This is a genomic window from Spirillospora sp. NPDC052242 (assembly GCF_040679555.1).
In the GTDB taxonomy this organism is placed as follows: Bacteria; Actinomycetota; Actinomycetes; order Streptosporangiales; family Streptosporangiaceae; genus Spirillospora.
The window spans coordinates 110,917-168,332 of sequence record NZ_JBFAUZ010000004.1 but is presented as its reverse complement, the minus strand read 5'-3'; the positions used below and the strand labels follow the sequence as shown (position 1 = coordinate 168,332).

Below are 57,416 nucleotides of genomic sequence, written 5' to 3'. Positions count from 1 at the left end.
GGTGCCCTCGGTGGTGCCGGTGGCGGCATGGGCGGCGCGATGCCCGGTGCCGGCGGTCTCGCCGGTGGCATGGGCGGCGGTCGCGGCGCCGGTGGCGCCGGAGCGGGCGGCAAGGGCCTTGGATCCGGTGCCGGTGGCCGTGGCATGATGGGCGGCGCCCCGATGGGCGGCGGAGGCGGCGGCGGTAACAACCAGGAGGAGCACGAGCGCACCACCTGGCTCACCGAGGACGAGGACGTCTGGGGCGGTAACGAAGGCGACACCGCTCCCCCGGTGATCGGCTGACCGCAGGCTCGGCCACAAGAGAATGCGTGACACGGCGTGAGCGGTTCGGACGAGCGTTCGAACTGCTCACGCCGTATCCCATTGAGCGAGGTTGTGCTGTGCGACGGATGACACGATGGCTGGCCGGGATCGGAGCGAGCTCCCTTCTGGTCCTCACCAGTGCGACGCCCGCCGGGGCCGTCCCCGGACCCCGAAACGACCAGTGGTGGTTCAAGGCGTGGGAGATCCAAACCAAGGCCTGGCCGATCACTCAGGGGTCCGGCGTAACCGTTGCGGTGATCGACGATGGTGTTAACGGGCAACTTCCGGATCTCCGCGGAGCCGTCGTCCCCGGCACCAACACCGTGACGGGGAATGGAAACGGGCAGATCGGCAACACGTCTGTCCTGGAAGATTCGCACGGCACCGCCATGGCGGCTCTGATCGCAGCTCAAGGCGCGGGGAGCGGCTACGTCGGGGTTGCGCCGCAGGCAAAGATCATGCCGATCCTTTCGGACTATCGTTCGTGGGATAAAGCGATCCGCTATGCGGCGGACAACGGCGCCAAAGTCATCAACATGTCTCAAGGGTTCTCCGTAGGCAACCAGTGCCGCGCGGAGACGCAGCAGGCCATCGCTTACGCCTTGGAACGGGACGTCGTTGTCGTGGCGTCCGCCGGTAACACCGGCGATCAGGCGAACAGGCCCGAGGAGCCTGCCAACTGCGCGGGTGTCCTCGCGGTGGGTGCCGTCGACAATCAGAAGACGCCCTGGACGTCGACTCAGCGGCAGCCGTATGTGGCGGTGGCCGCACCCGGCTTCCCCGTGAACTCTCTGCGTGCCGACGGTCAGGTGGTCGACAGGCTCGCCGGCACCAGCCAGGCCGCGGCGCTCACTTCCGGGGCCGTGGCCCTCGTGCGGTCGAAGTTCCCGCAGATGCCCGCACGCGAAGTCGTCCAGAGGGTCATCGGCACGGCCAAGGACGCAGGGCCTCCCGGCAAGGACAACATGACCGGGAACGGTGTCGTGATTCCGGCGGCGGCGTTGACCGCCCAGGTGCCCAAGAACGCGCCGAACCCGGTTTTCGCTGCCTACGACCAGTGGAAGCAGGCGAATCCGAACGCGGTCCAGGGCGGGCAGCAGGGCGGTCAGGCGGCCGAGAAGAAGGACGTGCCGCCGTCCGAGCAGACGAAGGCGGCCGACAGCGCCGACCGGAACACGATCATCTTGGTCTCGGTCGTCGGCGCGGTCGTCCTCGTGGTGGCCTTGGTCCTCTTCTTCGTCCTTCGGAAGAACAAGAAGAAGGCGCCTCCGATGGGGCCCGGCCCCGGCGGCGGGTTCGGTCCGCCGGGAGGGCAGCAGGGGCCGCCTCCGGGGTGGGGCGGTCAGCAGCCGCCGGCTCCGCAGGGTGGGCCGCAGGGTGGGCCGCAGTACATGCCGCCGCAGCCGCCGATGCAGCCGCAGGGCGGGCAGCCGCAGGGGCCGCCGCCGCAGGGGCCCGGTGGGCCGCACGGCGGGCCGTACCCGCCGCAGTAGCGAACAAAGGCTTTTGAAGGGGGCGTCGCTTGCGCACAGTGCCGTGCGCGGGCGGCGTCCATTCATGTGCGTCAGTTACCGGAAGGGGAGAACATTGAAGATGCGTTTCGCCGTTCCCGTCGCCGCGCTCACGCTCGCGTTCAGCGTGAGCGCCTGCGGTGGGGATTCCGAGGACGGCGCCGGTGACGGTGCGTCGTCCGCGGCGCCGCCCACCGCGGCTTCGAGCGCCCCGGCCGCGACGCCGTCCCAGAGCGGGTCCGGTGGCGGGTCGATGACCGGGAACGGCGGCGGCGGGTCGATGACCGGCAACGGCAGCGGCAGCGGTAGCGGCGGCGCGGGGATGACGTCGCAGCAGAAGATGCTCGCCAAGGTCGTCGAGTGCATGCGCGCCAAGGGTTACGACATGCCCGACCCGGAGCCGGGGAACCCGGCGGTCGCCCCCCGGAACACCGAGGGCAAGGACCCGAACAAGGTCAACGCGGACTCGCAGGAGTGCGTCCAGAAGGCGCAGGCGGGCTGACGCCCCTGCTCGTGCCGCTCATCGGGCGCGGCTTCCGGTGAGCGGCACGAGCGCGGCCACGAGCCGCGAGAGGAGCCGGACGCGCCCGCGTCTTCGAGCCGGACGGGCGTGCGGGCGGCGTGGCGTGCACCAGGTGCCGTCCCCTCTCCTTCCCGGAGGCACCCGGACGGGCGGCGGGCCGAGCGCGGCGCGGAGCTGACGGGCGAGGCCGACGGCGTTCTTCGCCTCGACCAGCCGGTCGGGGAGCATGGCCCAGAGCGATCCGCAGAACTCGCCGTACCAGATGCAGATGCCCGGGAACGTCCGGCGCAGGTCGGCGACGGCCTGGTCGATGTCGGCGTCCAGCTCGATGAAGGCGCTGTCGGGGCTGTGGGGCATGGTCTCTCCAGGGACGGGCGTGCGGTTCACCAGGTCGCGGGGAACATGCGGTGCTTGAGGATGCGGTCCACGAGGTCGGCGGCGGCTTCGGCGTCGCCGCACGGGCAGAGGTGGCGCCGTCCGGCCTCGCGGTAGGTCCATCTCCCGCCGGGGGTGGCGTGGACGCCGATCGCGGCGAGGACGCGGCCGCCCGCGAGCACCCAGAGCAGCGGCGGCCGGGCTCGGAGGATGCAGGCGTAGCCCTTGGTGCGGAGGACGGCGGCGAGGGCGTCGAGGTACCGGACGGCCGTGGCGCGCCCCCGCCAGGTGCGCCAGCCCAGGACGAGTGCGTGGGCCCGGACGGTCAGAGCGCGCACCGCACCCACACGATCTTCCCCGTCTCGTACAGGGGACGGACGCCCCAGGACTGGACGAGCTCGACGATCAGCGGCAACCCCCGTCCGCTCGTCGCGTCATGGTTCTCCGGACGGACGATCGGGAGACCCGCCCCCTCGTCCCACACCTCCACGCACACGGTGCGCTTGGGCTCGTCCGGGAAGATGCGGACGACGATGTGGCCGATACCCACGTGTTTGTAGGCGTTGGTAACCAGCTCCGTAACCACGAGCCGCCCGACGAAGTCGTCCGAGATGCCCAGTACCCGGAATTGCTCGACGAGGAAGCGCCGTGCGTGCGCGGGCGCCCGGTCCGTCGGAGCGAGGACGAGCGTCGGCGTCTCCGGCGCCAAAGCCACAGCTGACATCGGCAGATCCCTCCTGTGGTGATGCGGCCGACCCCGCCCCGGACCCGCATGACCGGATCAGGCCAGAGTCACCCTGTGTGCTCGAACGACCACAATCAAGCCACGCGAGTGCGTACGATTCCCCGTGAGTGCAGAAGCACTGCCAATTCGCTAACAACCGCTATCGCGACTGCTAACCATGGGCGGGGGCGCCATGTCGACGGAGAACAAGATCAAGCCCGAATTTCTGAGCTTCGGTGCCGAGGTCAAGCGCCTCCGAGTGGCGGCCGGGCTCAATCAGCAGGGCCTCGCCGACGTGGTCAACGTGACGCGCAGCTACGTCACGCTGGTCGAGTGCGGTCGCACGCGCTGCCGCCGGGACTTCGCCCTGCGGTTGGACCGGGCGCTCAAGTCAGGGACGACCCTCGTCGACGCATGGGACGAGCTACTAGAATCGATCAAGTCCGTTAAGTACCCGGAGTTCTTTGCCAACTTTCCGAAGGCCGAGCAGAGTGCGATCATGCTTCGTGCCTTTGAGGAGCGAGTCATACACGGCTTGCTGCAGACGGAAGCCTATGCTCGCGTCCTCCTAGGTGACGAGGACGCCGTGAAGAACAGGATGCGGCGCCAGAAGATCCTCGAGAAGGATCCTCGGCCCGTGGTCTCAATCATCATGGACGAGACGGTTCTCTACCGTGAGGTCGGCGGGAGAGAGGTGATGAAAGAGCAGTTGGAGCACCTGCTCGTGCTGGCCGAACAGGAGAAGGTGCGGCTTCAGATCGCTCCGATCCGTTACATACGGAACGTGTGGGGGTCCTTCGCGGTCGCCACGCGCCCAGACCACAAGCAGGTGGCTTACGCGATTAAGGCGTGGGGTGGGGAGACCACTACCGATCCGGACGAGATTGCGATAGCGGTCGAGACTTTCGTCATTTTGCAGTCGGAAGCGTTGAACGTTAGAGACACGCGTGACCTGATCAGAAAGGTGATTGAGGAGAGATGGACCTGAGCAAGGCGACATGGCGCAAGTCTGTTCGTAGCAGCGAACAGGGGGACAACTGTGTTGAGTTGGCGTCGGTGTCGGGGATCGTGGCCATCCGTGACAGCAAGGATCCCGTCGGTCCCAAGCTCGTGGTGAGTCGTCGTGACTTCCGGCGGTTCGCTGAGGTGCTCAAGGAGCTCTGACCGTCCGGCTCGTCCGGCTCGTCCGTTCGCGGCAGGGGACGGACGGGCGGGGCCTCGGCGAAGCGTTCGCCACCGATCCAGGCCGTTCTCAACAACACCCTCTTTGAGGGGGCCTTCGGCGATGAACTGGCTGGTGATGGGGAGTCGGCCACGCGGTGTCGTCGAACGCGAGCCATGGTGCGGAGGCCAGGGCAGGGGGCGTGGAGCCGGTGCCCCCGGCCGGCGAGCGTCCGCCGCCAGGTGCGGGCGACCTCCGGATCGACGGGGGGACGGGCGCCGAGCCGTCGGCCGAGGATGTCCGCGGCGATCGCGAACCGCTCGTCCCAGGACGGGGCGGCGCGCAGCCTGTCCTCGGCCCGTGCGGCGTCGCGGCCCCAGATGTCGGCGAGGGCCCCCAGCGTCCCGGTGAGCTCGGACGACGCGCCGAGCACGGCGGCCGCCGCGTCCGGTTCCAGGCGGATCTGCAGGCACTCCCCGGTCCCATGGCCGGTGGTCCGGAGATCGCCGGGGAGCAGGCCGACGACGACACTGCCGCGCTCCCGCCGGCCGGGTCCGTCGTGGACGATGCCTTCTCCATCGGCCAGATCGATGAGCAGGGTGACGGACGGGTGCGCGACCATGGCGATGTCGACGCGTCCGGGAACCCGATGGCGGAACCCGGCCATGCTGATCCCCGGCAGCCCGTTCGTCGAGCGCGGGACGGCGACTTCCACGTCCGTCCAGTCGAACGGTGTTTCGGTCGACGGCACGGGGCCAGCTTACGGCCGCCGCGCGAGGAGGCCGGGCGTCAGCGTCCCGCGGCCGCGAACGTCAGCAGCAGTTCGCCGGTGGCCTCGGGCGCTTCCAACATGGGCATGTGCCCGACGCCGGGCAGCGTCTCGACCCGCGCGCCCGGCATCGCGTCGTACCGGTGCGCCGACGACGGCTCCCAGCGGGGGTCGGCGGCGCCGAAGACCACCAGGACCGGGAGGTCGAGAGCGGCCAGGCGATCGGGCAGGCTCCGTTCGGCGATGTAGGCGGTGTTCTTGCGCAGCGCCGCCCTGAACGTGCGGTAGGTGGTGCTCCGAAGCTCGGCGACCATGTCGTCCGGGACGTCCACCGGCCGGGCGGCCGTCGCCTCGATGCCCCTGCGGATCATCGCGTCGGAACGTCTCGACCACAGCAGCGGGCCGACGGGCGGCCCCAGCAGCACCCACACCACGTCATGCGACTCGGCGGGCGGGGACTGGCCGCAACCCGGCAGGTCGACCCGGATGAGGTGATGGTGGCCGGCGAGAGCCGGGACCATGGGGCTCCAGGGGCCGCCCGAGGGCCCACCTGTCTTGGACAAATGTTCCCGCCGGGCCCACTGCCGGACGGGCCTTAGCCGTGGGCGTTCCTCGTTCTGCTCGACATGAGCTTCAGCGCGCCGTGCGGGACGCTGACGCACAGCGCCGTGGGCGCGAGCACTGTGAGAACCCCGAGCAGGCCCGCCAGCAGGGAGTTCGCGATGGTGGCATCGGTGGCCACGGCGGCAAGGAACACGTAGACCATGGCCAGCGCTCCGGCGACGGCAGAGGCGATGAGCCACTTGGTGAGCAGGCGTCCGCTCTTGGCGGCCACATCTCCGATGACGCTGGCTGGCAAGAACAGCAGCGGAACCAGGACGACGCCCACCACACCGGCGAGCAGCGCCATGAACGGCCCGGCCAGTGGTCCGCCGGTGTCCGCATCGGCGATGACCGCGTACGCGAGCAGACCGGCGTAGACGACGACGCTTTCCACGATGAACGCCAAGCAGGCGACTGCCGCACCAACCAGGTGCCCGCCAGTTCTTACGAACACAACGCTCTCCCTGAGATCAGGCCCGGTCGGTATTCCCGGCACAGGTGCGCCAGGCCGAAGCGGGTCGGCGGCTGACGCCCGTCCACCTGCCAAAACGCCCGGATTGTGATCATATCGGGCGCTTAGGTTGGCCGGTCGCGACGACCTGCGCACGTGCCGTGCCGTGCCGTCGCAGGCGAGAACGTCCCCAGGGCGGCCGACCCGGCGCGTGATCGGCCGGCTCGGGCGAGCCGGTCCCGCCCGGCGACTCGCGCTGGGCGCCGGTGCGCGCCCCAGCGGCGTGCCGGGGAAACCGGCCCTAGTCCGGGCGGCGGGCCAAGGACGCGAGGATGATCTCCCGCGTCGTGCGGACCGTGGTCGCGAAGGCGGCCGGGTCACGGCCGATGCGTTCCGCGCCGGCACGCATGACGCCGGACAGCAGCTCCACCGTGAGCTGGACGTCGCCGACGTCGCGGAACTCTCCGCGCGCCATGCCGTCCCGGACGACGTTCTCCACCTCGACGACGATCGCGTGGAACGGGCTGTCGGGGCCCTTCGGCGCCTCGGTGCCCGGCAGGCCGGTGCCCGGCCGGAACATTAGCTGCAGGATCTGGTCGGTGAACGCCTCCAGGACCGCCTCGATGATCTCCCGCAACCGGTCGGCGGCCGGGTCCGTGGACCGCGCCGCGATCGCGGTCACGCGCTCGACGGCGGGGCGGCCCGCCCGCTCGGTCAGCGCCAGGACCAGCGCGCTCTTGTCGCGCGCGTAGTTGTACAGCGTGTTGCGCGCGAGCCCGGCCTTGGCCGCGATGTGGCCCATGTTGATCGAGTCGTAGTCGCGTTCCAGCAGCATCCGCCGCATCGCCTCGGCGAGGTCCGCCCAGACCATCTCGTGGTGCTCTTCGATGCTGGCTCCCCGGATCCGCGGCATCCGATCACACTCCCCTCAGCCGCGGTTTCCGCGTGTCTGCTCGGCGGCCAGACCGGCGCTCGATAGATGCGCGTTCTCCTGGTGCGTCGAGGTGAGCTTGACGTGGTTGAGGCGCCAGCCGTCCGCCGTCCGGACCGCCTCGTTGTCGTAGAAGCCGACCACCAGCCAGCGATTGGGCCCGCCCCGGGCGAGCTCGTCCGGGACCCAGTGCTCGGCGCGGACGTGCGCGTGGATCGTCGCGCTGTCGCCCTGGACGTCGACGACATGGCCGGTGATGGCGTGGTGGGTCGCCGTGTAGGGCGCGAAGGAGGCGCGGAGAACCTCGACGTAATCACCGAGCGGCACGGTCGCGGGCGGGATCCCGGCGACCGACTCGAAGTCGAGCGTGACCGGGTCGGTGTGGACGAGGCCGGGCAGCTCGGTGAACTCCTTCAGGTCCGCGATGTCGGCATACCGGCCGAGCAGTTCGATGAGATCGGCGCGATCTCTGAGTGCGTCCACGGGACAACCCCTTCCACTCATGACGACGAGGCCGGACCTTCGCTGCGCTGCGCTCGCGCGCGCCGGCCACTGCCTCGCCCCCTATTTATCGACAACCTGTCGCAAGGATTACGACGATCTGTCGCAAAACTCAACCCGGGGGCTTCCGAGTCGCATACTGGGCTGGTGCGTCGAGCGTTCGCCCATGACGCGGCCGTCCTCATGAGGGCCGACGATGATCCGCGGGCTCCGGGTGCGGCCGTCACGGCCGCGCTGTGCGGGCACTGGGACCACGAGCCGCCGTGCCCGCTGGCGCCCCACCACGTCGCCGCCGAACGTTCGGGCGACACGGTACGGCTGCGGATCCTGTTCGCGGCCGAGCCGGCGGACGAGGCGGAGGTCCGTGACCGGATCGAGGCCGCCCTGTCCCGAGACCATCTCGACGGCCCGGACGGTGTCACCGTGCGGTGGAGGTTCTGTGGTGCGCAGCCGGGCTCCGTCCAGCCGGACGAAGCCCAGCACGCCGAACAGCTCGCCCGAGGGTGACACGCGTGACCGGGGCGTCGACTCCGCCACGTGCCACCGCTCTGCAAGCACGTCGGATGTGCGGGTGCGGCGTCAGCAATTGCAGGTGGGGCCGCAGTCCGTGCAGCCGGTGCAGTCGGACGTCTTGGGCGTCGCGGCCTGGGGGAGGGGCGCGCAGCAGGCGTCGCCGCGCCAGGCTTCGCGGCCTTCCTTGACCGCGACGGCGGCGATGACGAGGGCGGCGAGCGGGTCGGCCCAGGTCCAGCCGAACAGCGAGTTGACCGCGAGGCCGACCAGGAGCACCGCCGACAGGTAGGTGCAGAGCAGCGTCTGCTTGGAGTCGGCGACGGCGGTGGCCGAGCCGAGTTCGCGGCCGGCGCGGCGCTGGGCGTACGACAGGCCGGGCATGATCGCCAGCGAGAGGGCGGCGAGGACGAGGCCGGGCGTGGAGTGCCCGGCCTCGCCGGTGCCGGTGAGGGCGCGGACGGCGTCGGCGGTCACGTACGCGGCGAGCGCGAAGAACGAGAGCGCGATGACGCGCAGCGCCGTCTTCTCGCGGCGCTGCACCGTGGCGGGGTCGCGGGCGGCGAACTGCCAGGCGACGGCGGCGGCCGAGGCGACCTCGATCACCGAGTCGAGCCCGAACGCGATGAGGGCGCCGGACGACGCGGCCGTCCCGGCGGTGATCGCGACGGCGGCTTCGACCACGTTGTAGGTGATGGTCGCCGCCACCAGCAGGCGGACGCGCCGGGCCAGCAGCGCCCGGCGCACCGGCGGGTCGACGGTCGCGGACATCGTCAGCAGCACCCCTGTTCGTCCGCGTCGGGGCAGGTGGCGTCGGCGGCGACCGCGATGACGGCGGCGCGCAGGTCGTCCAGGGCGTGCCCGAGGCGGGCGTCGGCCAGCTCGTAGCGGACGCGCCGGCCCTGCGGCACCGCGACCACCAGCCCGCAGTCGCGCAGGCACGCCAGGTGGTTCGACAGCCGGGTCCGGGAGATGCCCAGGGTGTCGGCCAGGTCCGCGGGGTGGGCGGGGGCGTCGTGGAGGGCGAGGAGGATCCGGCAGCGGGTGGGGTCCGCCAGCGCGCGGCCGAACCGCGTCAGCGCGTCCAGTCCGGTGGCCAGGTCGACGGGGACGTCCGTGGAGTTCGCCATGGACGTCACGGTACACGTCTCCCTGAATTCAGGGAAAGGTGAACTATTCGGAACCTCGTCGTGCTCGACCACCCCGCCGGCGGTGGCGGTCGGCACGGCCGTCGACCGCCGCCCGGCGCACCCGGGACGCTAGGGGGCGGGTTCGGGTGGGCGGGACGGGAGGAAGAGGGCGGTGACGGTGGCGATCGTGGAGTTCGACGCCCAGGTCGCGATGGGCTACGAGATGCTGATCGGCCACCGCGAAGCCGCGGGCGTCGAAGCCGTCCGGATGCGGGAGGTCAAGGAGCTGATGGACCGCCGCGTCGCCGACGGCCACGGCGGGGAGGGCTTCTCGAGCCTGTTCGAACTCCTGGGGAAAGGCTGAGTGATGGCAGGCTCGACCCACCGACCATGACAGGAGAGCGCATGCGCACCGAGACCCTGGAAGTTCCCACCCCGGACGGCCGGGCCGACGCCTTCGCCGCCTTCCCCGACGACGGCGAGCGGCACCCGGGCGTCCTGCTGTACCCGGACGCCTTCAACCTGCGGCCTGTGCTGCGGGAGATGGCGCGCGAGCTGGCCGGGCACGGGTACCACGTGCTCGTCCCGAACCTCTACTACCGGCACGGCCCGGCACCGGTCGCCGACCTCCCCGAGCACATCGGGGAGGACGTCCGGTCCGAGATCATCGGCCGGATCTGGCCGCTGATCAAGGAGCACACTACCGAGCGGATCCTGCGCGACGCCGGCGCCTACCTCGACTTCCTCACGTCCCGGCCCGAGGTCGCGGCCGGGCCGGTCGGCGTGGTCGGCTACTGCATGGGCGCGGCCCTGGCGCTGCGCACCGCCGCGGCCCACCCCGGCCGGGTCGCCGCCATCGCCGGATTCCACCCCGGCTTCCTGGTGACCGACGCCCCCGACAGCCCGCACCGCCAGCTCGCCGAGCTCACCGCCGAGGTCCACCTGGGCCTCGCCGAAGGCGACCTGTCGCCCGAGGCCGCCGACGAACTCGGCCGGGCCCTGGACGCCGCGGGCGTCGCCCACGACATCGAGCTGTACCCGGGCACCGTCCACGGCTTCACCATGTCCGACACCGACGCCTTCGACGCGTCCGGGTTGCGCCGCCACTGGGACCGCCTCCTCCCCCTCCTCTCCCGCACCCTGACCACCGCGTGAGCGAGGACGGCGCCCGCGCATCAGCGCACGTCGGACGCGGACGCGGCCCCGGGTCAGGGGGTGATGTAGCCGCGGGAGATCGCGGCGGCGACGGCGGCGGCGCGGTCGTTGACGCCGAGCTTCGCGTAGGCGTGCAGCAGGTGGGTCTTGACCGTGGCCTCGCTGATGAACAGCCGCCGCGCCGCCTCGCGGTTCGTCGAGCCGCGCGCGATCAGCTCGAGGACGTCCAGCTCGCGCTGGGAGAGGGGCTGCGCGGCGGGGCGGCGCATCCGTCCCATGAGCCGGGTCGCGACGGTCGGGGAGAGCACCGACGTGCCGCGCGCGGCCGCCTCCACCGCGCGGAACAGCTCCTCGCGCGGCGCGTCCTTCAGCAGGTAGCCGGTCGCCCCGGCCTCGATCGCGAGCAGGACGTCGCCGTCGGTGTCGTACGTGGTCAGCACCAGCACGCGGGACGGCACGCCGCGCTTCGCGAGCTCCTTGATGGCGGTGACGCCGTCGGTCCCCGGCATGCGCAGGTCCATGAGGACGACGTCGGGGCGGAGCCGCTCCCCGGCCGCGATGGCCGCCGCGCCGTCCGCAACCTCCCCGACGACCTCGAAGCGCGCGTCGGCGCCGAACATGCCGCGCAGGCCGTCCCGCACCACCGGATGGTCGTCGACGATCAGCAGCGAGATCACTCCGCGCCTCCTGCCGGGATGGCCGGGACGGTCGCGGAGATCGCGGTGCCGCCGCCCGGCTCGGACTCGATGTCGAGGCGCCCGGAGAGGCGCTGCACCCGCTGCCGCATGCCGGTGAGGCCGAACCCGCCGCCGGCGGACCCGTTCGCGCGCCGGACGGCGGCGGGGTCGAAGCCGACGCCGTCGTCCCGGACGTCGAGGGTCACCAGGTCCTCCATGTACGACAGGGTCAGGCCGACGCGGCCCGCCTTCGCGTGCTTCGCCACGTTCGCGAGGGCCTCCTGCGCGGTGCGCAGCAGCGCCACCTCGACGTCCGTGTGCATCGGGCGGGCGTCGCCGGTGGTCGTCAGCACGGCGTCGACGCGGTTCGCCTCCGCCCACCGCCGCGCCACGTCGCCGATCGCGTCCGGGAGCCGGGCCTCGGCGAGGACGGCCGGTTCCACCGCGTGGACGGTCCGGCGGGCCTCGGTGAGGCTCTCCCGGGTCAGGTTCATCGCGCTGGTCACGTGCCGCCGCACCGCGACCGGGTCGTCCAGTCTGCCTTCGGCGGCCTGGAGCTGGGCGAGGACGCCCGCGAGGCCCTGGGCGAGCGTGTCGTGGATCTCCCGCGCCATCCGCTGCCGCTCGTCCAGCACCCCCGCCTCCCGGGCCTGGACGAGCAGCTGCGCGTGCAGGCCCGCGTTCTCCTCGAGCGCCGCCTCCAGCCGCGCGTTGGCCTTGTGGAGTTCGGCGAGCGCGCGCTTCTGGTTGATGTTGCGCCGGTCGCTCATCACGGCGAAGTGGAAGAACGACCCGGACAGCAGCAGGGTGACCAGGGCGATGACCGACCATTCCCACAAGCCGTCGTCCCGCATGCTGTCCAGGCCGCCCACGTACGCCATCGACGAGATCAGCGCCGTGGCGGCGACGCCGACGTACTGCCAGGCGCCCGTCAGGTAGACGGCCGCCTGGACGTATCCGGCGAACGCGAAGATGCCGTACCAGGGGGCGAGCACCACCAGCGCGGCCGCCAGCAGCATCATTCCGGTGTAGTACACGACCGTCAGCCGGCCGCCGCCGTCCGGCTCCGGGAGCATCCTGTGGAACGCGGAGATCCACACCGTCGCCACCAGGGTGAGCCCGAGCACCAGCACGAACCGTTCCTGCTGCAGCAGGGTGATGACGGTGCTCGCCGCGAGGAGGACGAACGGGAGAACGCCGATCATCGCGATCTCCCGGCGCTCCTCGCGGTCGAACTCCGCGCGCAGCTCGGCCTCGATGCTCACGACCTACTCCCAGCGGAAGTACCGCGCGGCCAGCCCGCCGGCCGCGACCGTCCACCCCAGCATGACGGCCACGTGCAGGAGTTGCGGCCAGTCACCGGCGGCGGCGTCCTGCAATGATTGCACGCCGGCGCCCAGCGGGGTGAAGTCGCTGATCGTCCGCAGGACGTCGTTCATCTCGTCGCGCGGCACCCACAGGCCCGCGAAGAACAGGATCGGGAAGAACAGGACGGTCCCGGCCGCGCCGGCGCTCTTGCCGTTCGGCGCCAGGGAGGCCACGAGCAGCCCGAGCGCGAACATCGCCGGCGCGCACAGCAGGTACGCCGCCAGGTAGGCCGGTTTCTGTTCGGGCAGGCCCACGTCGAACGCCGTACGGGCGATCGCCAGCACGGCCAGCATCGTCACCAGCGACATGAGCAGCGACACCAGCAGCTGCGCCCCGAGCATCACCGCCGGCCTGACCGGCGTCGTCCGCATGCGCCGCAGGACGCCCTTCTCGCGGTAGATCGCGAACTGCTGGGGCAGGCCGGTCATCGCCATCATGGCGATGCCCATCGCGACGAGGATCGGCGTGTACAGGTCGATGGTCCGCAGCCCGCCGAGCTCCTCCTGCGGGTCGCGGAACTCCGGGACCAGGCCGAGGACGACCAGCAGCAGCGGCGGGAACGCGAGCGCGAAGAACACGCTCATCGGTTCGCGGAAGAACAGTTTCGTCTCGGTGGCCGTCAGCCGGGCCAGCGCATTCATGATCGCCTCCTCAGGCGTCGATGGGGCGGCCGGTGAGGGCCACGAACGCGTCGTCCAGCGAGACCTGCTCCACCCGCAGGTCCGCCGCCGTCACGCGGTGCCGGGCGAGCACGGTCGTCACCGCGAGCAGCAGGTCCCCCGTGCCCGTCACGACGAGCTGCCCGCCCGCCCGCTCGACCGACGCCACCTCGGGCAGCGCGGCCAGCACGGCGTGGTCCAGCGGCGCCGACGGCCGGAACCGGATCCGCTGCCGGTCGTCGACCCGCGCGACGAGCCCCGCCGGGGTGTCCACGGCCACGACCCGTCCGGCGTCGATCACCGCCAGCCGGTCGCACAGCCGCTCCGCCTCCTCCATGAAGTGCGTGACCAGCAGGATCGTGACGCCCCGGGCGCGGACGTCCTCGATGAGCGCCCACGTGTCGCGGCGCGCCTGCGGGTCGAGGCCGGTCGTCAGCTCGTCCAGGACGGCCACCCGCGGGTTCCCGACCAGCGCGAGCGCGATCGACAGCCGCTGCTTCTGCCCGCCCGACAGCCGCCGGAACTGCGTGTTCCGCTTCCCCGCCAGGTCGAGCGTGTCGAGCAGCGCCCGCCAGTCGACGGGCGCCCGGTAGAACGACGCGTACAGCTCCATCGCCTCCCCGACCTTCAGCTTGTCGGGCAGCTCGCTCTCCTGCAGCTGCGCGCCGAGGAGCTGCCGCAGCTCGCCGCCGTCGCGCCGCGGGTCGAAGCCGCACACGCCGATGCGCCCGCCGTCCGGGGTGCGCAACCCCTCGATGCACTCGACCGTCGTCGTCTTGCCGGCCCCGTTCGGGCCCAGAATCCCGAAGATCTCGCCCTGCTCGACGGCGAAGCTCACCCCGTCCACCGCGGTGTGGTCGCCGTAGCGCTTGACGAGGTTCTCCACCTCGATGATCGCCATGAGGCCAGCGTCGCGTCCGGGCCTCACCCGCCGGATCGTCCGCGCGGTCCGCGGCGGCGCGGCGTTCGACGGAGCCGGGCATCCACCGAACGGTGGACGCCCGGCCCGTCCTACGCGGGCTCGCGCACCGCCTCGACGTCCCGTCCGGGCGCGAACACGCGGCGCGCCGGGAGGGCGACGAGCAGCGCGACGGCGACCAGCGCCCCGCTCGTCCACAGCGGCCCCGCGTTCCCGGCGCCGCCCAGCGCGGCCGCCGCCGCGAGCGGCCCCACCACGGCGCCGACGTTGAACGCCGCGGTCGCGTAGGCCCCGCCCATGGTCGGCGCGCCCGCCGCCTCGTACAGGACGCGCGCGATCAGCGTGCTGCCCACGGCGAACGACAGCGCACCCTGCACGAACACCAGGACGAGCAGCGCGACCGGGTACTCGGCCAGGACGGCCAGCGCGGGCCACCCCACGAGCAGCAGCGGCCCCCCGACCGCCAGCACCGCGCCCGGGCGCCGGTCCGACAGCCGTCCGGCGGCGGACACACCGGCGAACGAACCCGCGCCGAACAGCGCCAGGACGACCGGCACCCACAGCTCGCCGAGCCCCGCGGTGCCCGTCACCACCGGGTCGAGGAACGTGAAGCTCGCGAACGTCGCCGCGTTCACCAGCGCGCCCAGCCCCATGACCAGCACCAGCCGCGGCCGCCGCAGCCGCGCGAGCTCCGCCCCCAGCGACGGCCCGCCCGCGCCCTCACGCGCGGGACGCGGGATCCCCCGGAGGATGCCGGCGGCCGCCGGAAGGCACAGCGCCGCGACCGCCCAGAACGTGGCCCGCCACCCCAGCAGCGTGCCGAGCAGCGCGCCCCCGGGCACCCCGGCGATCGTCGCGACCGTCGTCCCCGACAGCAGCACCGCGAGCGCCCGTCCCTTCCGGTCGGACGGGACGAGCGTCGCGGCCGTCGTCATCGCCACGGCCAGGAAGCCCGCGTTCGCGAGCGCCGCGACGACCCGCGTCACGAACAGGACGGCGAAGCTCGACGTGACGGCGCCCACCACATGGGCCGCCGCGAACACGAGGACGAACGCGAGCAGGCTCGTCCGTCCGGGCCGGTTGCGGGCGAGCGCCGCCATCAGCGGCGCCCCGGCGACCATCCCGACCGCGAACGCCGAGGTGAGGGTGCCCGCGGCCGCGACGGACACGCCGAGATCGGCCGCGATGTCCGGCAGCAGGCCGGCGAGCATGAACTCCGAGGTGCCCATGGCGAAGACCGCCATCGCGAGCAGGTAGAGCGGAAGAGGCATCGAGCGACTCCGAGGTGAGGAGAGGTACGAGAGACGACGTCTCGTCACCGCGGTCAGCGCCTGCGGGCGCACCCGTCCGGCCGCGTACGCGGCGGGACGGACTCAGTGGTGCAGGGGGCTGACGGCGTGACCGAAAGCCCCCACCTCAACCGCCTCGGGGCTCGACATACCCCGCACGCTACCCGACCCCCCGGAGCCGGGGCACGCCGGTTTCGCGGGTGGACGGGGCCTGGGGGTGGCCGGGTGGCGCGCCGTCCGCGCCGGCCTCCCCCAGCCTCGCGGGGCTTGGCGCCGACGCGGACGTCCGGCGGGTGACGATGCCGTAGAGCGGCGGACCGGCCCCCGGCCATGCCGTTCGGGCACGTCCCATGGGCCGTCCGCAGGAGTTGATGGCGTACGCCCTCAACCGTGCCGGATCCGTCCGGAACGAAGGCGCCTTCCGCGAGCCGCTACGCCGTGATCCGCCCGCACCTTGACCGAATACGGCCACGCGGAACGGGAGGACGTGATGACCGGGCCCGACATTCTCGACATGCCGCGGAAACTCGCCGTACTGGCGGCGCGCTCGGCCGCGAAATCGAATTCGCACGTCGTCGGCTGGTACGCGGACCCATCGAAGGCGGCGTACGCGGTCACCCGAACGGTCGAGCGCATTCTCGGCCGTCCGACCAATGGTTTCGCGCAATGGGCGCGATAAAGCGCCGAAGCCTTTCGCTGATGGCGCGTTGTATTGCGGAACGTTCCAATCTGACTGGCGTCATACCCGGCTGTTAGCATCTGCTCGTTCAAAAGCGGAAATTCGCTGAATTGTTCCGCGTTGTTCGATCGTGCTGGGGGTTCTCGGTGGGCAGGCGCAGGAGGCCGGGCGGGGGACGCGGCGGAGGCGGGGCCGGCGGCGTCTTCGGCAAGATGGCCGGCGGCCTTTTCCGGGGCGGCAAGGGCCGCGGAGGATCTGGTGGCGGTGGGCCGAGGCTCCCCGGTCAGAAGCCGTCCGGACCGGACGGGCGCCGCCGCGGCCGCCGCAACGGCTCGGAGCAGTCGCAGGCCCGCCCCACCGACCGGACGCCCAAGGGCGGCGACCCGATCGGCATCGTCACCGGCGACGTCATCCTGTCCCAGGTCGACGTGTCGTGGCCGGGGATCCTGCCGCTGGTGCTGGAGCGGACGCACATCTCGTCGTTCCGCGCGGGCCGCTGGTTCGGGACGTCCTGGGGCTCGACGCTCGACCAGGCGCTCGAACTCGACGGCGAGGGCGTGCACTTCGTGGGTGCGGACGCGTCCGTCCGGACGTATCCGCTGAACCTGGTGCCGAACGTGGCGTTCATGCCGGGCGCCGGTCCGCGGCATCCGCTGACGCTGACGTCCGACGGCGGTTACACGCTCGACGACCCGTACACGGGACGCACCCTGCACTTCCCGGCGCCGGGGGAGGAGACGGGCTGGTCGCGGCTGCCGGTGACGGCGATCACCGACCGCAACGGCAACCGGATCGAGTTGGTGTACGAGGACCAGGTCCTCACCGAGGTACGCCACTCCGGCGGCTACCGGGTCCTGATCGACACCGCCCCGACCGGTGACGGCGACCACCGCATCACCGCCCTGCGCGCCGGTGACGGCACGACGCTCGTCCGGTTCGGCTACGACGAGGCCGGCGATCTGACCGAGGTCTTCGACTCCTCCGGTCTCCCGCAGCGGTTTTCTTACGACGACGAGCACCGGTTGACGGGGTGGGTGGACCGGAACGACTACTGGTACCGCTACACCTACGACGACCAGGGCCGCGCCATACGCGGCGAGGGCTCGGCGGGCGTCCTGAACGCCACGTTCGTCTACGACACCGACAACCGCCGCACCCTGGTCACCGACGCGCTCGGCCACACGACCGTCCACCGGTACAACGAGTTCGACCAGATCGTCGAGGAGACCGACCCCCTAGGCAACCTCACCCGCTCCGAGTGGGACGAGTTCGACCGGCTCCTCTCACGCACCGACCCGCTCGGCCACACGACCCGCTTCACCTACGACGAACGCGGCAACCTCACCGGCGTCCGCTACCCGGACGGGACGTCCGACGCCACGGAGTACAACGAGCTGAACCTCCCCGTCCGCCGGGTCCGGCCGGACGGCGCGGTGTGGCAGTGGACCTACGACGAGCGCGGCAACCTGACCAGCGAGACCGACCCCACCGGGGCCGTCACCGCGTTCGCCTACGACGACCGGGGCGGCCTGGTGTCGGTCACCGACGCCCTGGGGAACACCACCCGCGCCGAGCTGGATGCCGCGGGGTTGCCGGTCACGATCACCGATGCGTCCGGCGGCGCCTCCCGCCGCTCCTACGACGCGATGGGGCGTCCGACCGCCTACATCGACCCGACCGGCGCCCGCACCGCCTTCGCCTGGACGGTCGAAGGCCGCCCGGCGTCGGTGACGCTGCCGGACGGGACGGTCGAGCGGTGGCGGTACGACGGCGAGGGCAACCAGGTCGAGCACACCGACCCGCTCGGGCAGACGACCCGTACCGAGTTCGGGCCCCTCGACCTGCCGTCTGCGCTGATCAGGCCGGACGGGTCCCGGTTGGACTTCGTCCACGATGCCGAGCGGCGGCTGACCGCCGTCACCAACGACGCGGGCCTGACCTGGCGCTATACCTACGATGCCGCCGGACGCCTGACCGGCGAGACCGACTTCAACGGCCGCGCCCTCGCCTACGTCCTCGACGCCGCCGGACGCCCGACGTCCCGCACCAATGCCGCGGACGAAACCGTCACCTATGGCTGGGACCCGTTCGGCAACCTCCTCGAGAAGACGGTCGGCGGTCAGGTCACCCGCTTCGAGTACGACTCCATGGGCAATCTGACTCGGGCCGTCGGCCCGGGCGCCGAGTTGGACCTGCATCGCGACGCACTCGGCCGCGTCACCGCAGAGCGGGTCAACGGCGCCTCCACCGCCTACACCCGTGACCCGCTCGGCCGGGTCCTCACTCGCATTACGCCGTCCGGTACCGCCGAGTCCTGGAGTTACACCCCGACCGGGCTGCCCGCTCAGCTCGCCACCGGCGGCCGGACCCTCACCTTCACCCACGACCCGGTAGGCCGCGAGACCAGCCGCCGCGTCGACGACGCAGTGGCATTGGCCCAGCAGTGGGACGCCGCCGGCCGTCTCACCGCGCAGAGCCTGTGGGGCGCGCCCGCGCCGGGCACCGACCAGGCGCGGCTGCTGCAGCACCGCACCTACGCCTACCGGCCCGACGGGAACCTGACCGGGGTCACCGATCGCCTCACCGGTGACCGTGCCTACACCCTCGACGCCCGGGGACGCATCACCGCCGTCACGGCCCACGGCTGGAGCGAGCGGTACGCCTACGACGTCACCGGCAACCTCGCCCACGCCGACCACCCCGACCCGGACCCGGACGCCGCCGAGACCGGCCCCCGCGAGCACGAGGGCACCCTCGTGCGCCGCGCCGGACGCACCCGCTACGAGCACGACGCCCAAGGCCGCATCGTCCTGCGCGAACGCGTCACCCTGTCCGGCAAACGGCGCACGTGGCGGTTCCACTGGGACGCCGAAGACCGCCTCACCACCGTCGAAACCCCGGGCGGCGCGCACTGGCGCTACCACTACGACCCCCTCGGCCGCCGCATCGCCAAACACCAGTACGCCCCCGACGGCACCCACATCCAGACCTACACCTACACGTGGGACGGCACCCGCCTCGCCGAGCAGACCCATCACGTCCACACGCGAGAGCGCCTGCCCCGCACCACCACGTGGACCTACCGGCCGGGGAGTCACACTCCCCTCACCCAGACCGAGCGTTCCTCGGCGGCGACCGCACCCCAAGAGTGGATCGATCAGCGGTTCCACGCCATCGTCACCGACCTTGTCGGCACCCCCACCGAACTGGTCGGTCCCGATGGCGCCGTCATCCTCGCCCGCGCGAACGTGTGGGGTGCGAGCACGACCGAAGAGGCGTTCCCCTGCCCGCTGCGGCTGCCCGGGCAGTACCACGACCCCGAGACCGGGCTGCACTACAACTACCGCCGGTACTACGACCCCGCCGCCGCCGGGTACCTGTCGCCCGACCCGCTCGGCCTGGCGCCGCAGCCCAACCCGCACGCCTACGTCCTCAACCCCACCACCTGGCTCGACCCTCTCGGTCTGACGCCGCACAACTACCCGAAGCCCATCGGTCCTCAGCCGAAGGGGTACAGGACGCCGGAAGAGGCCGGGATGAACCCGGCCGTCGCACAGCGCATCCAGGCGGCGGCGAACAGGACCAAGCAACGGATCGTCGTGGTGGGCAGTCGCGCCTCGGGGACCGCGCACGCGGAGTCGGACTGGGACTACCTCATGAGCGGTCCATCGAAAGCCCGGGGACGGGCGGCCAACCTCCTCCCGCGAGGAGTGTCCGGCGGGGATTGGCAAGGCCGGAGAGTGGGGCAGGACATATGGCAGACCTATAATCCCGATGCCCCCGGTTATGCCAAGCTGGACATCAATCGCCCGCACGTGATTTTCGACCCGGAGTGACACCATGGACGAGCAGGCCGAATTCCTCACCATGCTGGCTTTGGGTGAGAAGTCGATGCTGGACGGGCGGGAATGGTTCAACGGGCACACCGTCGAGGAAAGGCGCGACATCGTGCGCCAACTCGCCTACTACGCCGCGCAGGCCGGTGCTCGGGCCGATGATGTCGAACCGAGCGCACGCGAAGCGGGATTGAAGATGACCTTCACGCCGGTGGTGATGGCATCCAAAGCGCCGTCCGCCGGTCACCTGACGCTGCTCGCCAACCTGCCGGAGCACGAATTGGAGAAAGCGTTCAGACTGCTGGTCGCCCTGTTCTCCATGGCGGACGCCCGGCGATATGCGACCTACTGCGCCGACGGCTGCACGCACGAGTGGCATCGGCGGAGGCGGGAGCACGGTTAGTTCGCGGGTTGTGGCGGTTGGAGCGCGATGGGATGCCGGGGCGAGGGTGCTCGAGTTCGCGCCCGGCGAGGTGCGGCGGGCCGTGCTCGGGGACGCTCCTTCCGGTGGGTGACTCGGGTGGGTTCGGGGTGGCTTACTTGAGGGTGGCGAGGATTTTGGTGGCTATGTCTGCTGCCTGCTTTTTGGCGGTTTTGTAGGGGAGGTTCGTGCCCTGGACGAGCTTGCCGCGGGTGCGGTAGGCGTCGGCGGCCGTCCAGGTGATGTCGATGGTGACGTTGCCCTTGCGGACGAAGACCTGCGCGCCGCCGAGCCAGTAGGTCTTGGCGCGGGCCTCGTCGGGGCCGTAGGTGATCGGGCTGACCTGGTGGCTGGCGAACGCCTCGTCGCCGAGGCCGGTCAGCCTCTCCCGTCCCTTGTGGAACTCGGGGTCGCCCGCGTGCTCCCAGGCTCGGCCGAACTCCTCCTTGGCGTCCTCGAGCGCGTTCTTGGGGTTCACGGTCGCGTTGGTGTTCACGACGACGTCGAGGTTGCGGCCGTTGACGGCGGTGAGCCGCTTCCACTGACACGAGCGGCGGTCGGCGTCGCTCGTGATGGTGTCGACCCTGATGCCCCGGACCTTCGCGGGGAGCGAGTTGCGGAGGCCCTTGCAGTAGTCCGGGAGGGACGTCACGACGGCCGCCTGCGGGCTCGCCGAGGCGGAGGCCGACGGGTTGAGGGACGGGGCGTCCGGGACGCTGACGTTCGTGTCGCCGGACGAACTGGACGAGCCGCCGCGCACCTCCTTGCGGACGGCCCCGGAGATCGCCTTGCCGCCCAGGAGCACGGCGATCGCGGCGATGACGGAGATGATGCCGACCGCGGCCCGTTTGCCCCCGCCGGCGGGGGACGGTGGGTGGACCATTCCAGGGGGCGGCACCGCTCCAGGTGGCATGGCCGCTCCGGGCGGCACCGGCCCGGGTGGCATGGCCCCCGGTGGGATGGCAGCCCCGGGTGGCATGCCCACGCCGGGCGGCATGCCGCCGGGTGGGAAGGCCGGTGCGGGCGGGGTGAAGGCGGAGGGTGGTTGGGCGGCTTCCTGCTGACCGGTGGAGATGCGGACGGCGATGTTCTGGGCCTCGTCGCTCACCTTCGGCACCTGGAACCCGGCCGCCTGGACGTGCGCGACGAGTGCGGGTTCGGGCGGGAGGCCGTACGTCTTCAGGTAGTAGGCGACGGAGCCCTGCCAGACCCACGTCCCGTCGGTGTGGAAGGTGAGCGGGACGGCGGCGCGGCGGTCGTCCGCGAGCAGGTCGGTGTCGTAGCTGTGCGCCGCCAGGACGACGGGGGCGCTCTCCAGGTACCGGACGAGCGGGTCGCGCAGCGCGTCGGGGACCGGGGGGCGGTCGACGACGGGACGCCCGTCGGGGCCGGTGGAGTCGTACGGCTTCGCCTGGAAGAGGGTGCCGGGCGGCGGGACGGGCGCGGGGGCGGGGCCGAAGGCGGGGCCGGGCTGCGGTGACCACGGGGGCGGGGGCGGCATGCCGGGGGGCTGGGACACGGCCTCGTCCTCTCGATCGGCGGGGGGCTCGGGTGGTCGCCGCCGGGACCCGCTGTGGAATTGTGCGGTACCGCTCCGGTGACCGACGGTCATGCTAGCGGCCCGACGTGCGGGGGTTTCCGCCCGTTTTCCCGTGGGCCGCGAAGCACCTGGTGCGCTGTGGTAGGGAAGAGTGCGGGCCTTCCCGGGACGGGTTCCGCGCGGGCGCACGGTGTCTCCGCGGTCTCATAGGCTTGACCTTCGACGAGAGGGGGGCGGATGTCGGATTCGAGCTGGCAGCACTCCGTACTGCGCGACCTCGGCGTGTCCCAGCGCGGGCTCGCGGCTCTGAAGGAGGCTCCGCCGCTTCCGGCGCTGTCGGCGGAGGGGTTCGACACCGGTTCCCAGGACGCCGTGCCGGCGAGTCCGCCCGCGCAGCCGCAGCCCATGCGGCCGCAGGCCGATGTGCCCGCGGCGCCCGCGCCCGCGCCCGTCCCGCAGCCGGTGCCCGAGCCGCCCCCGGCGCCGGTTCCGCAGCCGGTTCCGCAGCCGGTTCCGGAGCCGCCCGCGCCGCAGATGGACGTGCCGCCGGCGCCGGTGCCGCAGCCGGTGCCCGAGGCGCCCGCGCCGCAGCCGCAGGTCGAGGCGCCCGTTCCGCCGCCGCCCGTGCCCGCGCCGCCCGCGCCGCCCGCGCCTCCGGCGCCCGTGCCGCAGGCGGTGCCCGAGGCGCCCGCGCCGCCGCAGCAGCCGCAGCAGGCGCCGGTGCCGCAGCCGCAGGACGTCACGGGGCAGCAGGAGGCCGCGGAGCCGCAGCTGCACGAGCCGGAGCAGCCCCCGCCGCCCATCGAGGACGAGTTCAGCTGGGAGGCGGCGATCTCCCCGGTCGGGCACATGGCGGCGCAGGCGCCGGGGATGGCGCAGGCGCCCGGCGTCGAGGACGACGTCCCTGAGGAGGACCGGACGCCGCCGCCCGGTTCGGGCCCGCCGCCGGTCCCGGCGCCGCCGCAGCAGCAACACGCGGGCGGCGCGGTGCCGATGGCGCACGAGTTCGTCCGCAAGGACCAGCACGGCGACGCGTTCATGCGCCGGATGGGGCGCGGGGTGAAGAAGGTCGTCGGCGGGTCCGGCGCGATCAAGAACCAGCAGGAGATCGCCGAGTTCCTGCAGCGTCCGGTGCCGGGCTACCGGCAGGTGACGGTCGTCAGCGTGCGCGGCGGCGCGGGCAAGACGACGATGGCGGCGCTGCTGGCGACGGAGCTGGCGCGGCACCGCACCGACCGGGTGCTGGCGATGGACGCCGACGCGGAGCTGGGCTCGCTGCCGCTGCGGCTCGGGGTGCGGTCGGAGCTGTCGCTGTTCGACATCGCGGGCAAGCAGCCGCGGACGTTCGAGGAGGCCGCGCAGTACCTGACGCGGACGCCGTCGGGGCTGTGGGTGCTGCCGGCGACGCGCGGCGGGCGGATCGCGGGCGAGTTCACGCTGGAGACGTTCGAGGCGGCGTTCAGCGCGGTCAGCCGGTTCATCTCCCTGGCGGTGATGGACTGCAGCGCCGGGATCCTCACCGAGCTGCACCGGGGGATCCTGGCCCGCACGCACAGCGTCGTCCTGGTGACGCCGGGGACGGTCGACGGCGCGCTGAGCGCGCGCGGGGCGCTGGAGTGGTTCGCGGGGCACGGCGGGCAGCGGGAGCTGCTGTCGCGCGCGGTGATCGCGATGGTGACGCACGCGCCGCAGGTCGGGGCCGACCTGGAGCGGGCGTCGCAGATGCTGACGGCGTGGGGCACCCCGGTCATCCACGTCCCGTACGACCGGCACATCGCGACGGGCGCCGCGATGGACGTCGCCAAGATCGGCGAGGACACGCGGGGCGCGGTGTCGCGGGTCGCGTACGAGGCGTTCGGCCGGGCGCTGGGCGTCCCGACGCACTGACGCCGGACGCCCGTCAGTCGGTGAAGCGCAGGACGTTCGTGATCTCGACGCCGAGTTCGCCGGCGGTCGCGTAGACGTCGCCGTCGCGGCCGCCGGGGGAGCGGCCGTCGGCGTAGTACGACTGGGCGTAGACGACCTGGTCGTCCAGCGCCCACGTGCGGGTCCAGTAGGACGGCTCGGACCGGGGCCGCGGGAGGCCGCTGTCCTCGGCGGGGGTCAGGATCTCCGGCCAGCCGTCGGACGCCGTGGCCTCCTTGACGGCCTCGGCGTCCGCGGCCGTCGCGAACCGGAGGATCGACACCGCGGTGATGATCTTCTTGGCGGGGTCGGCGTAGACGGCGGAGTGCATGGCGCCCGCGCACGGGTGGTCGGTCAGGGCGGCGCGGAGCCGGTCGTTCGCGCGGCCGGCGCAGGACTGGGTGCGGGTGCCCGCGCGGGTGAAGGTGGTGCCCTTGGCCGTCTCGACGGTGGGGCCGAGGATGCTGAAGGGGTCCGAGGACGACGCGCGCGTCGGCACGTCCGTCGGCGTGGCCGGCTCTCGGGTCACGTACGGCGCGGTGGTGGTGGCGTAGGGACGGTCGTCGTCGCTCTCGATCACCAGGAAGGCGCCGATGGCGGCGATCGCGACGACCACGACCGCGCCGAAGACCAGAAGCGGGATCAGCAGGCCCCCTCCGCCGCGCGGCGGAGGCGGTGGCGGCGGCAGCGGGGGGCCCGGCGGGAAGCCGTGCGGGGGACCGGGCGGGGGTCCCGGCTGGCCGGGCCAGGCTGGGCCGTTCATGATCGCTCCGGGGGATGTCGCGAGGGGACCGGATCAGACTAGCGCCAGGTGATGTCGGTTTTCTGTAGGTATCGGGCAACGCGCGATCATCATGCCGGTGGCCCGGGCACGCCCCGGTGCTCCTAGGCTGGGGTGGACGAGCCGTCCGCGCCTCGGCGGTGCGGACGGTGCGGAGCGTCTCGTAGGCTTGCCCGGGAGAGGGGAGGCAGGTGTCCGACTCCAGCCGACTGCGGACGGGCGGGCGCGTCAGCGCGCGGCCCGGTTTCCGCCTGCCCTGCACGGTGCCGACGATCGGACGGATCGATGAGCACTGACCTGGTCGCCCTGGTGCGGCGGCGCCCCGACGTGCACGCCATCGCGGACGGCCTGATCGCGATGGGCGAACCGCTCGAACTGCGCGGCGGGCAACCGGCCGCGATGCGGCTGCACGGACCGGACGGACGACTGCTCGTCTCCGTCGAGGACGCGGTGCAGGTGTCGGTGCACAGCGAGATCGGCCGGCTGCTCGGCCCCGAGTTCGCCGAACGGGTGAAGACCCCCGTGTGGTGGGTGGACGTCCGCGCGGTCGCCGACGTCCCGGAGGCGGCCCGCGTCGCCCGCCGGTTCGCCGACTCGCTCGTCCACTGGCTCGGCGGCGCCGTCTACCCGGACGGCGAACACGACGGGCCCGCGCTGAGCTGGAAGGCCGGCGACCCCGAGGCCGGCGGTGCCGGGACGACCGGGGCCACCGGAGCGCCCGGCGGCCAGGGGACGGCCGCGGAGGGCGCCGCGTACCAGGGCGGTGCCGTCGGCCGCTGACCCGGCGCGCGGCGAAGGCGGGCGCGTCGCGAAGGCGGGCGCGCGGCGGATCGGGGATCGGCCCGGCCGAACCGGTAGGTGGACCCGCACGTCCGCGTTCGTAAGATCGTCAGGCCCAGTCGCGGGTCAGGTCGAGGTCCCAGGGGACGACGTTCCACGGGCTGCGCGGCTCGGCGGCGAGCGCGTCGATCAGCCGGTCGTACTCGTCCTGCGCCTGCCCGCCGCCGCCCGACCACAGCAGCCGCCCCTGCAGGTAGCACGTCGCCATGTCCCGCCAGGACGTGTACCTGCGCTGGATGTCGAGCGCGAGCGGCAGCATCCGCTCCCAGCAGTACTCCTCGGTCAGCCAGCCGACCATGTGCCCCCACCGGTACAGCATGAGCGCGCGGCCGTAGTCCCAGATGAGGAACCGGCCGACGTTCGCGCGCAGCGCCGGGTCGGCGAGCGTTTTCAGCCGGTGCAGCTCCTCGGCGGCGTGGCCGCGGTCGTTGAACAGCCGGTGCAGGAACTGCGCGAGCTCCGCGCCCTGCTCGCTGAGGTCGGCGCCCGGCTCGTCCCGCAGCAGCGGCGGGACGAGGCCCGCGTACGCGTCGCCGCGGTCGCCGTACCGGACGCGCACCAGCGCGATGAGCCGCTCCACGAACGGGGGTTCGAGCATGTCGCGGGCGATGAGGCCGTCGACCTCGCGGAGCAGCTCGGCGTACTCCTCCTGCTCGGCGGGCGGCCGGGCGGCGAGCTCCGCGTCCTGCGCGAAGTCGGCGCGGTGCCCGTCCTGGACGAGCCAGTTCACGGCGCCGAGGAGCTGTTCGAGGTCGTAGGCGCCCCACGGGTCCTGCAGGAGTTCGAGGGCGGTGCGGCGGTCGGCGGCCGCGGCGGTCTCGCCGGGCGCGGTGCCGAGCCGGTCGATCCGGAAGCCGTTGACGGCGCCGTAGGGGGCGCCCGCGCCGATGATCCACTGCTGGACGGGCGTGAGGCCGGCGCCGTGCGTGAGGACGCCGGGCAGGTCGGGCGCGGAGATCAGCTCCCACAGCCGCCGCTGGAACTCCGCGGCCTGCCGCTCCTCGCCCTCGAAGAACCCCGCGACCTGCTTGCGCAGCGACGGGTGGCGCACGTAGAGGCGGCGGAAGAAGCGCCCGTTCTTCCACACGAGGTGCTCGGGCCGCAGCTCGCCGAACGGCACGCGCGTCCGCCGGTGGACCAGGGCCCGCTCGGTGAAGTGGACCTCCAGCTCGGGCCACAGGGCCGCGACGGGCGTGAACCGCAGCAGCGTCAGCAGCACCAGCACCGTGCCGAGCATGAGCGCGCCGGGGGCGAGCGCCCAGCGCGCGGCGTCCGCCAGTCCGGCCAGGGAGAGGACGGCGCCGGTGAGCAGCAGCGTGACGCCGCCGATGCCCAGCGACAGTGACCACCCGGTCAGCAGGATGGGGGATCCGTCGATCCGCAGGACCGCCGCGTCGCCGTCGAACTCGAACGCACCCTCGGCGAGGGTGCCCTCGACGGCCCGCTCAAGCGCGTCGAGCTGACCGGGCTGTCCCATGCAGGGGACGCTACATCATCCCTTACGGGTAGATCATCGGCTCTCTGCGGCGAAAGGTGACGGACGGCCCGTAAATCCGGTTTCAGGTCGACACGGTCAGGCGGACTGGAGGTGCTGCATCAGCATGCTGTGCCGCTGCCAGCCGTCCGCGGACCGGCCGTCGCCGAGCGGGAAGAACGTGAGCGGCGCGCGCTGCGGCCCGACCTGCTGCCCGGGGATGCCGCTCGGCCCGGACATCTGCCCGGCGACGGCCAGCGCGACCGGCGACGTCTGCCCGGTCCAGCGCGGCTCGGTCGTCAGGTCGGCGCGGCCGGGCGTGTACTGGACGAACATCGACGCGACCGGGCGGTCGGCGGCGAGCGCCCCGACGAGGGACGGCAGGTGCTGCAGGGGCGGCGGGTCCTCGGGGCCGTACCCGACGGTCACGGTGGTGACCTCGGCGACGCCGCCCTCGACGGCCCGGAAGTCGCACATCGCGAGCGCCGCGCGCGGCCCGGCCCCGCCGACCAGCAGCCGCACGTTGGAGCGGCCCTTGGCGAGCAGGGTGAACGCGTCGCCGCGCCACCGGTTGCCGAGCGGCTCGTCGGTCCCGAGGCTGGCCGGGGGCTTGCCGGTGAGCAGCTGCAGCAGGCGTTCGACGGCACCGGACAGGTCGGCGCCCGCGTCGTGCCGCAGCCGGTAGACGAGGCTGAGCTGCGCCCCGATCGGCGCGGTCGGCCGGGTGGTGAACCCGGGCGCGTAGTCGCGGGCCTCGGGCACGGGCACGAACGTGCCGCCGTCCCACTTGAGCGGCCGCCCGCTGAGGCCCTCGTAGTAGCCGTCCCCGTTGCGGACGACCCACTGGACGGTGTTGCCGTCGGCGGCGGTGCGCAGCGGCAGCGACAGCCGGGACTCCAGGGGCGTGACCAGCTGGAGCGTGCGTCCGCTTTCGGCGCATTCGCCGACCGTCTCGGCCATCCACGGGCTCAGCGGGACGACCGGCCGGTCCTGGAGGACGACCATGGCACGGTCGGTCAGCGCGTCTACGATGCTCATCTTTGGGAGAGTCTAGTCCGGCCCCCACGAGCGTTGGCACGGTGTCGGGACGCACTTCGGGCCGGGACCGGAAGGTGAGGGCCCGGCGGCCGCGACCCTCCCAGGGGGCGGCCCGTCCTGCCCCTCCGGAGTGATGCGGGGCAGGGCCCGTACCCCCGCCGTCGCCCCTGCGCCCCGCCGGGGCCGATCAGGCCGCTCGCCGCCGCCGCGCCCGTCCGTCCGCGCCCCTCCCGGCCCGGCGCGGGGACCCTCTCGGGGCGTAGATCGACTCGACCCTCCAGGGGGGAAGTCGCCTCGAATGTCGCGTTCGTACCTTCCTTTCTGTGCCCTGCCGAGGTAGGACGACAACTGAAGGAGGGACGCCCGATGCGTCGCCATGCAAGGACCGCCGCCCCCGGGGGCGAGCGCCGATGAGGACCTTGGCCGCCGCGGTCGGTGACCTCGACGCGCGGACCCCCGCGCACCGCGACCGCGCCATCGACGGGCTGCGCGCGCTCGCGCTGCTGACCGTGCCCGTCGGCCACTGGCTCGTCGGCGGGTTCACCCTCGGCGCGGACGGCGGGCTGCGCAACGCGAGCCCGCTGAGCACGTTCGGCGGGCTCGCCCCGGCCTCCTGGTTCCTGCAGACGCTGGGGATCTTCTTCCTGGTCGGCGGCTACGCGTCGGCGCTCTCCTACCGCCGCCACGAGGGCCCGCCCCGCGCCTGGCTCGCCGCGCGCATGAAGCGCCTGGGACGTCCGGTCCTGGGCGTCACCGCGGTGTGGGCGCTGCTGCTGCCGATCTTGCACCACGGGTTCGACGTGCCCGCCGCCACGCTGCACGCGGCCTCCACGCTCGTGGTGCAGCCCCTCTGGTTCGTCGGCGTCTACGCGGTGATCACGGCCCTCACCCCGGTGTGCCTGGCGGCCTCGCGCCGCCTCGGTGCGTGGGCCGCGGTGCCGCTGCTGGTCTGGGTCGCCGCCGTCGACCTCCTCCGCTACGGGCCGCTCGGCGACGCGGTGCCGTCCTGGCTGAGCCTCCTCAACCTGCTCCCCGGCTGGATGTTCGCCTACCAGCTCGGCGTCGGCTGGGCGGACCGGCGGATCGGCCGCCGCGGCGCGCCGGTGCTGCTGCTCGGCGGCGCGGCGCTCTTCGCGACGCTGCTGCTCGCGTTCGGGTACCCGGCGTCCATGGTCGGGGTCCCCGGCGAGGCGCGGACGAACTCGCACCCGCCGTCGCTGCTCGTCCCGGCCCTCGCCGCCGCCCAGTCCGGCGCGGCGATCCTGCTCCGCGACCGCCTGGCGCGCGTCCTCGCCCGGCCCGCGCTGTGGGCGCCGGTGGTGGTCGTCAACCTGTGCGCGATGACGATCCTGTGCTGGCACCAGACCGCGCTGCTGGCCGCCGCGATCCCCGCGTCCTTCGCCGGGCCGGTCCCGGGGCTGACCGAGGCGCCGGTGACGGCCGGCTGGGTCGCGGCCCGGCTCGCCTGGATCCCGTTCTTCGCCCTGCTCCTCGTCGTCATCGCCGCGTTCGCGCGGCGGCTGGAGGCGCCGTGGGGCGGCGTCGGGCCGGTGCGCAGGACCGCGGCGGCGCTTCTCGCGGCGGGCTTCATGGCCTTCGCGCTGGACTGAGTCCCGACTTTCCCGTGACGCGGGTGCCGGGTGTCCAATCTGTGCTGAAATGTTACGGATGCAGCGAGCCGCCGTGCCGCCTCCCGTCTCCTACGCCGACGCGGACCACGACGCTCCGCCGATGCGGGAGTCGCCGGGGCGCGCGTGGCGTGCCCTCGGCTGGGTGTCGATCGTCCTGTCGGCCGTGCTGGTGATCGGCAGCCTGACGGCGTACGGGTTCTGGCGGCGGCTGGACGGGCGCATCGACCGGGAGGACGTCAAGGGACGGCTCGGGGAGAACCGGCCCGCGAAGCTGAACGACGCGACGAACATCCTGCTCCTCGGCTCCGACAGCCGGGAGGGCGCGAACTCGCGGTACGGGGTCGAGGCCGGGCGGCGCTCGGACACGACGATCCTGCTGCACATCTCGCCGGGCGGGAAGGGCGCGATCGGCCTCAGCTTCCCCCGCGACTCGATGGTGGCCATCCCCGAGTGCGAGACCGGCCGGCGGACGGTCCCGGGCCGCTTCGGCATGATCAACTCGGCGTTCGCCGAGGGCGGCCCGGCCTGCACCTGGCGGACGATCGAGGCCCTCACGAAGATCCACATCGACCACTACGTCGAGGTCGACTTCGCGGGGTTCACGCGGGTCGTGGACGCGCTCGGCGGCGTGGAGATCTGCGTGCCGCGCAAGATCGACGACCCGAAGGCCGAACTGCACCTGGAGGCCGGGCGCCAGACCGTCCGCGGGGAGCAGGCCCTCGGGTACGTCCGGACCCGGTACGGCTTCGGCGACGGCTCGGACCTCGAGCGGATCAAGCGGCAGCAGGCGTTCATGGCGTCGATCGTCAAGAAGGCCACCGACGGCAGCATGCTGACCGACCCCGGGCGGGTGTACGCGTTCCTCGAGGCCATCGCGAGCTCGATCCGGACGGACGAGGACATGACGCTCTCGGTGATGCAGGACCTCGCGACCGGCCTGCGCGGGATCAGCGCCGGGAACGTCCGGTTCGTCACCGTCCCGGTGCAGGCGTACCCGCAGGACCGCAACCGCGTCCAGTTCGACAAGGCGCGGGCCGAGCCGCTGTTCGCGGCGATCCGCGAGGACAACACGGTGCCCGAACCCGAGCCGCCGCCCGCGAAGAAGGGGCCCCCGCCCGTCCAGCCCGCCCAGGTGAAGGTCGGGGTCTACAACGGGACGGCCTCGTCCGGGCTCGGTCAGCGGACGGCCGAGCAGCTCGCCGGCCGGGGGTTCGACGTCGTCAAGGTCGGCAACGCGGACAAGACGTACGAGAAGACGGCGATCCTGTACGGGGAGGGCGCGAAGCGGCACGCGGAACGGCTCGCGGTCGCGCTGCCCGGACACCCCCCGCAGCCGTGGAAGAAGGCCAAGCCGGGCTACGTGTACCTCGTCGTCGGCGCGGACGGCGCGAAGGTCCGCGGCGCGAACCCGGTGCCGAAGGTGGCGGGAGAAGTACGGGCAGATCAGGACATATGCGCTGCCGGATAACCGGACGTACGGTAGCGACGTGGTGTCTCCTGCGTCACCCCGGTATCCTCACCGCGGGCAACCGCCAACCGCACTAAAGCGTCACATGTAGGACGGCAGCACACCCCCCGACCAACCGACCCCCTCGGAGCCGCCTCCCCGCACCTGGCTCTGCCCAGCGTCACGGCCCCCCACCCCGGAAACGGACCGCATGCAGCCCGAGCCATTCACTCTGCTCATGACCGTCTATGGCGGTGACCGGGCCGAGTATGTCAAGGACGCCTTCCGCAGTGCGGTGCACGACCAGACGCTCCGCCCGGACCAGGTCGTCCTGGTGCAGGACGGCCCGATCGCGCCGGACCTCGCCGCCGCCCTGAAGGACCTCGTCGCCGACAGCCCCGTCGAGGTCACCTACGTCCCCCTCGAGCACAACCGCGGCCTCGGGCCCGCGCTGGACGCCGGCCTGCAGGCCGCCCGGCACGACATCATCGCCCGGATGGACGCCGACGACGTCGCCATGCCGCACCGCTTCCAGCTCCAGGTCCCGCTCGTCCGAGCGGGCGCCGACCTCGTCGGCGCGGGCCTGCTGGAGTTCGGCACCGGCATCGACGACGTCGTGGGCCGCCGCATCCCGCCGAGCGACCCCGAGGACATCGCCCGCTACTCCCGCCTGCACGACCCGTTCAACCACCCCACGGTCGTCTACCGGCGCAGCGCCGTCTGGGCCGTCGGCGGCTACGGCGACCTGCCGCTGATGGAGGACTACTGGCTGTTCGTCCGCATGATCGCGGCGGGCGCCCGGATGGTGAACGTCGCCGAACCGCTCGTCTACTACCGCGTCGGCGACGGCGCCTACCAGCGCCGCGGCGGCCGCGACCTGCTCCGCTCCGAGCTGCGCCTCCAGCGCGAGATGCGCCGCGGAGGGTTCATCAGCGCGCCGCAGTACTGGCGCAACGTGGTGGTGCGGGGCGGCTACCGGCTCGTCCCCACCGCGATCCGCAAGCCGTTCTACCGCGCGATCGTCGCCACCTACGGCGACCGCCGCAACCGCGAACGCGACCGCGTCAACCTCGAACGCCCGGACGTCGGCGAGCCGGAGAAGCGCGCGTACGTCCCGCGCCACGCCCGCCCGCCCGTGCCGGACGACGGGCCCGCCGCGTGGCCGCTGTCCGCCCCGCCCCCCGAGCAGCCCGGCCACCACGCGCGCTGACCGCACCGCCGGGCCCTCCGAAAACGCGAAGGCGGCCGCCGGACGGGTTCCGTCCGGCGGCCGCCCGCTCGACGAGGGGTGGCCGCGCCTACGCGCTCACCGCTCCCACAGGACCGGCTGCGCGCCGCTCGCGTCGACGCTCTGCCCCACGCCGAGCACCGTCTCCTTGAACGGGGCGAGCCCGGTGATCTCCTGGTCGCCGTCGCCGCCGAGGCCGGTCCCGCCGGGCGTCGTCGCCTCCCAGGACGTCCCGTCCTTCGAGGTCAGCGACACCACGTCGGCCGAACCGGACGCGGCGCTCTTCGCCGCCGCGGCGAACCCGTCCGGCGTCGCGGTCAGCGCCGTCACGCTGATCTTCTGATCGTCGCCGGGGGCCGGCAGGTCCTTCCACGTCTTCCCGCCGTCGGCCGAGGTGTAGCCGATCCAGACGAGCCCCTGCTGCGTCGCCGCGATGCCCGCGGCGACGAGCGTGTCGCCCTTCGCCGCGACGTGCGTCAGGTGGGCCTCGCTGACCCCGCTCGGCACCGGCAGCGACTTCAGCGTCCACTGCTTGCCGTCGGCCGACGACCACACCGCCGGATGGTTGCCCTGCGCGTCCCGGTGGCCGCCGACGGCCACGAAGCCCGACGACGGCGCGGCGACGTCCAGCATCCACTTGAACGCGTCGGACGTGCCCTTCAGCGCGTTCGCGTCCGTGCCAGCGCCCTTCTCCCAGGTCTTCAGGTCGGTGGAGGACCAGGCCGAGGCGGAGTAGCCGTGCGTGCCGACCACGACGTACCCGGCGGAGCCCGCCGCGACGCCGCTGGTGGTCGGCGCCCCCTCGGCGTCGGGACGGAACGCGGCCGCGGAGTCGGCGGCCTGCCAGGTGGCGCCGTCCTGCGAGGAGACGACGAGCGCGCGCTTGGGCGCCGTCTGGTCGTAGCCGACGGCGACCCAGCCGGACTTGCCGGTGGCGACGTCGAGCAGCCGCTGCGGGCCGGGGCGGGTGAACGCCGCGCCGAGGCCCTGCGCGGACTTCCACGCCGCGCCGTCCGCGGACGTCCACACGGCGGCGTCGCCGGACGCGCTGCCGACCGCGACGGCCAGCGCGTCGGACCCGCCGACGGCCTGCACGGCGTGGTCGGGCCGGATCGCGCCGGGGATCTTCGCGAGGTCGATCGGGACCTGCTGCCCGTTCGCGTCCCACACGGCCAGCAGCGGGTCCATGTCGCCGCCGCCGGGCTCGCGGCCCACGAGGACGGTCTGGCCGTTCACGACGGCCGCGCCGGTGACCTCCCGGCCCGGCTTGGCGGTCGCGGTGCCCGCGGCCTTCCACGTGGTGCCGTCCGCGCTGTGCGACAGCAGCACGTCGCCGCCGCGCGCGACGAGCGCCGTGTAGCCGCCGGCGTCGCCGACGATCCGGCTCGTCGACCGGTAGCCCTCCGCGGCGATCTTCCCGGCCTTCGTCCAGCTCTGCCCGTCCTTGGAGACGAACGCCTGGCCGAACATGGTGTCGCCGTCCTTCATCTCGCGGACGGCCATGAACCCGGCCTGGCCGCCGCCGACGATGAGGCCGCGGCTGCCCTTGGGCACCGGCACCTCGGACGCCGCCCAGGTGCGGCCCCCGTCCTGCGAGCTCCACACCTTGCGGTACTGCGGGGGCTTCTTGTTGTCGGGCTTGATGAGCCCTTCGAGCAGGACGACGTCGCCGCTCGCGGCGATCTCGACCAGCGAGTACGACGCCTTCTGGACGTTCAGGCCGATCTGGTCGCCGACGCGGGCCTCCCAGGCGCGCCCGTCGGTGGACAGCCAGACGGCCGGCTCCTCGTCGCTGAAGTCGCCCTTCGCGGACGTCGCGCCCATGGCGATGTAGCCGCCGCCGGTCGCGACGATCCGGTCGACGCGGTTGCCGCCGTCGAAGACCCGGCCGACGGCGTCGGGCTGCCGCGTCCAGCTCTGACCGTCCGAACTGGTCCAGACGGCGCCGCCGGTCGTGCCCGCGCCGATCGCCACCCAGCCGGCCTGGCCGCCGCCGACGGCCTGCGGGGTCGCGTTGCCCGCCGCGCCCTGGACCGTCGCGGACTTGAACGTGCGGCCGCCGTCGGTCGACACCAGGAAGATGCCGCGGGTCGCGCCCGCGCCGGCCTCCGAACCGACCGTGACGACCGTCTGGCCGACCGCGGCGGCGCCGCCGAACTCCTGGTCGCGTCCGTCGGTCTGGGCGGACCCGGGCACCGGGAACGCGGCCGCGGCGAGCTTGGCGTCGCCGCCGCCCGACGGGCCGTCGTCGCCGCCGACGAGCGTCACGACCGCGTACCCGCCGCCCGCGATGATCGCGACGGCGGCCAGCCCGGCGACGCCGATCAGCAGGCCCTTCTTGCTTCTCTTCTTCTTGGGCGCGCTCTGCTGCGGCGTCGTGCGCCACGGCTCGTCGATCTGCGGCGGCGGCGACGCGGGGCCGGGCTGCGCGGGCGCGTGCGGCGCGGGGGGACCGGCGTTCGCGCCGGGGACCTCCTGCGCGTACGGGAACGGCTGCGGGGAGGGCGGCTGCGCGGGCGGCTGCGGGCTCGGGACGCCGGGAATCTCCTGGGCCCACGGGAACGGCTCCGGCGCGGGGGCCGGCGCGGGCGGGCCGTGGGGCGCGGCGCCGTTCGCGGGCGGCTGCTGGCTCGGGACGCCCGGGATCTCCTGCGCCCACGGGAACGGCTCGGGCGCGGGCGGCTGCGCCGGGGGCCGGGCGGACGGCTGCGCGGCGTTCGCGCCCGGCACCTCCTGGGCCCACGGGAACGGCTCGGGCGGCGGGGGAGCGGCGGGCTGCTGCGAGCCGGCGATCTGCTGGGTCTCCGGCTCGATCGGCTGCTCGGCGCGGGTGGCGTCGGCCGGAATCTCCCACTCGGGCCGCTCGGGCGGCTCGGGCGGCGCCGGGGACGGCACCGGGGGCGCGGGCGGCTGCCGGCCCACGTGCATCGTCTTGTCGGAGTCGACGACCTCGGGCCCGACGATCATCGTCGCGTCGCCCTCGCCCGTGCCGGTGCCGGACGCCCCGGCGCCGGACGCGCCGGAGTCGTCCGACCAGGCGGAGGAGTCCGCGACCGTGTGGTCGGGGGCCTCCCCGGCGTCGCCCGCGTCGCCGCCCGCGCCGGGGAACGGCGGCAGCGGCGGCGGCTCGCCGGCGGGCGCCGGCTCGTCGTCCTTCTTGAAGATCTGCGTGCGCATCCCGCTGAGGTCGAGGTCGCTCACCGTGCGGTTGGTGTCCTCTTCCGGCTCCTCCGGGAGCGGGGTGCCGAACGGCGGCAGCGGTGCGGGCTCGGGCAGCAGCGGCTCGGCCCCGCTCGGCTGCTCGCCGTCGTTCAGCCACTGCGGCGGCGGGGGAGCCTCGCCCGGCTGTCCGGCTTCGGGCCGCCCGCCCTGGTGGTCGTCGTCCGGGGTTCCGGTTGCGGTCACACCTGCACTCCAGCCTCTGTCATGTGCATGCCGCCTGCATGCGCGTCGTCGTCTGCACCGTCATGGTCTGCATCGTCATGTGGTCTGCATCGTCATGCCGTCTGCACCGTCATGCCGTACGCGCGGGGGCCGTACTCACCGGCGATGATAGCGGCGCATACGGGACGGAACTCCCCGCCGGATCGCCCTAGCCGCTCCGCCCCGCCGCGGCGCACGTGCTCCCCGCGCACCTGGTCAGCGCGTAGAGGCGCGCGGTGAGCGTCCGCAGTCGTTCCGGGGGCAGCGTCGCGGCGATGTTGGACAGGTGGTGGGGGTCGCGGGTCAGGTCGTAGTACTCGCGCTCGCCGTCCGCGTACTCGACGTACAGCATGTCGGTCGTCCGAAGCGCATTGTAGGTCGTGGGGGCGCCGGGCAGGGCGTCCTGCCGGTCGGGATCGAGTTCGGAGTACGCCGGTTTGACGTGCTCGACCAGCGCGGTGTCGCGCCAGTCGGCGGGGGCGTCGCCGCGCAGGAACGGGACGAGCGAGCGGCCGTCGGTCGCGGCGGGCACCGGCGCCCCGGCCAGTTCGAGGAACGTGGGCGCCATGTCGGTGTTCTGCACGATGTGCGTGACCCGCCCGCCGCCGCCGATGCCGGGGCCGACGAACACGAACGGCACCCGGATGTCCATGGTGTACGGGGTCATCTTGCCGCCCGCGAGCCGGTGCTCGCCCATGTGGAACCCGTTGTCCGACCCGAACACCACCACCGTGTTCTTCTCGATCCCGAGTTCCTTCACCGTGGCGCGGATCTTGCCGAGCATCTCGTCCACGGACTGCACCATGCGGACCCGGTCGCGGAACCCGGCGTCGATCCGCTCGATCTGGCGCGGGCCGAGCTTCTTGTGCAGCCGCAGCCACGCGGGCTTGTCGCCGACGTCGCCCTCGTTGAACGCCGGGGTGCGGGGCGCCTTCAGGTTCGGGAACAGCGCGGCGTGCCGGGGCGCGGGGACGAACGGCCCGTGCGGCGCGAACGTCGAGACCTCCATGAAGAACGGCTGCCCGGAGGCGTGCGAGCGCTTGATGAAGTCGAGGCTCTTGTAGGAGAGGACGTCCGTCATGTAGTCCTGCGGCTCCTCGCCGTAGTGGACGATGCGGCCGTTCTCGTTCAGGTTGTAGCCGAACTCCGGGTAGCCGTTCCCGCCGACGTACCACTCGCTCCAGCCCGGCGGGACGTTCGTCGAGCCGGTGCCGGGGTCCTGCGGCTGGTAGCCGTTCATGTACTTGCCGAGCATCGCGGTCCGGTACCCGGCCTTCTGCAGGCCGGCCGCGAACGACTTCTGCTCGCCGCCCTCCCGCTGGAAGACGCCGTAGCCGCCGAGCGGCGGGAAGTTCGTGCGGACGTTGGTGTTGTGCGGGTACTGCCCGGTGAAGAAGGTGGCGCGGGACGTGCAGCAGAGCGAGTCGGCGACGAGGAAGTTGTCGAACGTGACGCCCTCCGCCTGCATCTTCTGCACCTGCGGCATGTGCGCAACGAGCTTCCAGGAGAGGTCGTCGGTCAGGACGAACACGATGTTCGGCTTCGCGGCCGGGGCCTTCTTCCGCGCCGGGCCGCTCTCCTTCTGCGGGAAGCCGAAGCAGCCGCTCAGCACCAGCATGGAGAGCACGAGCAGGGCGGCGGGCACACCGCGCCCGAGCCGGCTTCTCTCGAACAAAGTCGGCCACTCCTCGTGCCCTCGGTTCCGGCGCCCCGGTCTCAGCCGCCGGGGCCAAGCGTAATCGGCCACCGGGTGATTCGCGTGCCGAGTGGTGGTTCGCCGTCGTGTGCCGGTTGTTGGCATGATGCGAGGTGATGTGGAGGACGGGCGGGGCGCCGCGGGCGCGTGGACCGCTGACGCCGCTGTTCGTCGGTGCGGCCGTCAGCGGTGCGCTCGCGCTGGTCGTGGGCCTCGCGGCGTCGTGCGGGCCGGACGGCCGCGAGCCGGAGGCGCGGGCCACGTCGAGCGCGCCCGCGCCGAGCCCGGCCGGGACGGCCGCGCCGATTCTGCCGCCCGGGTACTCGCCGACCGAACCCGTCCTCGACGACTCCTTCGCCGACCCCGCCGCCATCAAGGTGGGCGACACCTACTTCGCCTACGGCACCAACGGCGGCGACGCGATGATGCCGGTCGCGACCGCGCCCGCGCCCGCCGGGCCGTGGACCCGCTCGCCCGGCGACGGCCTCGCCCGCCTGCCGGCCTGGGCCGAGGCGGGCTGGACGTGGGCGCCGGAGGTGGTGGCGCCGCAGCGGCAGGGCGACCCGTACCTGCTGTACTTCACGGCCCGCCGCAGGGACGCGGACGTCCAGTGCATCGGCATCGCGACCGCGACGTCGCCCGCGGGGCCGTTCGTCCCGCGCGACGGCGACCCGCTGATCTGCCCCGAGGACCTCGGCGGCGCCATCGACGCGGCGTCGTTCATCGAGGACGACGGGACCCGCTTCCTGCTGTACAAGAGCGACGCCCGCGCGACCGCCGCGATCTACCTCGTGCAGCTGACGTCCGACGGGCTGGAACTGGCCGCGCCCGCGACCCGCATCCTCGGCCGCAGCGGCGACGAGCCCGTCCTGGTGGAGGCGCCCGACCTCGTGAAGCGGGGCGGCAAGTACGTGCTGTTCTACTCGGCGGGCTGGTACTTCGAGTCGAACTACCAGACCCGGTACGCGGTGGCGTCGTCGGTCTGGGGCCCGTACGAGAAGGGGCCCGCGCCCATCCAGACGACGGACCTGTACGGCGGGAAGGTCGAGGGGCCGGGCAGCGCGGACGTCCTCAGCGACGGCACCGGCGACTACCTGCTGTTCCACGGCATCACCGAGTACCACGGCGGGTCGAAGGTGACGCGCCCCATGTACGTGGCGCCGCTCGGCTGGGACGGGGCGCGGCCGGCCGTGCGGGGCGTGACCGCCCGCTACGAGGTGGAGGCGGGACGGCTGAACGGCTGCGTGTCCGCGCTGCCGCGCCCGAACGCGTCCGGCGGCAAGGCGGCGGGCCCGTTCGCCCGCGACGACTGCGCCGTGGACCTGCGGGTGTTCGCGCCCGTCGCCGGGCAGTACACGGTGCGGCTGCAGTACGCGAACCGGTCCGGCGCCGAGTCCGACCTGCAGTTCGCCGTGAACGGGACGGCGGCGGCGTCGGTGCGGCTGGCCGCGACCGAGGGCGCCGACTGGACGTCCGCCACGGCGCAGGTGCAACTTGGCGGCGGCTGGAACACGCTCGCGCTGCGCCGCCTCTCCGGCCCCGGACGTCCCGCGGGCAAGGGGCAGATCGACTTCCTGGAGGTCCGGTAGGGGCGCGCGTTCAGCGGCCGGTGCGCTCGAACAGGACGAGCCACCCGCCCCGGAACGTCCAGGTGCGGACCGGACGCCACGGCCCGGCGGCCTGGACGGCCCGCTCCCGGTCGTCGACGATCGGGCCGTGCGGGTCGAGGGACCGGTGGTTCATCACCCACACCCGGTCGTACTTCGCGAGCTTCGGCCCGAGGTCGCGCGGGCGGACGTCGCGGCCCTTGAGGTTCGCGGCGGCCACCGGGTCGACCTCCATGCCCACGTCGTCGAGCCGGCCGAAGGCGTCCGGGTAGGCGGCGGCGTTCCACCGCACGATGCCCGCGAGGTAGACGATCGCGTCGCCGGGGCGGGCGTTGGCCGCGACGGCGTCCGCGGCCTTGCGCATGTTCTCCGGGCGGCTCTGCTCGCGGCGGATCGTGTCGTGCGCCTGCATGGAGGGCCCGACGAGCGCCGCGGCGGCCACCGCGAGCACCGCGGCGCGGTCGGCGCGGCGGGGCGCGGCGGCGAGCAGCCGCGCGAGTCCCGCGCCGGCGAGCAGGCCCAGCGCGGGCAGGGTGTAGACGGTGTAGCGGTAGTAGAACATCGGGTCGCCGACCATCGAGACGACCAGCAGCAGCACGGTCGGCAGGACCAGCCACGGGACGGCGACGGCGGCGAGCGGCACCCGGTGCGGGCCCGTCCGCGCGCGCAGCCCCGCGACCGCGCCGACCACCGCGATCGCCAGCACGGGAACGACGAGGGGACGGGACCCGCACACGAACTGCACCTGCGTCCACACGACGTCCCACGACGGCTTGGGCAGCCACTCCACCTGCCGCGTCTGGTCCCGCGCGGCGAGCGCGAACGGGACGAGCGGCGCGGCGGCGAGCGCGGACGCGGCGAGCCACCGCGCCCAGACGCCGGGCGCCGCCCGCACCGCCAGGAGCGTCGCGCCGTGCGCCGCGACCAGCAGGACGCCGTGCAGGTGCAGGAACCCCAGCGCCATGACCGCCGGGACGTAGCCCGCGAACCACGGCCACCGCCGCCGCGCGTCCGGCTCGGCGCCCCGGACGAGCAGGTACGTCGCGAGCACGGCGACCGCCGCCACCATCGCGTAGGAGCGCCCCTCCTGCGCCCACCGGGACGTCTGCACGGCGACGGCGAACGCCAGGCCGCCGAGCAGGCCCGCGGACGTCCCGTACAGCCGCCGCGCGAGGACGGCGACGCCCGCGGCGGCGGCCGCCATCGCGAGGGCGCTCGGCAGCCGCAGCGCCAGCTCGCCCGTCCCGAACGCCGCCACCCACGGCCGCATGATCACGTAGTAGAGGGCGTGGACGAGGTCGAGGTGGTCGAAGACGGCGAACATGTCCCCGTAGGACCGGGACGCCATGCTGATGGTCGCGGCCTCGTCGAGCCACAGCGACGGGCGGCGGATGCCGATCAGGGAGACCGCGAGCGTCAGCGCGGCCGGGAGCAGCGGCATGAACGGGCCGTGCGCGAACCGCGCCGCGCGCCCGCGCGGCGCCGCCGCGCGTCCGGGGCCGGCCGGCGAACCGTCGGCCGGGGGAACGTCATGTGCCTCGGGAACGTCGTGGGGCGTCGCCGTCATGGGAGGGGACCTCGACTCCGATCTCGCGCAGCAGGTCGGCGGTCGGCCGCGGCCGGCCGAACACGCCCGCCCGCGCCCCCCGCACGAGCGCGCGGCGCAGCACCGCGCGGTCCGAGGAGCCGGCGAACGTGCGCGACCAGCGCCGCACCGTGGAACCCGCGTACAGGACGCGTTCCGGCGGCGCCAGCCCGCGGCTGCCGGTGAACAGCCAGATCTTGTTGCGGACCTCGTAGTAGAAGCGGTCGCCGGGATCGGCGTCCGCACCCCCGAACGTTCTGGTCTTGTGGACGACGACGCTGTCCGGGCACAGCACCCCGCGGCGCCCCCGCAGCAGCCGCGTCGTGAACTCGAAGTCGTCGTTCCACAGGAAGTAGTCGGCGACCGGCAGGCCCCGCGCGCGGACGACCGCGGCGTCCACCAGCACCGACACGAACGACGCCGACCGGATCGGGACGCACCCCGCCGCGCGGGCCGCAGCCCGCTCGACCGCCGACGCGCGCGGCTTCGGCCGCGGCGTGTTCATCGGGTGGTCGCGGCCGTCCGTCCACACCACCCGGCTGGCCAGCAGCGTCGCGGGCCCGTCGGGCCCGGCCGTCCGGTCCCGGGCGGCGAGCAGGGCGCGCAGGGCGCCGGGCTCCGGCACGGTGTCGTCGTCCAGCAGCCACAGCAGGCCGGCGTCCCCGGCGAGCGCGTGCGCCATCCCGGCGGCGAACCCGCCCGCGCCGCCGGTGTTGCGCGGCAGCACCAGCAGGTCGGCGTCCGGGAACCGCTCCCGCACCATCGCCGCCGTCCCGTCGTCGGACGCGTTGTCGACGACGATGACCCGGTCGGGCGGCCGCTCCTGCGCCGCCAGGGCGGCGAGGGACTCCGCCAGCAGCTCCCGCCGCCGGTAGGTGACGACGATCGCGGCGACCGTCACCCCGGACGCCCCGGGGGCCGCCCGGCCGGTCATCCGCGCCTGCCGGTGGGACGCCCGGCGGCGCGGCGGGCGGCGCGCTGCAGCGTCGGCGACGGCGCCGAGGCCGCCTGCAGCAGCCGGTCGAGGTTCTCCCGGACGTCCGCGAGCTGCCCGTGCAGGTGCGCGATCCCGATCCGGTCGTGCACCGCGTTGAGCCGTTCCAGCAGGTGCGCCGACACCCCGATGGACGCCGCGGCGATCAGCTCGTCCGGGACGTCCCCGGGCAGCATCCCGCCGGTCGGCGTCCGCGACGTCGTCAGCTCCTCCAGATCGCCGGACACCCCGTACCCGGCCTCGCGCAGCGCGGCGACGATGGCGCGGGTGCGGTCGGCGGCCCAGTCCGCGTGCCGGGGCGGCAGGCCCATCGGCGTGCGGTCGGCCGGGCCGGTCCCGGCGGCGAGGCCGCTCCCGATCAGGTGGTCGCGGACGATGCGCTCGTAGTCGCCGCCCAGCGCGGTGCCGAGCCGCCCGTTCAGCCGCCGCAGCAGCTCCGCCTCGACCGCCGACAGCGGCGCGTCGTCCGCCAGGCCCTCGACGTCGCAGCCCGCCGGGTCGATGCCGGTGAGCGCGCAGAACCGGTCCCACAGGACGTCCGGGCCGGAGCCGGGCGCGGGCAGCGTGAGGACGTGCACGCGTTCCTTCGGCACCGCCGACTCCCAGGTCTTCAGCACCCGGACCGGGTCGTGCAGCCCCCAGAACATCGGCCCGAACGGTTCGGGCGCGTCGATGCCGAACTCGACCAGGTCGTCCACGAACCGCTCGAACGTGATGTCGTGGTTGTGGCGGATCTGCTCCTGCCAGTCGTAGATGAGCTGCCAGCCGAGGTCGCGGGTCGCGAACACCACGTGCACGTCGGCGGGCGCCAGCGTCGCGACCGCGTGCCGCGCCTGCGCCGCGGTCGCGCCGCCCAGCAGCCCGTGCGAGAACACGACCGTGGGGCCGTCCCACTCGCGGGCCCGCTTCGCCACCCGGTCCCACGCGCCCTCCCAAGCCGGGTCGCGGTGCCCGCCCCAGCTCATCTCCCGCAGGTCCATGACGGCGCCGAAGTGCTCGTTCGGCCCGGTGACCGGATGCCCGACACCGGCGTCGGCGAGCCGCCGCCGGTTCGCCCACAGCGCCCGGTGCAGGAACGCCGCCCCCGCGGTCGGCGCGCCGACGTGCAGGTAGACGGCCTTGCGCGCGTCCCCGCTCTCTGCCATCTGCCGGTTCACCTCGTGCTCGTGTCGGTCGGTGCTCATGTCCTGCTCGGGTCGTGCTCGGTCAGCGGTTCGCGTCCGGGTCGGCGTCGGCGCGGGCGGCGATGTCCTGCAGCAGCCGGTAGGCGCCGCGCAGCTGCCCCCGGACGGCCGGGTAACGCTCCCCGACCTCCCGCATCGCGCGGACCGTCCGCGGCACGGACTCCTCGGCCAGCACGCCCGTCACCTCCCGCAGCAGCGCGGCGTCCGCGCCCATCTCGGCGAGCCGCTCGGCGACGGGCACGTCCGGCCCGGCGACCCGCGCGGCGCGGTCCTCGGCGTCGCGGAGCCGGCCCAGCAGCGTGGCGACCGCGTCCAGGCCGACGTCCGCGACGTCGGCCCAGACCGGCTCGTCGGGGTCGGGCGCGGGCGGCAGCCACTTCGCGGTGCCGGGCCCCACCATCGGGATCAGCTCGTACAGGTCGCCGACGACGTCGTAGCGGGCGGTGCGCAGCCGCTCGACGGTCTCGACGGCCAGTTCGGTCGCCCACGGCAGGTGCTCGGCGGGCAGGACGGTCTTCGCCGGCGACGGCCGCGCCGCCAGCACCCCCTGCGCCAGGTTGAGCTTCACCTCCGCGTTGTGGACGTGCCACCCCACCCGCTCGCGGTCGAGGGCCCGGTTGAGCCGCAGCAGCCACTGGGTCTCGGCGAGGCCGAGCGACGGGTTGTCGAACGGGGCGGCGAGGTCGTAGGCGTCCGGGTCGAGCCGGACCGCCTCGCAGAACCGCCGCCACAGCAGGTCGCGGGGCGCCCCCGGGCGCGGCAGCGTCACCACGTGGACCCGCTCGCGCGGCAGCGTCCCGCCCCAGCGGCGCAGGACGTCCACCGGGTCCTGCAGTCCCCAGAACAGCCGCGACATCTCGAAGGCGTTGCGGTCGGGCTGCTTGAGCGTCGCGACGAACTCCGAGAACGAGGTGTCGAACCGGTTCTTGACGTCCTCCTGCCAGTGCGCCGGGATCTGCCGCGCGAGGTCCCGGACGGTGAACACCACGTGGACGTCGGCGAAGCTCAGATCGGTCAGCGCGCGCCGCACGTACTTCATGCGGGCGGGCGCGAACAGCTCCTGCGAGATGATCGCGTCGCGGCCCCAGTCGCGGCACTCGTCCACGAGCCGCCGCCACGACCCCGGGACGGACGGGTCGGACGCGCCGGAGAAGAACGTGTGCCGCAGGTCGAACGCGGCGCGGACGTGCGCGGCCTGGTCGGCGCCCGGATACAGGACGCCGTGCTCGCGCAGCCGGTGCCGGTTGTGCCACAGGATCTGCTGCAGGTACGTCGTGCCGCTCTTCGCCGCCCCGACATGCAGGAAGACCGCCGGGCGGCTACCCCGCTCGGCACGTCCGGAATGGGACGAGATCACCGTGTTCCTTGATTCCTGCACCGGTATCGATCGAACCCCGGGTATCTTAGCCCCAATCTGTACCAACGGACCGGCTGACGACCCACGTGCAGCGGGTCCCGCACACCGGGTTCTGCAAACACCCCCCGCCGGATGGACGCCCCCCTGTATGAACGTTGATCTCGTGGTGGCCGGCAGCGGGCTGTTCGGGCTGACCGTCGCCGAACGCTGCGCGGCAGACCTGGGCCTGCGCGTGCTGGTCCTGGACCGGCGCGACCACATCGGAGGGAACGCCTACAGCGAGGACGAGCCGGAGACCGGCATCGAGATCCACCGCTACGGCGCCCACCTGTTCCACACCTCCAACGAGCGGGTCTGGGAGTACGTCAACCGCTTCACCGCCTTCACCGGCTACCGGCACCACGTGTACTCCCGGTACCGCGACCGGATCTACCCGATGCCGATCAACCTCGGCACCGTCTGCGAGTACTTCGGCCGGGCGTTCACCCCGGACGAGGCGCGCGCGCTGATCGCCGAGCAGGCCGCCGAGGTCACCGACCCGGCGAACCTGGAGGAGAAGGCGATCTCGCTGATCGGGCGCCCGCTGTACGAGGCGTTCATCCGCGGCTACACGGCCAAGCAGTGGCAGACCGACCCGCGCGACCTCCCGCCCGAGATCATCACGCGGCTGCCCGTCCGGTACACGTTCGACAACCGGTACTTCAACGACACCTACGAGGGCCTCCCGGTCGACGGCTACACGGCCTGGCTGGAGCGGATGGCCGACCACCCGAACATCGAGGTGCGGCTGAACACCGACTTCTTCGACCTGCGCGACGACGTCGTCGGGAACGTCCCGGTCGTCTACACCGGCCCCCTCGACGCCTACTTCGGCCACGCGGAGGGCGAGCTCGGCTGGCGCACCCTCGACTTCGAGATGGAGATCGCGAACACCGGCGACTTCCAGGGCACCCCGGTGATGAACTACGCCGACCAGGACGTCCCGTACACGCGCATCCACGAGTTCCGCCACTTCCACCCCGAGCGCCGCGACCGCTACCCGTCCGACCGGACGGTCATCATGCGGGAGTACTCGCGGTTCGCCGAGCGCGGCGACGAGCCGTACTACCCCATCAACACCCCCGGCGACCGCGAGAAGCTCCGCGCCTACCGCAAGCTCGCCGCCGCCGAGGACGGCGTCCTGTTCGGCGGGCGGCTCGGCACCTACCAGTACCTGGACATGCACATGGCCATCGCGAGCGCGCTCGGCATGGTCGACAACCGACTGCGTCCCCATTTCGCCGAGGGTTCGCGTCTCATCAGTGGAGGTGCAGACGAATGAGCGACATGGGAGCCCATGACCACCTGCGGGTCCTGCAGCGGGTCGTGCTGCCGGTGGACCGCGACCTGGACGTCCTGAAGCTGTACGTCGAAGGGGAGATCGGGCGCGGCGCCGAGGCGTTCGCCGCCGAGGCCGCCGCCGAGGCCGACGGCGGGGGCGCCGACATCGTCGGGCGCCGCAGCGTCGTCGTCCCGGTCGGGCGGCGCGTGTCGTTCGCGACGTACTTCAACGCGTTCCCCGCGAGCTACTGGCGCCGCTGGACGTCGGTGGACGAGGTGTTCCTGCGGGTCCGCGTGCGCGGGCAGGCGAACGTCATCGTCTACCGGTCGAGCGCGAAGGGGCACGTGTCGCGCGTCGCGTCCGTCCGGGTCGACAGCGACGACTCCCACGAGGAGACGTTCCGGCTGACGCTGAGCCCGTTCATCGACGGCGGCTGGTACTGGATGGACGTCCTCGCGGGCGAGCGCGACGCCGTCCTCGAACGCGCCGACTGGTGCGCCGAGCCCGGGCACGTCCGGCAGGGCCGCGTCAGCCTCGGCATCACCACCTTCAACCGGCCGAACTTCTGCGTCGACCAGCTCGTCGCGCTCGGCGCCGCGCCCGAGGTCCTCGACGTCGTCGACGAGATCTTCGTCGTCGACCAGGGGGACCAGAAGGTCCGCGACGACGACCGGTACGCGGCGGCGGCCGCGGGCCTCGGGTCCCGGCTGCGGCTCATCGAGCAGCCGAACCTCGGCGGGTCCGGCGGGTTCTCCCGCGCGATGGACGAGACGCTCCGGTCCGGCGCCAGCGACTACGTGCTGCTCCTCGACGACGACGTCGTCACCGAGACCGAGGGGATCCTGCGCGCCGTCGCGTTCGGCGACTTCGCCCGCACCCCGACCATCGTCGGCGGGCACATGTTCAACCTGTACATCCGCTCCCAGCTGCACGCGTACGGCGAGGTCATCGCGAAGTACCGGTGGTGGTGGGAGGAGGCCGAGCACACCCGCCGCGAGCACGACTTCGCGCTCCCGCCCGCGCAGACCCTCGACCCGGACGCGAAGCCGAAGACCAGCTCCGGCGGGCTGCTGAAGACGCCGTGGCTGCACCGCCGCGTCGACGTCGACTACAACGGCTGGTGGATGTGCCTCATCCCCACCGACGTCGTCCGCAAGATCGGCCTGTCGATGCCGATGTTCATCAAGTGGGACGACGCCGAGTACTGCGTCCGCGCCGGCGCGGCCGGGTTCCCCACCGTGTCGCTGCCCGGCATGGCCGCCTGGCACGTCCCCTGGCAGGACAAGGACGACGCCATCGACTGGCAGGCGTACTTCCACGAGCGGAACCGGCTCGTCACCGCGCTGCTGCACTCCCCGTACGAGCGGGGCGGCAACCTGGTGAAGGAGAGCTACATCATCTCGGTGAAGCACGCCCTCGCCATGCAGTACTCCACCGCCGAGCTGATGCTCTCCGCGATCGAGGACGTGCTGACCGGCCCCGAGCACATGCACGCCGGGATCCGCACCAAGCTCGCCGACGTCAACGCGTTCCGCGCCGCGTTCCCCGACGCGCAGAACCGGCCGAGCCACGAGGAGTTCCCGCAGGTCCGCACCAACCGGCCGCCGAAGCGCGGGCGGACGCCCAAGCCGCCGGCAGGGCGGGTGAACGTGCTCGCGACCGCGATGCTCGGCGCCGTCAAGCAGCTCCGGCCCGTCGACCCGGCCGCGCACGGCAACCCGCAGACCGTCATCCCGCACATCGACCGGCACTGGGGGCTGCTGTCGAAGTTCGACAGCGCGCTCGTGTCGTCCGCCGACGGCACGAAGGTCGCCTGGTACCAGCGCGACCCCGAGCGGTTCAAGCGGATCCTCAGGCGCACGTCGCTGCTGCACGCCCGGCTCAGCCGCGAGTGGCCGCAGCTGAGCGCCCGCTACCGGTCCGCGATGGACGAACTGGCGTCGCCGGACGCGTGGCGCCGCACGTTCGAGGCGTCCGAGCCGTCCGGCGGTCCGGACGGGCCGGGGGCCGGGCGCCGATGACGGCCCGCCCCACCGCGAACCACCCGGGACGTCCCGGCCTCCCGGTCGCGAACCATGCCGGTGCGGACGTCCCGGGCGGCGACCGCGTGTCCGGGCGGCACCGCGCGTCGCCCGTCCCGCCCGACCCGGGGCTGCGCCCGCCGGGCGGGGACGGCGGGCTGCGGCAGACCCTCCGGCACAAGTACCTGCTGCGGCTGCTCGTCCGGCGCGAGCTGCGGGCGCGCTACAAGGGCTCGCTGCTCGGGCTCGGCTGGTCGTACGTCCGGCCCGGCGTGCACTTCTCCGTGTACTTCTTCGTCGTCGGCGTGTTCCTCGGGATGGACCGCGCGATCGAGGACTTCCCGATCTACCTGTTCTCGGGGATGGTCCTCATCCACCTGTTCACCGAGACGATCCACTCGACGACCCGCTCGGTCACCGGCAACGCGGCGCTGATCCGCAAGGTGTTCCTGCCCCGCGAGCTGTTCCCGTCGGCGTCGGTGCTCGTCTCGCTCGTGCACTTCGTGCCCGGCATGCTGATCCTGCTGTGCGGCGCGATCGCCGCGGGCTGGCGGCCGACGCCGGGCGGCCTCGCCGCCGCCGTCCTCGGGTTCTCGATCATCGTGACGCTCGGGCTCGGCCTCGGGCTGCTGTGCGCCGCCGTCAACGTGTTCTTCCGCGACCTCGAGCAGGTCGTGGACATCTCGATGCTCGTGATCACCTGGTCGGTCCCGATGATCTACCCGTGGACGCACGTGCAGACCCACGCCCCCGCCTGGGTGCTCGACGTCTACCTCTCGAACCCGCTGGTCAGCGCCGTGTCCCTGTTCCAGAAGGCGTTCTGGATGCCCGGGACGCGCGGGGACTTCGCGCTGCCGCCCGACCTGTACCTGCACGCCGGGATCTCCCTCGCGGTCAGCCTGCTGGTGTTCCTCATCGGACGCGCGGCGTTCGCCCGCATGCAGACGCGTTTCGCCCAGGAGCTGTAGAAGTGCCCGCTTCCATCGTCGTCGACTCCGTGACCAAGCACTTCACGCTGCGGCACGCCCGGTCGATCAAGGAGATGAGCGTCCGGGCGCTGCGCCGGCAGCCGCTCGCGGACCGCTTCAAGGCGCTGGACGACGTCAGCCTCACGTTCGCGCAGGGCGAGACGGTCGCGCTGATGGGGCTCAACGGGTCCGGGAAGAGCACCCTGCTGAAGATGATCTCCGGGGTGCTGAGCCCCGACACCGGCTCGGTCCTCGTCCGCGGCCGCATCGCCGGGCTCATCGACGTCGGCGCCGGCCTGCACCCCGAGCTGACCGGCCGCGAGAACGTCTACCTCAACGGCGCCATCCTCGGCATGTCGCGGGGCGAGATCCGGCGCAAGTTCGACCGGATCGTCGAGTTCTCCGGGGTCGAACGCTTCCTGGACGACCAGGTGAAGTTCTACTCGTCCGGCATGTTCATGCGGCTCGCGTTCTCGATCGCCGCGCACACCGAACCCGACGTGTTCCTCATCGACGAGGTCCTGGCCGTCGGCGACCCGCCGTTCCGGCAGAAGTGCATCGAGCGCATCCGCGAGCTGCGCGGCGAGGGACGCACGATGGTGATCGTCGCGCACGACATCAAGATGCTCACCGGCCTGTGCGACCGCGGCGTCACCATGGAGCACGGGCGCGTCCTGTTCGACGGGCCGACCGAGCAGGCGGGGCGCCTCGTCCGGGAGGCCCGCGCCGCCAAGCGCGCGGCCCGGGCGGTGGCGCCGTCCTGACCCGGAAACGGAATCCAATGGTGACCAGGGGAAGTAGCAGACAGATACCGGTAACTGCTCAGATAAGGTGACCCCGGTCCGCGGCGGGCGCCCGCGGCGACCTGCCCGAGTCCAGAGAAGAGGTGCGGTGTTGACCAGACAGGAAATCGGTAGTCCGCTGCTCGACAACGTCCACCGGATCATCGCCGACCGCGCGTGCACCGTCCTGTCCCTGGACATCTTCGACACCGTGCTGTGGCGCCGCGTTCCGCGCCCGGCGGACGTGTTCGCGCTGCTCGGCGCCCGGCTCCGTGAGGCCGGGCTGTGCCCGCCCTGGGTGACCGACGCGACCCTGCGGCGGATGCGGATCCTCGCCGAGGAGCAGGCCCGCCGCGGCCGCGACTCCCTCGGCACCGAGGTGTCGCTGTTCGACATCTGGCGGGCCATGCCCGAGGGCCCGTTCGGCGGCGCGCCGATCGAACGGCTCGTCCGCGCCGAGCTGGACCTCGAACGCGAGCTGACGGTCGTCGACCTCGACATCGCCGCGCTCGTCAAGGCCGCCCGCAAGCAGGACATCACGGTCATCCTGGTGTCCGACACGTACTTCACCGAGGACCACCTGCACCACCTCCTCGACCGTCCCGAACTCGGGTCGATGGAGAACGTGCGGATCTTCCGGTCGAACCAGCACGGCTCCGCCAAGGCGTCCGGGCTGTGGGACATCGTGCTGCGCGACCTCGGCGCGAGCCCCGAGCAGATCGTGCACATCGGCGACCACGAGGTCGCCGACGACGAGGTCCCCGCCGAGCTCGGCATCCGCACCGTCCACTACCGGCGGCTGGACGACGCGTTCGAGAGCGTCCTCGAACGCGAGCGCGAGCCCGTCGAACCGTTCGGCGACCACGCCCCCGACCTCGACGAGCGGGACGGCGACTTCGGCCTCACCAGCCTGCGCGCCAAGGCCATCGCCTCCGGCGGCCCGCACAGCACCTCCGCCCTGGACGTCGCGTGGCGGTACGGCGCCGCCGTCCTCGGCCCCGTGCTGACCGGGTTCGCCGAATGGTGCGCGGCGCGCGCGCACGAGACCGGCACCCGCCGGCTCTACTGCTCCATGCGCGAGGGCGAGCTGCTGTCCCGGCTCATCAACGAGGCCGCCGCCGCGCGCGGCTGGGACGTCGAGGCCCGCCCCGTCTGGCTGTCCCGGTTCGTCACCTCCCTCGCGGGCCTCGACCCGTTCGACACCGACGCCGTCCACCACTTCATCCGCAGCGGCTACCAGCTGACCGTCCGGCAGGCCCTCTCCGTCCTCGAACTGCAGGCCGGGGACGTCCCGGGCCTCGCGACCGAGCTGAACACCGTCATCGACAACGGCGACATCGCCGACCGCGTCGCCCGCGCCCTCACCGAGACCCCCCACCTGTGCAACCGGCTCGCGGTGACCGTCACCGCCGCCCGCGAGCGCATGATCCGCGCGCTGCGCGCGACCGGCGCCCTCGACGAGCCCGAGCTCACCCTCGTCGACCTCGGCTGGGGCGGCACCATCCAGCGGCAGCTCGCGAAGGCGCTGCGGATCGCGGGCCTCGACGTCGTCCCGTCCGGCCTCTACCTCGCCACCAACACCCGCGCCGAACGCCTCTACGTCGAGGGCCTGCGCGCCGAGGGCTACCTCGCGCAGGCCGGGCACCCCGCGAAGGTGTCGGCGACCGTCACGCGCAGCCCCGAGATCGTCGAGCAGTGCGTCAACGCGCTCTGCGGCTCCCTCATCGGCTTCACCGAGGACGCGACCCCGGTGCTCGGCGAGACCGCCGACTCCCCGTCGCAGAACGCCGAACGCCGCACCGTCCAGGAGGGCGTCCTCGCCTTCCAGCGCATGTGGAACCGGCAGGTCGCCGGCGCGGACGGCGACTGGCCGAGCCTCGCGCACCCGCAGGCGGCCCGCGACCGGCTCTCCCGCATCCTGGTGTCGGCGCTGGAGTCCCCGACCCCGGACGAGGCCGCCGTGTTCGGCAACTGGGTCCACGAGGACAACTTCGGCTCCTCGCAGGTCACCACCCTGCTGCCCGCCGACCTCAAGCCCGCCGTCCCCTACCTCGCCCCCGGCGACCTCGACGACCTGCACATGCGGGACTCGTTCTGGCCCGCGCTGATCGCCGCGTCCGACACCGGACTCGGCGCCATGGCCCGCGCCATCGCCGACGGCGCCCTCGACGCCGAGGCGTTCGACCCGGCGGGGGAGAAGTACGAGACCCGGCTGCGCTACCGCACCTCCGACGACCGCTGGCACGAGGAGATCCGCCGCCGCGTCCGCATCAACCACAACGGCCTGTCCTTCGCCCGCCTCGCGTTCGAGCACCACGACACCGTCGACATCTCCATCGCGATCCCGGGCCGCCCCGCGATCGTCCGCGTCGACTGGATCGAGGCCAAGGTCATCGCCGGGGGACGGCGCCGCGAGCAGGTGCTGCGCTGGGACAGCCCCGAGGACTTCGTCGGCCTGCACTACGCCGACTGCCGCTACCTCGGCGGCAACCTGATGGAGTTCGACACCCCGTACGCGGCCGTGTGGCTGCCGATCGCCCGCCGCGCGGGCGCACCCGTGGTGTCGTCCGCGCAGATCACCGTCGCGTTCGCGATGCTGCCGCAGTCGATGACCGGCATGGCCCCCCGCATGCCGCTCGACAAGCACGCGACCAGAGCCGCCCGGGCGGCGCGGCTCACCGACAGGCTCCGCGAGGAGTACCGGACTCTCGGCGTGAAGGGCGTCGCCGCCGGCGCCGGGCGAGTGGCCAGGAGGAAGCTCGGTGACGCGAAGTGACCCCGGTGCCGGACCCGGCACGAACGAGACCGGCGCCCCGGAGGCGTTCCCGGAGGACGTCCTGAGCGCGGCCCCGGAACCGGCAGAACCGGCGGAGCCGGTGGAAGCCGTCGAACCGGAGGCCCCCGCGGAGGCCGTGGAACCGGCCGAGTTCTCCATGGAGCCCGAGGCGCCCGTGGAGCCGCCGGTAGAAGCGGCGGAGCCGGAGGTGTCGCCGGAACCCGTCGAGCCCGCGGTCGAGGCGGAGGCCGCCGAAACCGTGGAACTCGTGCGGCCGGCGGACGAGCCCCTGGACGAGCCGGACACCGAGCCGGTCGTGCTCGGTGCCGCGAAGCCGAAGCGGACGGCGTCCAGGAAGACCGCCCGCAAGAAGGCGGCCGCGTCGGACGAGACGCCCGGCATCGAGGCGCCCGGCATCGAGGCGGTCGGCATCGTCGCGACCGGGTTCGCCGGCACCCGCGAGGAGCCGCACCGGCAGGCGCGCCTCGCCCGCGAGCAGCCGCTCCTGCTCCACTCCATGTCGATCTTCCGGAGCCTCTTCGAGGCGATCGCCCGGTGCCGCGAGATCGGCACGGTCGTCGAGGTCGGCGTCGAGTCCGGCCGCACCAGCGCGGTGTACGCGGACCTGGGCGCGACCGTCCATTGCGTCGAGCCGAACCCGACCGACGAACTGCGGGCCGTCCTCGCCGCCGACCCGCGCCTGCACCTCGTCGAGGGCCGCTCCCCGGACGTCCTCGGCGAACTGCCCGTCGCCGACCTGTACGTCCTCGACGGCGACCACAACTACGCGGTGGTCCGCGAGGAACTCGCCTGGATCATGAAGAACGCCCCCGACGCCGTCGTGGCCCTCCACGACGTCCTGTGGCCGAGCGGGCGCCGCGACATGTACTACCAGCCGTCCCCCCTCGCGGCCGAGGACGCGCACCCCGCCACCGACGGCGGCCCGACCGTCTGGCACGACGAGGTCACCCCCGTGGGCTTCGTCGGCATGGGCGACTACACGGTCGCCGCGCACGCGGGCGGCGAGCGCAACGGCGTCCTCACCGCGGTCGAGGACGCGCTCGTCGAGGGCGGCGGCGACTGGCGCTTCGAGATCGTCCCGGCCGTGTTCGGGCTCGGCGTGCTCGCCCGGTCCGGCTCGCCCGGCGCGGCGGAGATCTTCGCGGCGCTGCGGCCCTACACGTCGTCCGACCTGCTCGCCGCCATGGAGAACAACCGGATCGCGCTCTACACCCGCGTCCTGCAGCTGCAGTACGAGGCGGAGGCGCGGACCGAAGAGGCGACCCGCATGGCCGAGACCATCGCGGCCCAGCAGCAGGAGATCGACCGCCTGGGCGGCGGAACCGGCCGCCCGGCCGCCGCCGCGGCGGCCGCCCCGCGACGGGACGAGCCCGCCGCGCAGAAGGAAGAGAAGCCGAGGAGCGCCGAAGTGTCCGACTACGTCTCGACGGTCGCCGTGCACCACGACACCTGGGGGACCTTCCTCGAACCGGACGCCTCGATCGCCGACCTCGAGAACCCGCACGAGGTCCTCGGCATCCCGATCCTGAGCGGCCACCACGCCGACCTCAAGGCGTTCGCCGGGTACAACACGGTGTTCGACCGCATCGCCGACCGCGTCGCGGGCGTGAACCTCGCGTACGAGGACCAGTGCAGCGCGAACCACTACTTCGACGTGTTCACCCGCATCGAGCGCGACCACGCGCACGCGACCCGGATCGTCGAGGTCGGCGTCTTCATGGGCGGCTCGTCCACCGTGTTCGCGGGCTGCGTCGAGCCGATGGGCTTCGAACTCGACCTCGTCGACGTCAACCCGGTCTACCTGCAGTTCGCCTACGAGCGCATCCGCCGCACGTTCCCCGGCGCGACGTCGCGGGTCCGCATGTTCTACGGCGACCTGCCGACGTACGTCCAGAAGGTGCTGCTCCCCGAGACGACCGCGCGCGCGATCGTCCACCATGACGGGGCGCACGACTTCAACCAGGTCGTGAAGGACATCAGCTCGCTGTACTTCGTCCGGGACCGGGTGCACAGCCTCGCGATCCAGGACACGCACCTGCGCGGCCTCATCGAGCACTTCAACTTCGTGGACGCCGCCGTCTACGCGATGTTCGGCGTGGACGTGAAGTACGAGCCGGTGGGCGCCCGCTACGAGGAGGGCTCGTCGGTGACGAACCCGAACCAGTGGAACGGGAACTACTTCCTCGCGGGGATGTCGGAGGGGATGTACATCCCGTTCGAGGGCGTCCAGTGGAAGTACCCGCACCCGTCGATGGAACTGGAGAACTTCCTCCCGGTGAAGCGCTGACCACGCAGGTCACCGTACCCAAAGCGTGACCATCCGGACGGTCAACCAAGATCGTCAAGTGGGCGTCTCCACGGAAAACCCCAATCCGTGGAGGCAACCCCCCTTGCGCCGAACACGAACCCTGGCCGTCCTGGTGCGCAGGAGTGGAAGCAGATGGCCGTGGTCACGACGAACACCGCCGGACGGTTCGAGGAGGCGTTCACGGCCGAGCAGGACGGTCACTGGACGGCGTGGTTCTTCGGCGACGAGGGCCACCTGAGCGTCAACTCCGGAAGCAAGCACGTCGACGTGCAGTAACGGTGTCGGCCGGGTTCCGTGAGCGAGCATGACCTGCGGAGCCCGGCCGGCTGGCCACTCACGGCCAAACGGACCGATCCTCCCAACGTGATCATCTGGGCGGCCAACCAAGATCGTTAACCGGGCGTCCTCACCGCGACAACACAACTCTGCGGAGAGGCACCCCCCTTGCGCCGAACACGACCACTGGCCGTTCTCACGGCCCTGATCGTCGCGGTGACGACGTTCCTCGTCCCCGCGACCGCCCGCGCCGACGTCACAAACGTGGACGTTTCCGTGGCCTTCGATCCGCTCTCCGCCGACCGCGTCGCCACGGTCAGCGTCAAGGCCGAGTACGAGACCGAGATCACCGAGGCGAAGGCGATCGTCGTGCGTCAGACGGAGGAGGGAGGGGCGTGGACGCCCATCGCGACCGTGCCCCTCACCCTCACTGACGGCACGGCGACCGACGGAACCTGGCAGGGCGACTACCAGACCGACATCGAGGCCCACCCAGGGGCGACCGGATTCCTCGCGGAGCTCACGACGGCGGACGGAATCACGCGGGATCCCAACGGGCACTACATCGACAACTGCTACCGGTTGTCGATGGTCGATCTCACCAGCTCGCCTGCGGCGATCGACGCCGACACCCCGCTGACGGTCGCGGGCCGCGTCCTCGTGCAGAAGACCCGGGACGCGGCGCCGGAACCCGCTGCGGACGTCCCCGTCTGGAACACCTCATCCCCGGTTCGGACCGGGGCGGACGGCTCCTTCTCCTTCACCCACCTGTACACGAGCTTCACTTCGCTTCAGGCGCAGGCATCCTGGGAGTGGTACGACCAGTGGTGCGAGGCCGGTGACTTCGCGCCGTCCCCCGAGATCACGCGCCAGACCGTGGAGCTGTCGGCGGAGATCGTCACGCCGCAGCCCGTCAAGGCCGGTGACGAGGTCACCGTGGAGGGACGCCTGCAGCGCAACGGCGCCGACGGCCTCGTCCCCGTGGCCAACGTGTGGATCGCCGCGTACGTCACCTCTTCCGAGAAGGAAGGCGTGGGCGACACCTACACCAAGCCGGACGGGACGTACCGGCTGACGTTCACGGCCGAGAAGTCCGGTCCCCTGACGGTGCAGAGCGACGAGCGGGACATCGTCTGGAGCGGCACGGCCTCCCCGGGCCAGATCACGGTGGTGGGTGAACCGCAGTTCTCCGAGGTGGAACTCGGTCCGTCGCCCGTCGACTACGAGAAGCCGATCCGGGCGACCGGGAAGCTCGCGGACGCCGGCAACCCGCTCGCGGACGCGACGGTGTGGCTGCTGTTCTCGCCCGACGGTGAGAACTGGCAGAAGATGCAGAACGGCAAGACGACCGCGGCGGGGCAGTTCGACCTGCAGAGCACCGAGACGACCCAGGACGGCTACTGGCGCGTCTGGTACCAGAGCGCCGACGGCACGGCGACGGCCTCGAGCGCCGTCCAGCAGGTCAAGGTCCGGTTCGGGACGCTGCTGGACGACTACAAGGTGGAGGTGGGCCCTGCCGCGACGGTGACCGTCAAGGGCACGCTGCTCCGCCAGGACGGGTCGGGGCTGGGCCGGGAACTGCCCGTCCACATCTACTTCATGGCCGAGGGCGAGTCGACCTGGGAGCTGCAGGGGACGACCACGTCCAGCGCCACGAACGGGACGTTCTCGAAGCAGTTCACCTCGTACCAGGACGGCTACTGGACGGCCGCGTTCTGGGGCAACGACGAATACACCAGGTCGAACGCGCCCATCAAGCACGCGGACGTCCCGGGGCAGTACACGACGAAGTTCGCCGAGTTCGGTGCGTCCCCGTCGCCCGTGGCGGCCGGTGAGCCGGTCACGGTGAAGGGGCTGCTCACGCGGACGATCGATGGCGGCGCGGCCGAGGCGGCGCCGGGCAAGCCGGTCTACGTCTACTTCCTGCCCACCGGTGCGCAGGAGTGGAAGCACATGGCGGTCGTCCAGACGGGGACCGACGGACGGTTCGAGAAGGCGTTCACGGCCGAGCAGGACGGCTACTGGACGGCGTGGTTCTTCGGTGACGAGGGCCACCTGAGCGTCAACTCCGGAAGCAAGCACGTCGACGTTCGGTGACGGCGTCGGCCGGGTTCCGTGGGGCCGATACGACCGCGGAGCCCGGCCGGCTGACCGGCACCGGCCAAACGGGCGCATGTGCTCAATGTGGTCATCTCGGGCGGCCAACCAAGATCGTTAACCGGGCGTCCTCACCGCGATGACATCAACCTCGTGGAGAGGCACTCCCTTGCGCCGAACACGACCACTGGCCGTCCTGACGGCCCTGATCGTCGCGGTGACGACGTTCCTCGTCCCCGCGACCGCCCGAGCCGACGTCACCCTGACGAACCTGTCCGTGGCCTTCGATCCGCTCTCCGCCGACCGCGTCGCCACGGTCACCGTCAAGGCGCGGTCCGAGAGCGGCGTCACCGACGCGCAGGCGATCGTTGAGCACCGGACGGACGAGGAAGGGGCGTGGACGTCCATCGCGACGGTGCCCCTCGTCCTCGTCGGCGGGACGGCGAACGACGGGACCTGGCAGGCCCGGTACCAGACCGACATCGAGGCCCACCCGGGGACGACCCGGTTCCTCGCGGAGTTCACGACGTCCGACGGGGTCACGCGATCTCCCGACGGGCGGTCCATCGACAACTGCTACAGGACCTCCGTCGTCGACGTCACCGGCTCGCCCCGCG

General features: G+C 72.8%; 50 protein-coding genes (2 of these 50 only partly in view). 26 read left to right on the top strand and 24 right to left on the bottom strand.

The genetic code is table 11. The annotated features are described in order from the left end of the window. From AB0L25_RS05160 to AB0L25_RS05150, 3 genes are all read left to right on the top strand, one after another. A protein-coding gene (locus tag AB0L25_RS05160) for a WXG100 family type VII secretion target (protein ID WP_500168803.1) crosses the window boundary here: on the top strand, nt 1–285 show its final stretch. The gene continues 1,014 nt to the left of window position 1, outside the view; the window shows 285 of its 1,299 coding nt (coding positions 1,015–1,299); its start codon lies off the left edge, out of view; its stop codon occupies nt 283–285. Nucleotides 286–392: 107 nt separating this feature from the next. Beyond that, nucleotides 393–1,799: a S8 family serine peptidase gene (locus AB0L25_RS05155; RefSeq protein ID WP_500168801.1), complete on the top strand. Its 1,407-nt coding sequence runs from the start codon at nt 393–395 to the stop codon at nt 1,797–1,799. 100 nt (nt 1,800–1,899) lie between these two features. Continuing rightward, on the top strand, nt 1,900–2,319 hold the full coding sequence (locus AB0L25_RS05150) for a hypothetical protein (RefSeq protein ID WP_500168799.1): 420 nt from the start codon (nt 1,900–1,902) through the stop codon (nt 2,317–2,319). An 18-nt stretch (nt 2,320–2,337) separates the two neighbouring features. On the opposite strand, the gene AB0L25_RS05145 is transcribed toward AB0L25_RS05150, so the two are convergent. From AB0L25_RS05145 to AB0L25_RS05135, 3 genes are read right to left on the bottom strand one after another with little or no spacing between them, the layout of a single operon-like run. Further along, nucleotides 2,338–2,697 (bottom strand): hypothetical protein, encoded by a 360-nt coding sequence (locus AB0L25_RS05145; protein ID WP_500168797.1) that lies wholly within the window; start codon nt 2,695–2,697, stop codon nt 2,338–2,340. 26 nt (nt 2,698–2,723) lie between these two features. Next, on the bottom strand, nt 2,724–3,053 hold the full coding sequence (locus AB0L25_RS05140; protein WP_500168795.1) for a hypothetical protein: 330 nt from the start codon (nt 3,051–3,053) through the stop codon (nt 2,724–2,726). Then, nucleotides 3,041–3,439, bottom strand: a complete 399-nt coding sequence (locus tag AB0L25_RS05135) for an ATP-binding protein (RefSeq protein WP_500168793.1) — start codon at nt 3,437–3,439, stop codon at nt 3,041–3,043. Before AB0L25_RS05135 ends, AB0L25_RS05140 begins: the two co-directional genes overlap by 13 nt. A gap of 193 nt (nt 3,440–3,632) precedes the next feature. Between AB0L25_RS05135 and AB0L25_RS05130 the strand changes: the two genes are divergently transcribed. After that, entirely contained in the window at nt 3,633–4,427 is a 795-nt protein-coding gene (locus tag AB0L25_RS05130; protein ID WP_500168791.1) for a helix-turn-helix domain-containing protein, read from the top strand. After that, the gene (locus AB0L25_RS05125) at nt 4,418–4,603 is read left to right on the top strand and encodes a DUF397 domain-containing protein (protein ID WP_500168789.1); all 186 of its coding nucleotides are present in this window, start codon (nt 4,418–4,420) and stop codon (nt 4,601–4,603) included. Before AB0L25_RS05130 ends, AB0L25_RS05125 begins: the two co-directional genes overlap by 10 nt. Before the next feature lie 787 nt (nt 4,604–5,390). On the opposite strand, the gene AB0L25_RS05120 is transcribed toward AB0L25_RS05125, so the two are convergent. The 4 genes from AB0L25_RS05120 to AB0L25_RS05105 form a co-directional block, all read right to left on the bottom strand. Further along, the gene (locus AB0L25_RS05120) at nt 5,391–5,891 is read right to left on the bottom strand and encodes an alpha/beta fold hydrolase (RefSeq protein ID WP_500168787.1); all 501 of its coding nucleotides are present in this window, start codon (nt 5,889–5,891) and stop codon (nt 5,391–5,393) included. A gap of 74 nt (nt 5,892–5,965) precedes the next feature. Continuing rightward, a complete protein-coding gene (locus AB0L25_RS05115) occupies nt 5,966–6,379 on the bottom strand; it encodes a hypothetical protein (RefSeq protein WP_500168785.1) in 414 nt (137 codons plus the stop codon). 346 nt (nt 6,380–6,725) lie between these two features. Continuing rightward, nucleotides 6,726–7,337: a TetR/AcrR family transcriptional regulator gene (locus tag AB0L25_RS05110; protein ID WP_500168783.1), complete on the bottom strand. Its 612-nt coding sequence runs from the start codon at nt 7,335–7,337 to the stop codon at nt 6,726–6,728. A 15-nt stretch (nt 7,338–7,352) separates the two neighbouring features. Beyond that, a complete protein-coding gene (locus AB0L25_RS05105) occupies nt 7,353–7,838 on the bottom strand; it encodes a nuclear transport factor 2 family protein (protein ID WP_500168781.1) in 486 nt (161 codons plus the stop codon). 165 nt (nt 7,839–8,003) lie between these two features. Between AB0L25_RS05105 and AB0L25_RS05100 the strand changes: the two genes are divergently transcribed. Continuing rightward, nucleotides 8,004–8,363, top strand: a complete 360-nt coding sequence (locus AB0L25_RS05100) for a hypothetical protein (RefSeq protein ID WP_500168779.1) — start codon at nt 8,004–8,006, stop codon at nt 8,361–8,363. 72 nt (nt 8,364–8,435) lie between these two features. Here the strand turns inward: AB0L25_RS05100 and AB0L25_RS05095 are convergent, their stop codons facing one another. Further along, nucleotides 8,436–9,137, bottom strand: coding sequence for a cation efflux transmembrane domain-containing protein (locus AB0L25_RS05095; RefSeq protein ID WP_500168900.1), 702 nt, complete (start codon nt 9,135–9,137; stop codon nt 8,436–8,438). Nucleotides 9,138–9,139: 2 nt separating this feature from the next. Further along, a complete protein-coding gene (locus tag AB0L25_RS05090) occupies nt 9,140–9,496 on the bottom strand; it encodes an ArsR/SmtB family transcription factor (RefSeq protein WP_500168777.1) in 357 nt (118 codons plus the stop codon). A gap of 172 nt (nt 9,497–9,668) precedes the next feature. Between AB0L25_RS05090 and AB0L25_RS05085 the strand changes: the two genes are divergently transcribed. Both AB0L25_RS05085 and AB0L25_RS05080 read left to right on the top strand, forming a co-directional pair. Beyond that, a complete protein-coding gene (locus AB0L25_RS05085; protein WP_500168774.1) occupies nt 9,669–9,860 on the top strand; it encodes an imine reductase family protein in 192 nt (63 codons plus the stop codon). A gap of 41 nt (nt 9,861–9,901) precedes the next feature. Beyond that, nucleotides 9,902–10,651, top strand: a complete 750-nt coding sequence (locus AB0L25_RS05080; protein ID WP_500168772.1) for a dienelactone hydrolase family protein — start codon at nt 9,902–9,904, stop codon at nt 10,649–10,651. A gap of 53 nt (nt 10,652–10,704) precedes the next feature. Here AB0L25_RS05080 and AB0L25_RS05075 read toward each other — a convergent pair whose 3' ends face one another. The 5 genes from AB0L25_RS05075 to AB0L25_RS05055 form a co-directional block, all read right to left on the bottom strand. After that, entirely contained in the window at nt 10,705–11,328 is a 624-nt protein-coding gene (locus AB0L25_RS05075; RefSeq protein ID WP_500168770.1) for a response regulator, read from the bottom strand. Then, nucleotides 11,325–12,593: a sensor histidine kinase gene (locus tag AB0L25_RS05070; RefSeq protein WP_500168768.1), complete on the bottom strand. Its 1,269-nt coding sequence runs from the start codon at nt 12,591–12,593 to the stop codon at nt 11,325–11,327. Before AB0L25_RS05070 ends, AB0L25_RS05075 begins: the two co-directional genes overlap by 4 nt. 3 nt (nt 12,594–12,596) lie before the next feature. Continuing rightward, on the bottom strand, nt 12,597–13,337 hold the full coding sequence (locus AB0L25_RS05065) for an ABC transporter permease (protein ID WP_500168767.1): 741 nt from the start codon (nt 13,335–13,337) through the stop codon (nt 12,597–12,599). Between the two features lie 10 nt (nt 13,338–13,347). After that, complete coding sequence (locus AB0L25_RS05060) at nt 13,348–14,256, bottom strand: ABC transporter ATP-binding protein (protein WP_500168765.1); 909 nt, start codon at nt 14,254–14,256, stop codon at nt 13,348–13,350. Nucleotides 14,257–14,366: 110 nt separating this feature from the next. Further along, nucleotides 14,367–15,545 (bottom strand): Cmx/CmrA family chloramphenicol efflux MFS transporter, encoded by a 1,179-nt coding sequence (locus AB0L25_RS05055; protein WP_500168763.1) that lies wholly within the window; start codon nt 15,543–15,545, stop codon nt 14,367–14,369. Nucleotides 15,546–16,017: 472 nt separating this feature from the next. On the opposite strand from AB0L25_RS05055, the gene AB0L25_RS05050 reads away from it, so the two are divergent. The 3 genes from AB0L25_RS05050 (at nt 16,018) to AB0L25_RS05040 (ending at nt 20,481) form a co-directional block, all read left to right on the top strand. Next, on the top strand, nt 16,018–16,242 hold the full coding sequence (locus tag AB0L25_RS05050) for a hypothetical protein (protein ID WP_500168761.1): 225 nt from the start codon (nt 16,018–16,020) through the stop codon (nt 16,240–16,242). Between the two features lie 212 nt (nt 16,243–16,454). Continuing rightward, entirely contained in the window at nt 16,455–20,078 is a 3,624-nt protein-coding gene (locus AB0L25_RS05045) for an RHS repeat-associated core domain-containing protein (RefSeq protein ID WP_500168759.1), read from the top strand. A gap of 4 nt (nt 20,079–20,082) precedes the next feature. After that, on the top strand, nt 20,083–20,481 hold the full coding sequence (locus AB0L25_RS05040; protein WP_500168757.1) for a DUF5958 family protein: 399 nt from the start codon (nt 20,083–20,085) through the stop codon (nt 20,479–20,481). Nucleotides 20,482–20,614: 133 nt separating this feature from the next. On the opposite strand, the gene AB0L25_RS05035 is transcribed toward AB0L25_RS05040, so the two are convergent. After that, nucleotides 20,615–22,018 carry a hypothetical protein gene (locus AB0L25_RS05035; RefSeq protein WP_500168755.1) on the bottom strand — a complete coding sequence of 468 codons (1,404 nt, stop codon included), beginning with the start codon at nt 22,016–22,018 and terminating at the stop codon, nt 20,615–20,617. Nucleotides 22,019–22,276: 258 nt separating this feature from the next. Here AB0L25_RS05035 and AB0L25_RS05030 point away from each other — a divergent pair, with 258 nt between their 5' ends. Further along, complete coding sequence (locus AB0L25_RS05030) at nt 22,277–23,926, top strand: MinD/ParA family ATP-binding protein (protein WP_500168753.1); 1,650 nt, start codon at nt 22,277–22,279, stop codon at nt 23,924–23,926. Nucleotides 23,927–23,939: 13 nt separating this feature from the next. Here AB0L25_RS05030 and AB0L25_RS05025 read toward each other — a convergent pair whose 3' ends face one another. Next, nucleotides 23,940–24,707 carry a hypothetical protein gene (locus tag AB0L25_RS05025; protein WP_500168751.1) on the bottom strand — a complete coding sequence of 256 codons (768 nt, stop codon included), beginning with the start codon at nt 24,705–24,707 and terminating at the stop codon, nt 23,940–23,942. Between the two features lie 303 nt (nt 24,708–25,010). On the opposite strand from AB0L25_RS05025, the gene AB0L25_RS05020 reads away from it, so the two are divergent. Beyond that, complete coding sequence (locus tag AB0L25_RS05020; RefSeq protein WP_500168749.1) at nt 25,011–25,505, top strand: hypothetical protein; 495 nt, start codon at nt 25,011–25,013, stop codon at nt 25,503–25,505. A 109-nt stretch (nt 25,506–25,614) separates the two neighbouring features. Here the strand turns inward: AB0L25_RS05020 and AB0L25_RS05015 are convergent, their stop codons facing one another. After that, nucleotides 25,615–27,042, bottom strand: a complete 1,428-nt coding sequence (locus AB0L25_RS05015; protein ID WP_500168747.1) for a DUF1266 domain-containing protein — start codon at nt 27,040–27,042, stop codon at nt 25,615–25,617. A gap of 96 nt (nt 27,043–27,138) precedes the next feature. Further along, nucleotides 27,139–28,077: a DUF6177 family protein gene (locus tag AB0L25_RS05010; RefSeq protein ID WP_500168745.1), complete on the bottom strand. Its 939-nt coding sequence runs from the start codon at nt 28,075–28,077 to the stop codon at nt 27,139–27,141. Nucleotides 28,078–28,487: 410 nt separating this feature from the next. Here AB0L25_RS05010 and AB0L25_RS05005 point away from each other — a divergent pair, with 410 nt between their 5' ends. The 3 genes from AB0L25_RS05005 to AB0L25_RS04995 all read left to right on the top strand — a co-directional run bounded on the left by AB0L25_RS05005 (nt 28,488) and on the right by AB0L25_RS04995 (nt 32,365). Next, the gene (locus AB0L25_RS05005; RefSeq protein ID WP_500168743.1) at nt 28,488–29,687 is read left to right on the top strand and encodes an acyltransferase family protein; all 1,200 of its coding nucleotides are present in this window, start codon (nt 28,488–28,490) and stop codon (nt 29,685–29,687) included. A 58-nt stretch (nt 29,688–29,745) separates the two neighbouring features. After that, nucleotides 29,746–31,176, top strand: coding sequence for an LCP family protein (locus tag AB0L25_RS05000; protein WP_500168741.1), 1,431 nt, complete (start codon nt 29,746–29,748; stop codon nt 31,174–31,176). Between the two features lie 217 nt (nt 31,177–31,393). After that, a complete protein-coding gene (locus AB0L25_RS04995) occupies nt 31,394–32,365 on the top strand; it encodes a glycosyltransferase (protein ID WP_500168739.1) in 972 nt (323 codons plus the stop codon). Between the two features lie 96 nt (nt 32,366–32,461). Here the strand turns inward: AB0L25_RS04995 and AB0L25_RS04990 are convergent, their stop codons facing one another. Both AB0L25_RS04990 and AB0L25_RS04985 read right to left on the bottom strand, forming a co-directional pair. Beyond that, a complete protein-coding gene (locus AB0L25_RS04990) occupies nt 32,462–35,788 on the bottom strand; it encodes a WD40/YVTN/BNR-like repeat-containing protein (RefSeq protein ID WP_500168737.1) in 3,327 nt (1,108 codons plus the stop codon). A 187-nt stretch (nt 35,789–35,975) separates the two neighbouring features. Further along, nucleotides 35,976–37,481: a sulfatase family protein gene (locus AB0L25_RS04985; protein WP_500168736.1), complete on the bottom strand. Its 1,506-nt coding sequence runs from the start codon at nt 37,479–37,481 to the stop codon at nt 35,976–35,978. 137 nt (nt 37,482–37,618) lie between these two features. On the opposite strand from AB0L25_RS04985, the gene AB0L25_RS04980 reads away from it, so the two are divergent. Beyond that, the gene (locus AB0L25_RS04980) at nt 37,619–39,091 is read left to right on the top strand and encodes a family 43 glycosylhydrolase (RefSeq protein WP_500168734.1); all 1,473 of its coding nucleotides are present in this window, start codon (nt 37,619–37,621) and stop codon (nt 39,089–39,091) included. A gap of 10 nt (nt 39,092–39,101) precedes the next feature. Here the strand turns inward: AB0L25_RS04980 and AB0L25_RS04975 are convergent, their stop codons facing one another. Genes AB0L25_RS04975 through AB0L25_RS04960 form a run of 4 tightly spaced genes read right to left on the bottom strand, consistent with a single transcriptional unit; the run spans nt 39,102 to nt 44,229 of the window. Then, a complete protein-coding gene (locus AB0L25_RS04975) occupies nt 39,102–40,676 on the bottom strand; it encodes a glycosyltransferase family 39 protein (RefSeq protein WP_500168732.1) in 1,575 nt (524 codons plus the stop codon). Next, nucleotides 40,639–41,628 (bottom strand): glycosyltransferase, encoded by a 990-nt coding sequence (locus AB0L25_RS04970; protein ID WP_500168730.1) that lies wholly within the window; start codon nt 41,626–41,628, stop codon nt 40,639–40,641. The genes AB0L25_RS04975 and AB0L25_RS04970 overlap by 38 nt, the downstream gene beginning before the upstream one ends. After that, nucleotides 41,625–42,872, bottom strand: a complete 1,248-nt coding sequence (locus AB0L25_RS04965) for a hypothetical protein (RefSeq protein ID WP_500168728.1) — start codon at nt 42,870–42,872, stop codon at nt 41,625–41,627. The genes AB0L25_RS04970 and AB0L25_RS04965 overlap by 4 nt, the downstream gene beginning before the upstream one ends. Before the next feature lie 22 nt (nt 42,873–42,894). Continuing rightward, nucleotides 42,895–44,229 (bottom strand): hypothetical protein, encoded by a 1,335-nt coding sequence (locus tag AB0L25_RS04960; RefSeq protein WP_500168727.1) that lies wholly within the window; start codon nt 44,227–44,229, stop codon nt 42,895–42,897. Nucleotides 44,230–44,377: 148 nt separating this feature from the next. Between AB0L25_RS04960 and glf the strand changes: the two genes are divergently transcribed. From glf to AB0L25_RS04915, 9 genes are all read left to right on the top strand, one after another. Next, a complete protein-coding gene (gene glf, locus AB0L25_RS04955) occupies nt 44,378–45,550 on the top strand; it encodes a UDP-galactopyranose mutase (RefSeq protein WP_500168725.1) in 1,173 nt (390 codons plus the stop codon). Continuing rightward, complete coding sequence (locus AB0L25_RS04950) at nt 45,547–47,571, top strand: glycosyltransferase (RefSeq protein WP_500168723.1); 2,025 nt, start codon at nt 45,547–45,549, stop codon at nt 47,569–47,571. The genes glf and AB0L25_RS04950 overlap by 4 nt, the downstream gene beginning before the upstream one ends. Continuing rightward, complete coding sequence (locus tag AB0L25_RS04945; RefSeq protein ID WP_500168721.1) at nt 47,568–48,539, top strand: ABC transporter permease; 972 nt, start codon at nt 47,568–47,570, stop codon at nt 48,537–48,539. The genes AB0L25_RS04950 and AB0L25_RS04945 overlap by 4 nt, the downstream gene beginning before the upstream one ends. A gap of 2 nt (nt 48,540–48,541) precedes the next feature. Continuing rightward, nucleotides 48,542–49,303 carry an ABC transporter ATP-binding protein gene (locus AB0L25_RS04940; protein ID WP_500168719.1) on the top strand — a complete coding sequence of 254 codons (762 nt, stop codon included), beginning with the start codon at nt 48,542–48,544 and terminating at the stop codon, nt 49,301–49,303. 130 nt (nt 49,304–49,433) lie between these two features. After that, nucleotides 49,434–52,097 carry a hypothetical protein gene (locus AB0L25_RS04935; RefSeq protein ID WP_500168717.1) on the top strand — a complete coding sequence of 888 codons (2,664 nt, stop codon included), beginning with the start codon at nt 49,434–49,436 and terminating at the stop codon, nt 52,095–52,097. Next, entirely contained in the window at nt 52,084–54,405 is a 2,322-nt protein-coding gene (locus AB0L25_RS04930; protein ID WP_500168715.1) for a class I SAM-dependent methyltransferase, read from the top strand. Before AB0L25_RS04935 ends, AB0L25_RS04930 begins: the two co-directional genes overlap by 14 nt. 153 nt (nt 54,406–54,558) lie before the next feature. Next, nucleotides 54,559–54,702, top strand: coding sequence for a hypothetical protein (locus AB0L25_RS04925; protein ID WP_500168713.1), 144 nt, complete (start codon nt 54,559–54,561; stop codon nt 54,700–54,702). A gap of 216 nt (nt 54,703–54,918) precedes the next feature. Beyond that, nucleotides 54,919–56,799: a hypothetical protein gene (locus tag AB0L25_RS04920; protein WP_500168712.1), complete on the top strand. Its 1,881-nt coding sequence runs from the start codon at nt 54,919–54,921 to the stop codon at nt 56,797–56,799. A 169-nt stretch (nt 56,800–56,968) separates the two neighbouring features. After that, nucleotides 56,969–57,416, top strand: partial view of a hypothetical protein gene (locus AB0L25_RS04915; RefSeq protein ID WP_500168710.1) — the start only. Its footprint extends 1,484 nt past the window's final position; only the first 448 of its 1,932 coding nucleotides appear in the window; it begins with the start codon at nt 56,969–56,971; the stop codon falls past the right edge of the window.

Coding starts and splice junctions, on each gene's coding strand:
- AB0L25_RS05110 (WP_500168783.1), bottom strand. CDS start 7,337: ATGCCGCGGATCCGGGGAGCCAGCATCGAAGAGCACCACGAGATGGTC.
- AB0L25_RS05015 (WP_500168747.1), bottom strand. CDS start 27,042: ATGGGACAGCCCGGTCAGCTCGACGCGCTTGAGCGGGCCGTCGAGGGC.
- AB0L25_RS05095 (WP_500168900.1), bottom strand. CDS start 9,137: ATGTCCGCGACCGTCGACCCGCCGGTGCGCCGGGCGCTGCTGGCCCGG.
- AB0L25_RS05045 (WP_500168759.1), top strand. CDS start 16,455: ATGGCCGGCGGCCTTTTCCGGGGCGGCAAGGGCCGCGGAGGATCTGGT.
- AB0L25_RS05120 (WP_500168787.1), bottom strand. CDS start 5,891: ATGGTCCCGGCTCTCGCCGGCCACCATCACCTCATCCGGGTCGACCTG.
- AB0L25_RS05150 (WP_500168799.1), top strand. CDS start 1,900: ATGCGTTTCGCCGTTCCCGTCGCCGCGCTCACGCTCGCGTTCAGCGTG.
- AB0L25_RS04975 (WP_500168732.1), bottom strand. CDS start 40,676: ATGACGGCGACGCCCCACGACGTTCCCGAGGCACATGACGTTCCCCCG.
- AB0L25_RS04970 (WP_500168730.1), bottom strand. CDS start 41,628: ATGACCGGCCGGGCGGCCCCCGGGGCGTCCGGGGTGACGGTCGCCGCG.
- AB0L25_RS05020 (WP_500168749.1), top strand. CDS start 25,011: ATGAGCACTGACCTGGTCGCCCTGGTGCGGCGGCGCCCCGACGTGCAC.
- AB0L25_RS05155 (WP_500168801.1), top strand. CDS start 393: ATGACACGATGGCTGGCCGGGATCGGAGCGAGCTCCCTTCTGGTCCTC.
- AB0L25_RS05000 (WP_500168741.1), top strand. CDS start 29,746: ATGCAGCGAGCCGCCGTGCCGCCTCCCGTCTCCTACGCCGACGCGGAC.
- AB0L25_RS05040 (WP_500168757.1), top strand. CDS start 20,083: ATGGACGAGCAGGCCGAATTCCTCACCATGCTGGCTTTGGGTGAGAAG.
- AB0L25_RS04965 (WP_500168728.1), bottom strand. CDS start 42,872: ATGAGCACCGACCGACACGAGCACGAGGTGAACCGGCAGATGGCAGAG.
- AB0L25_RS04945 (WP_500168721.1), top strand. CDS start 47,568: ATGACGGCCCGCCCCACCGCGAACCACCCGGGACGTCCCGGCCTCCCG.
- AB0L25_RS05010 (WP_500168745.1), bottom strand. CDS start 28,077: ATGAGCATCGTAGACGCGCTGACCGACCGTGCCATGGTCGTCCTCCAG.
- AB0L25_RS05065 (WP_500168767.1), bottom strand. CDS start 13,337: ATGAATGCGCTGGCCCGGCTGACGGCCACCGAGACGAAACTGTTCTTC.
- AB0L25_RS04925 (WP_500168713.1), top strand. CDS start 54,559: ATGGCCGTGGTCACGACGAACACCGCCGGACGGTTCGAGGAGGCGTTC.
- AB0L25_RS05135 (WP_500168793.1), bottom strand. CDS start 3,439: ATGTCAGCTGTGGCTTTGGCGCCGGAGACGCCGACGCTCGTCCTCGCT.
- AB0L25_RS05090 (WP_500168777.1), bottom strand. CDS start 9,496: ATGGCGAACTCCACGGACGTCCCCGTCGACCTGGCCACCGGACTGGAC.
- AB0L25_RS05025 (WP_500168751.1), bottom strand. CDS start 24,707: ATGAACGGCCCAGCCTGGCCCGGCCAGCCGGGACCCCCGCCCGGTCCC.
- glf (WP_500168725.1), top strand. CDS start 44,378: ATGAACGTTGATCTCGTGGTGGCCGGCAGCGGGCTGTTCGGGCTGACC.
- AB0L25_RS04980 (WP_500168734.1), top strand. CDS start 37,619: ATGTGGAGGACGGGCGGGGCGCCGCGGGCGCGTGGACCGCTGACGCCG.
- AB0L25_RS05145 (WP_500168797.1), bottom strand. CDS start 2,697: ATGCCCCACAGCCCCGACAGCGCCTTCATCGAGCTGGACGCCGACATC.
- AB0L25_RS04950 (WP_500168723.1), top strand. CDS start 45,547: ATGAGCGACATGGGAGCCCATGACCACCTGCGGGTCCTGCAGCGGGTC.
- AB0L25_RS04995 (WP_500168739.1), top strand. CDS start 31,394: ATGACCGTCTATGGCGGTGACCGGGCCGAGTATGTCAAGGACGCCTTC.
- AB0L25_RS05060 (WP_500168765.1), bottom strand. CDS start 14,256: ATGGCGATCATCGAGGTGGAGAACCTCGTCAAGCGCTACGGCGACCAC.
- AB0L25_RS05080 (WP_500168772.1), top strand. CDS start 9,902: ATGCGCACCGAGACCCTGGAAGTTCCCACCCCGGACGGCCGGGCCGAC.
- AB0L25_RS05130 (WP_500168791.1), top strand. CDS start 3,633: ATGTCGACGGAGAACAAGATCAAGCCCGAATTTCTGAGCTTCGGTGCC.
- AB0L25_RS05125 (WP_500168789.1), top strand. CDS start 4,418: ATGGACCTGAGCAAGGCGACATGGCGCAAGTCTGTTCGTAGCAGCGAA.
- AB0L25_RS05030 (WP_500168753.1), top strand. CDS start 22,277: ATGTCGGATTCGAGCTGGCAGCACTCCGTACTGCGCGACCTCGGCGTG.
- AB0L25_RS05055 (WP_500168763.1), bottom strand. CDS start 15,545: ATGCCTCTTCCGCTCTACCTGCTCGCGATGGCGGTCTTCGCCATGGGC.
- AB0L25_RS05005 (WP_500168743.1), top strand. CDS start 28,488: ATGAGGACCTTGGCCGCCGCGGTCGGTGACCTCGACGCGCGGACCCCC.